Annotated in this window: 55 protein-coding genes (1 of these 55 running past the window's edge); 7 read left to right on the top strand and 48 right to left on the bottom strand. The window is 72.1% G+C overall.

Going from position 1 to position 57671, the window contains the following annotated elements; translation table 11 throughout:
• Window positions 1-361: the 3' portion of a Repetin gene (locus tag ACFVGS_RS26455; RefSeq protein ID WP_385693930.1), read on the top strand. 182 nt of this gene lie to the left of the window's left edge; only the last 361 of its 543 coding nucleotides appear in the window; its start codon lies beyond the left edge, outside the window; the stop codon is at window positions 359-361.
• Between the two features lie 48 nt (window positions 362-409).
• Here ACFVGS_RS26455 and ACFVGS_RS26450 read toward each other — a convergent pair whose 3' ends face one another.
• Both ACFVGS_RS26450 and ACFVGS_RS26445 read right to left on the bottom strand, forming a co-directional pair.
• Complete coding sequence (locus tag ACFVGS_RS26450; RefSeq protein WP_030691274.1) at window positions 410-865, bottom strand: Lrp/AsnC family transcriptional regulator; 456 nt, start codon at window positions 863-865, stop codon at window positions 410-412.
• Window positions 866-875: 10 nt separating this feature from the next.
• Entirely contained in the window at window positions 876-2372 is a 1497-nt protein-coding gene (locus ACFVGS_RS26445; protein ID WP_385693928.1) for an amino acid permease, read from the bottom strand.
• Between the two features lie 332 nt (window positions 2373-2704).
• On the opposite strand from ACFVGS_RS26445, the gene ACFVGS_RS26440 reads away from it, so the two are divergent.
• A complete protein-coding gene (locus tag ACFVGS_RS26440) occupies window positions 2705-3766 on the top strand; it encodes a GDSL-type esterase/lipase family protein (RefSeq protein ID WP_385693925.1) in 1062 nt (353 codons plus the stop codon).
• Between the two features lie 102 nt (window positions 3767-3868).
• On the opposite strand, the gene ACFVGS_RS26435 is transcribed toward ACFVGS_RS26440, so the two are convergent.
• The 12 genes from ACFVGS_RS26435 to fmt all read right to left on the bottom strand — a co-directional run bounded on the left by ACFVGS_RS26435 (window position 3869) and on the right by fmt (window position 15305).
• Window positions 3869-4372 carry a GNAT family N-acetyltransferase gene (locus ACFVGS_RS26435; protein WP_385693922.1) on the bottom strand — a complete coding sequence of 168 codons (504 nt, stop codon included), beginning with the start codon at window positions 4370-4372 and terminating at the stop codon, window positions 3869-3871.
• 75 nt (window positions 4373-4447) lie between these two features.
• Window positions 4448-5890: a GuaB1 family IMP dehydrogenase-related protein gene (locus ACFVGS_RS26430; protein WP_384422463.1), complete on the bottom strand. Its 1443-nt coding sequence runs from the start codon at window positions 5888-5890 to the stop codon at window positions 4448-4450.
• Window positions 5891-5955: 65 nt separating this feature from the next.
• Complete coding sequence (locus ACFVGS_RS26425; protein WP_384422461.1) at window positions 5956-6336, bottom strand: barstar family protein; 381 nt, start codon at window positions 6334-6336, stop codon at window positions 5956-5958.
• On the bottom strand, window positions 6323-6808 hold the full coding sequence (locus ACFVGS_RS26420) for a ribonuclease domain-containing protein (protein WP_385693919.1): 486 nt from the start codon (window positions 6806-6808) through the stop codon (window positions 6323-6325). The genes ACFVGS_RS26425 and ACFVGS_RS26420 overlap by 14 nt, the downstream gene beginning before the upstream one ends.
• 206 nt (window positions 6809-7014) lie before the next feature.
• Window positions 7015-8064: a sugar-binding transcriptional regulator gene (locus ACFVGS_RS26415; RefSeq protein WP_384422457.1), complete on the bottom strand. Its 1050-nt coding sequence runs from the start codon at window positions 8062-8064 to the stop codon at window positions 7015-7017.
• A gap of 185 nt (window positions 8065-8249) precedes the next feature.
• Window positions 8250-8933: a ribulose-phosphate 3-epimerase gene (gene rpe, locus ACFVGS_RS26410; protein ID WP_384422455.1), complete on the bottom strand. Its 684-nt coding sequence runs from the start codon at window positions 8931-8933 to the stop codon at window positions 8250-8252.
• A 133-nt stretch (window positions 8934-9066) separates the two neighbouring features.
• Window positions 9067-10020, bottom strand: coding sequence for a hypothetical protein (locus ACFVGS_RS26405; RefSeq protein WP_385693916.1), 954 nt, complete (start codon window positions 10018-10020; stop codon window positions 9067-9069).
• Window positions 10017-11852: an alpha/beta hydrolase gene (locus ACFVGS_RS26400; protein WP_385693913.1), complete on the bottom strand. Its 1836-nt coding sequence runs from the start codon at window positions 11850-11852 to the stop codon at window positions 10017-10019. The genes ACFVGS_RS26405 and ACFVGS_RS26400 overlap by 4 nt, the downstream gene beginning before the upstream one ends.
• 8 nt (window positions 11853-11860) lie before the next feature.
• Complete coding sequence (locus ACFVGS_RS26395) at window positions 11861-12316, bottom strand: hypothetical protein (RefSeq protein ID WP_385693910.1); 456 nt, start codon at window positions 12314-12316, stop codon at window positions 11861-11863.
• Window positions 12317-12467: 151 nt separating this feature from the next.
• On the bottom strand, window positions 12468-13901 hold the full coding sequence (locus ACFVGS_RS26390; protein WP_384422448.1) for an RsmB/NOP family class I SAM-dependent RNA methyltransferase: 1434 nt from the start codon (window positions 13899-13901) through the stop codon (window positions 12468-12470).
• A 130-nt stretch (window positions 13902-14031) separates the two neighbouring features.
• Entirely contained in the window at window positions 14032-14370 is a 339-nt protein-coding gene (locus tag ACFVGS_RS26385) for a hypothetical protein (protein WP_385693907.1), read from the bottom strand.
• A gap of 2 nt (window positions 14371-14372) precedes the next feature.
• The gene (fmt, locus tag ACFVGS_RS26380) at window positions 14373-15305 is read right to left on the bottom strand and encodes a methionyl-tRNA formyltransferase (RefSeq protein ID WP_384422444.1); all 933 of its coding nucleotides are present in this window, start codon (window positions 15303-15305) and stop codon (window positions 14373-14375) included.
• Between the two features lie 260 nt (window positions 15306-15565).
• Between fmt and ACFVGS_RS26375 the strand changes: the two genes are divergently transcribed.
• Complete coding sequence (locus ACFVGS_RS26375) at window positions 15566-16084, top strand: hypothetical protein (protein WP_384422442.1); 519 nt, start codon at window positions 15566-15568, stop codon at window positions 16082-16084.
• 455 nt (window positions 16085-16539) lie between these two features.
• On the opposite strand, the gene ACFVGS_RS26370 is transcribed toward ACFVGS_RS26375, so the two are convergent.
• From ACFVGS_RS26370 to pyrR, 14 genes are all read right to left on the bottom strand, one after another.
• The gene (locus ACFVGS_RS26370) at window positions 16540-18687 is read right to left on the bottom strand and encodes a primosomal protein N' (protein WP_385693902.1); all 2148 of its coding nucleotides are present in this window, start codon (window positions 18685-18687) and stop codon (window positions 16540-16542) included.
• A 94-nt stretch (window positions 18688-18781) separates the two neighbouring features.
• On the bottom strand, window positions 18782-19990 hold the full coding sequence (gene metK, locus ACFVGS_RS26365; RefSeq protein ID WP_384422438.1) for a methionine adenosyltransferase: 1209 nt from the start codon (window positions 19988-19990) through the stop codon (window positions 18782-18784).
• 242 nt (window positions 19991-20232) lie between these two features.
• Window positions 20233-21447, bottom strand: coding sequence for a bifunctional phosphopantothenoylcysteine decarboxylase/phosphopantothenate--cysteine ligase CoaBC (gene coaBC, locus ACFVGS_RS26360; RefSeq protein ID WP_385693900.1), 1215 nt, complete (start codon window positions 21445-21447; stop codon window positions 20233-20235).
• Between the two features lie 131 nt (window positions 21448-21578).
• Window positions 21579-21851, bottom strand: coding sequence for a DNA-directed RNA polymerase subunit omega (rpoZ, locus tag ACFVGS_RS26355; protein WP_005319902.1), 273 nt, complete (start codon window positions 21849-21851; stop codon window positions 21579-21581).
• A 28-nt stretch (window positions 21852-21879) separates the two neighbouring features.
• Window positions 21880-22443, bottom strand: a complete 564-nt coding sequence (gene gmk / locus ACFVGS_RS26350; protein WP_384422435.1) for a guanylate kinase — start codon at window positions 22441-22443, stop codon at window positions 21880-21882.
• Window positions 22444-22504: 61 nt separating this feature from the next.
• The gene (locus ACFVGS_RS26345) at window positions 22505-22828 is read right to left on the bottom strand and encodes an integration host factor (protein ID WP_128978280.1); all 324 of its coding nucleotides are present in this window, start codon (window positions 22826-22828) and stop codon (window positions 22505-22507) included.
• Window positions 22829-23150: 322 nt separating this feature from the next.
• Window positions 23151-23999, bottom strand: coding sequence for an orotidine-5'-phosphate decarboxylase (gene pyrF, locus ACFVGS_RS26340; RefSeq protein WP_385693896.1), 849 nt, complete (start codon window positions 23997-23999; stop codon window positions 23151-23153).
• Entirely contained in the window at window positions 23996-25105 is a 1110-nt protein-coding gene (locus tag ACFVGS_RS26335) for a quinone-dependent dihydroorotate dehydrogenase (protein WP_384422432.1), read from the bottom strand. The genes pyrF and ACFVGS_RS26335 overlap by 4 nt, the downstream gene beginning before the upstream one ends.
• 55 nt (window positions 25106-25160) lie before the next feature.
• A complete protein-coding gene (carB, locus tag ACFVGS_RS26330; RefSeq protein WP_385693893.1) occupies window positions 25161-28469 on the bottom strand; it encodes a carbamoyl-phosphate synthase large subunit in 3309 nt (1102 codons plus the stop codon).
• A complete protein-coding gene (carA, locus tag ACFVGS_RS26325) occupies window positions 28462-29604 on the bottom strand; it encodes a glutamine-hydrolyzing carbamoyl-phosphate synthase small subunit (RefSeq protein ID WP_384422428.1) in 1143 nt (380 codons plus the stop codon). The genes carB and carA overlap by 8 nt, the downstream gene beginning before the upstream one ends.
• Entirely contained in the window at window positions 29601-30170 is a 570-nt protein-coding gene (locus tag ACFVGS_RS26320) for a hypothetical protein (protein ID WP_384422427.1), read from the bottom strand. The genes carA and ACFVGS_RS26320 overlap by 4 nt, the downstream gene beginning before the upstream one ends.
• Window positions 30167-31453: a dihydroorotase gene (locus ACFVGS_RS26315; RefSeq protein WP_385693889.1), complete on the bottom strand. Its 1287-nt coding sequence runs from the start codon at window positions 31451-31453 to the stop codon at window positions 30167-30169. Before ACFVGS_RS26315 ends, ACFVGS_RS26320 begins: the two co-directional genes overlap by 4 nt.
• 4 nt (window positions 31454-31457) lie before the next feature.
• Window positions 31458-32429: an aspartate carbamoyltransferase catalytic subunit gene (locus tag ACFVGS_RS26310; RefSeq protein ID WP_384422423.1), complete on the bottom strand. Its 972-nt coding sequence runs from the start codon at window positions 32427-32429 to the stop codon at window positions 31458-31460.
• 84 nt (window positions 32430-32513) lie between these two features.
• Window positions 32514-33077 (bottom strand): bifunctional pyr operon transcriptional regulator/uracil phosphoribosyltransferase PyrR, encoded by a 564-nt coding sequence (gene pyrR / locus ACFVGS_RS26305; RefSeq protein ID WP_384422421.1) that lies wholly within the window; start codon window positions 33075-33077, stop codon window positions 32514-32516.
• A 247-nt stretch (window positions 33078-33324) separates the two neighbouring features.
• Between pyrR and bldD the strand changes: the two genes are divergently transcribed.
• Window positions 33325-33828: a transcriptional regulator BldD gene (gene bldD / locus ACFVGS_RS26300; RefSeq protein ID WP_362532207.1), complete on the top strand. Its 504-nt coding sequence runs from the start codon at window positions 33325-33327 to the stop codon at window positions 33826-33828.
• A gap of 207 nt (window positions 33829-34035) precedes the next feature.
• Here bldD and nusB read toward each other — a convergent pair whose 3' ends face one another.
• The 15 genes from nusB to ACFVGS_RS26225 form a co-directional block, all read right to left on the bottom strand.
• A complete protein-coding gene (gene nusB / locus ACFVGS_RS26295; protein ID WP_384422633.1) occupies window positions 34036-34473 on the bottom strand; it encodes a transcription antitermination factor NusB in 438 nt (145 codons plus the stop codon).
• Between the two features lie 2 nt (window positions 34474-34475).
• Window positions 34476-35042: an elongation factor P gene (gene efp, locus ACFVGS_RS26290; protein WP_384422635.1), complete on the bottom strand. Its 567-nt coding sequence runs from the start codon at window positions 35040-35042 to the stop codon at window positions 34476-34478.
• A 49-nt stretch (window positions 35043-35091) separates the two neighbouring features.
• Complete coding sequence (locus ACFVGS_RS26285; RefSeq protein ID WP_384422636.1) at window positions 35092-36198, bottom strand: aminopeptidase P family protein; 1107 nt, start codon at window positions 36196-36198, stop codon at window positions 35092-35094.
• Between the two features lie 80 nt (window positions 36199-36278).
• Window positions 36279-37148, bottom strand: coding sequence for an AAA family ATPase (locus ACFVGS_RS26280; protein WP_385693883.1), 870 nt, complete (start codon window positions 37146-37148; stop codon window positions 36279-36281).
• A 124-nt stretch (window positions 37149-37272) separates the two neighbouring features.
• The gene (gene aroQ / locus ACFVGS_RS26275) at window positions 37273-37719 is read right to left on the bottom strand and encodes a type II 3-dehydroquinate dehydratase (RefSeq protein ID WP_384422640.1); all 447 of its coding nucleotides are present in this window, start codon (window positions 37717-37719) and stop codon (window positions 37273-37275) included.
• Complete coding sequence (aroB, locus tag ACFVGS_RS26270; protein WP_385693881.1) at window positions 37716-38810, bottom strand: 3-dehydroquinate synthase; 1095 nt, start codon at window positions 38808-38810, stop codon at window positions 37716-37718. Before aroB ends, aroQ begins: the two co-directional genes overlap by 4 nt.
• Window positions 38807-39325, bottom strand: a complete 519-nt coding sequence (locus ACFVGS_RS26265; protein WP_384422645.1) for a shikimate kinase — start codon at window positions 39323-39325, stop codon at window positions 38807-38809. The genes aroB and ACFVGS_RS26265 overlap by 4 nt, the downstream gene beginning before the upstream one ends.
• The gene (gene aroC, locus ACFVGS_RS26260) at window positions 39322-40506 is read right to left on the bottom strand and encodes a chorismate synthase (RefSeq protein WP_384422647.1); all 1185 of its coding nucleotides are present in this window, start codon (window positions 40504-40506) and stop codon (window positions 39322-39324) included. The genes ACFVGS_RS26265 and aroC overlap by 4 nt, the downstream gene beginning before the upstream one ends.
• 131 nt (window positions 40507-40637) lie before the next feature.
• On the bottom strand, window positions 40638-40874 hold the full coding sequence (locus ACFVGS_RS26255) for a hypothetical protein (protein ID WP_384422649.1): 237 nt from the start codon (window positions 40872-40874) through the stop codon (window positions 40638-40640).
• Between the two features lie 143 nt (window positions 40875-41017).
• Window positions 41018-41845 carry a shikimate dehydrogenase gene (locus tag ACFVGS_RS26250; RefSeq protein ID WP_384422651.1) on the bottom strand — a complete coding sequence of 276 codons (828 nt, stop codon included), beginning with the start codon at window positions 41843-41845 and terminating at the stop codon, window positions 41018-41020.
• Window positions 41842-43578, bottom strand: a complete 1737-nt coding sequence (gene mltG / locus ACFVGS_RS26245; RefSeq protein ID WP_385693878.1) for an endolytic transglycosylase MltG — start codon at window positions 43576-43578, stop codon at window positions 41842-41844. Before mltG ends, ACFVGS_RS26250 begins: the two co-directional genes overlap by 4 nt.
• Window positions 43579-43679: 101 nt before the next feature.
• A complete protein-coding gene (ruvX, locus tag ACFVGS_RS26240; protein WP_356069196.1) occupies window positions 43680-44144 on the bottom strand; it encodes a Holliday junction resolvase RuvX in 465 nt (154 codons plus the stop codon).
• Window positions 44144-46813: an alanine--tRNA ligase gene (gene alaS / locus ACFVGS_RS26235; protein WP_384422657.1), complete on the bottom strand. Its 2670-nt coding sequence runs from the start codon at window positions 46811-46813 to the stop codon at window positions 44144-44146. The genes ruvX and alaS overlap by 1 nt, the downstream gene beginning before the upstream one ends.
• Window positions 46813-47169 carry a hypothetical protein gene (locus tag ACFVGS_RS26230; protein ID WP_384422659.1) on the bottom strand — a complete coding sequence of 119 codons (357 nt, stop codon included), beginning with the start codon at window positions 47167-47169 and terminating at the stop codon, window positions 46813-46815. The genes alaS and ACFVGS_RS26230 overlap by 1 nt, the downstream gene beginning before the upstream one ends.
• A gap of 5 nt (window positions 47170-47174) precedes the next feature.
• Window positions 47175-47606: a DUF948 domain-containing protein gene (locus ACFVGS_RS26225; protein ID WP_384422662.1), complete on the bottom strand. Its 432-nt coding sequence runs from the start codon at window positions 47604-47606 to the stop codon at window positions 47175-47177.
• 175 nt (window positions 47607-47781) lie between these two features.
• Here ACFVGS_RS26225 and ACFVGS_RS26220 point away from each other — a divergent pair, with 175 nt between their 5' ends.
• Complete coding sequence (locus ACFVGS_RS26220) at window positions 47782-49956, top strand: ATP-binding protein (RefSeq protein WP_385693875.1); 2175 nt, start codon at window positions 47782-47784, stop codon at window positions 49954-49956.
• A gap of 34 nt (window positions 49957-49990) precedes the next feature.
• Here ACFVGS_RS26220 and rpsD read toward each other — a convergent pair whose 3' ends face one another.
• The 5 genes from rpsD to ACFVGS_RS26195 form a co-directional block, all read right to left on the bottom strand.
• Window positions 49991-50605 carry a 30S ribosomal protein S4 gene (gene rpsD, locus ACFVGS_RS26215; protein WP_384422667.1) on the bottom strand — a complete coding sequence of 205 codons (615 nt, stop codon included), beginning with the start codon at window positions 50603-50605 and terminating at the stop codon, window positions 49991-49993.
• 381 nt (window positions 50606-50986) lie between these two features.
• A complete protein-coding gene (locus ACFVGS_RS26210; protein WP_384422670.1) occupies window positions 50987-52342 on the bottom strand; it encodes a replication-associated recombination protein A in 1356 nt (451 codons plus the stop codon).
• Between the two features lie 62 nt (window positions 52343-52404).
• Window positions 52405-53031, bottom strand: coding sequence for a vitamin K epoxide reductase family protein (locus ACFVGS_RS26205; RefSeq protein ID WP_384422673.1), 627 nt, complete (start codon window positions 53029-53031; stop codon window positions 52405-52407).
• Between the two features lie 186 nt (window positions 53032-53217).
• Window positions 53218-54480 (bottom strand): histidine--tRNA ligase, encoded by a 1263-nt coding sequence (hisS, locus tag ACFVGS_RS26200; RefSeq protein ID WP_385693872.1) that lies wholly within the window; start codon window positions 54478-54480, stop codon window positions 53218-53220.
• A gap of 10 nt (window positions 54481-54490) precedes the next feature.
• The gene (locus tag ACFVGS_RS26195; RefSeq protein WP_384422678.1) at window positions 54491-55198 is read right to left on the bottom strand and encodes an MBL fold metallo-hydrolase; all 708 of its coding nucleotides are present in this window, start codon (window positions 55196-55198) and stop codon (window positions 54491-54493) included.
• Between the two features lie 153 nt (window positions 55199-55351).
• Between ACFVGS_RS26195 and ACFVGS_RS26190 the strand changes: the two genes are divergently transcribed.
• Both ACFVGS_RS26190 and ACFVGS_RS26185 read left to right on the top strand, forming a co-directional pair.
• On the top strand, window positions 55352-56140 hold the full coding sequence (locus ACFVGS_RS26190) for a peptidylprolyl isomerase (protein ID WP_384422681.1): 789 nt from the start codon (window positions 55352-55354) through the stop codon (window positions 56138-56140).
• A 221-nt stretch (window positions 56141-56361) separates the two neighbouring features.
• Window positions 56362-57591 carry a DUF349 domain-containing protein gene (locus ACFVGS_RS26185; protein ID WP_384422684.1) on the top strand — a complete coding sequence of 410 codons (1230 nt, stop codon included), beginning with the start codon at window positions 56362-56364 and terminating at the stop codon, window positions 57589-57591.
• Window positions 57592-57671 lie beyond the last annotated feature (80 nt).

Genomic DNA, 57671 nt, shown 5'->3' with positions numbered 1-57671 from the left:
TCTGGCGGCGAAGGACACCATGGATCCGCAGGCCGCGACCGGCACCTTCCGCTACAGCCACTACAAGGGCGACTGGGGAGGGTACGCGGTGGCGGAGGTGGACTGCCTGACGACCGGCGGCAAGGTCGCCGTGGTGACGGGAGTCGTCACCGACACCGACCTTCCCCACCTCAAGGGGAAGCGGGTCGGCATCTCGGTGCACGACCTCGGGAAGCACGACCGGCTGGGCTACAGCTGGATCGGGCGGGACGCGGAGGCGGAGGTGCCGCCCTGCCTGAGCGCCTCCCCCTTCGAGAAGGTGGAGGCCGGCACGGGCGACTTCCGGGTGCTGCCCTGGCAGCCGGTGTACCCGACCGAATGAGCGAAGGGACCGCCCCACGGGGGTGGGCGGTCCCTTCCGTACGCGCTCCTACGCGGGCGAGCCCGAGGAGAAGCGCCGCAGCAGCGGCGAGAGCACCAGGACGGACTTGGTGCGCTCCACGAAGGGCTCGCCCGCGATCCGCTCCAGGACGCGCTCGAAGTGGCGCATGTCGGAGGCGAAGACCTGGACGACGGCGTCCGCGTCACCGGTCACGGTCGACGCGGACACCACCTCCGGGTACCGCTCGAGGCCGCGCCGGATGTCCTCCGGCGAGGTGTTGTGGCGGCAGTAGATCTCGACGAACCCCTCCGTCTCCCAGCCGAGGGCCGCCGGGTCCACCCGTACGGTGAAGCCGGTGATGGCACCCTCGGCGCGGAGCCGGTCCACGCGTCGCTTCACGGCGGGCGCGGAGAGACCGACCAGCGAGCCGATGTCGGCGTAGCTGCGGCGGGCGTCTTCCGCGAGGGCGTGGACGATGCGTTCGTCGAGGTCGTTGAGTCGCACTACGGGTGGATCACTTCTCTGCTGGAGCCTCTGCCAGGGCCGGTGCCGTGGCCAGTCGGGAGCGGCGCATGCCGTACAGGAAGTAGAACACGAGTCCCGCGGCCATCCAGCAACCGAAGACCACCCAGGTGACGGCGTCGAGGCTGAACATGTTGTACGCGCAGAAGCCGAAGCCGAGGACCGGGAACAGCGGCCCGAACGCCACCTTGAAGGTGCGCGGCATGTCGGGGCGGGTGTAGCGGAGCACGATGACCGCGATGTTGACCAGACCGAAGGCGAAGAGGGTGCCGATGCTGGTGGCGTCGACGAGCTTGCCCAGCGGGATGACCGAGGCGAGCGCGGCGCAGAACAGGGAGACGATCACCGTGTTGAGGCGCGGGGTGCCGGTCTTGGCGTTGACCTTGCCGAAGGCCTTGGGGACCAGGCCGTCGCGGGACATGGCGAAGAGGATGCGGGTCTGGCCGTAGAGCACGGTGAGGACGACGCTGGCGATGGAGATGACGGCGCCGGCGGCGAGCAGGGTACCCCAGAAGGTCTGGCCGCTGACGTCGTTCATGATCGCGGCCAGGGTGGCCTCGGAGCCCTCGAAGTCCTTCCAGTTCCAGGCGCCGACGGCGACCGCGGCGACGAGGACGTAGAGGGCGGTGACGATGATCAGCGAGAGCATGATCGCCCGCGGCAGGTCGCGCTTGGGGTTCTTGGCCTCCTCGCCGGCCGTGGAGGCGGCGTCGAAGCCGATGTAGGAGAAGAACAGGCTCGCTCCGGCGGCGCTGACGCCCGCCATGCCCAGCGGCATGAAGTCGGAGTAGTTGCCGGACTTGAAGCCCATGAAGCCGATGGCGCAGAAGAGCGCGAGCGCGGCGATCTTCACGACGACCATGATCGTGTTGACCAGGGCGGACTCGCGGGCGCCGCCGAGCAGGAACACCATGGCGAGCAGCACGACGATGAGACCGGGCAGGTTGATGATGCCGCCCTCGCCGGGCGCCGACGACAGCGCGTCGGGGATGGTCACGCCGATGGTGCCGTCGAGCAGCTCGTTGAGGTACTCGCCCCAGCCGACCGCCACGGCGGCGACGGAGACGCCGTACTCCAGGACCAGGCACCAGCCGCAGACCCAGGCGACGAGTTCACCCATCGTTGCGTACGCGTACGAGTACGAGGAGCCGGCGACCGGTATGGAGCCGGCCAGCTCGGCGTACGACAGGGCGGAGAAGAGGGCCGTGAGGCCGGCGATGACGAAGGCGAGGGTGACCGCGGGGCCGGCCTTCGGCACGGCGTCGCCGAGCACCACGAAGATGCCGGTGCCGAGCGTCGCACCGATGCTGATCATGGTCAGCTGCCACATCGAGAGCGAGCGGCGGAGCGAGCCGCCCTCACCCTGGCCACCCTCCGCGACCAGGGCTTCGACCGGCTTGCGGCGGGTGAGGGCGGAGAGCCCGGTGGTCTTGCGGGCGGTCGGCACGTTCGCGTCGTCGACCGGTGGGGCTGCGCCGTGGTCCAGCACTGCGGGGGCTCCTTATCGCTGCCTGTAGACGAAGCGGGGACCGCGGCGGTGCGCGGGCATGTCGGGACAGCCCACGGGGGAAGGGGGAACCGCCGAGCAGGCGGTCGCCGCCACTCCTGGTACGAGGCATGAGCCTAAGGCCCGTCGCTTCGCATCCGTAATGCAGGGTTGTTGCGCAGTTGCGGATGATCATTGCGCGCTTGCGGCACAGACGGGGAAACATTGCGCTCCCCCGCATGAATCGACACATCGGGGGCACGGCGACCCCCGCACGGGCATTGACTCCTCATGGCGCATGACCCACGCTGCACCCGCCCGAACGGAGGTCCTCGGTGAGCTGGCTGGAGCCCGAACCCTTTCTCCGCGGTACGGCGTGGCTGGACGGCGACCGGCCCGTCCGGGCCGACCCGGCGGACCTCGGACGACTGCCCTGGGACATCGCCCAGCGGGCCGCGCTGCCGATCGGCGTACGGGTGGAGTTCACGGCGGCGCCGGGGACCCGTGCCGTGCTGCTGCGGTACCGCGCGGCCCTGCCGGTCGCCGGTGACGCGCTCCGGGCGCTGCGGCACGGCTTCGCGCTCTGGCAGGGCACGGACTGTGTCGCGGAGGTGTTCGCCCGGCCGGCCGAGGAGGGGTCCGTACGGATCGGACTCCCGCCCGGCGGCGGCGAGTTCACCGTCCATCTGCCCGAAGCCCAGGCGCCGGTCGTGCTCGGTCTGCGCGCGGTCGGCGGCGCCCTGTCCCCCGCCCCGCGCCGCCCCCGCTGGCTGGTCCACGGCGACTCGATCACCGAGGGCTGGTGGGCCACCCGGCCCGCCCGCGCGTGGCCCGCGACGGCCGGCCGGCTGCTCGGTCTCGACCCGGTCAACCTCGGCTACGCGGGCGGCGCGCGCGGTGAGCTCCCGCTCGCCGAGCAGCTCGCCCGCCTCCCGGGCGAACTGATCACGCTCGCCTTCGGCACCAACTGCTGGGGGACGGTGCCGTTCTCGGCCTCCCTGATGTACGAGACCACGCGGGCGTTCCTGGAGCTCGTGCGGCGCGGGCATCCCGAGACCCCGCTGCTGCTCGTGTCCCCCGTGCTGCGGCCGGCGGCGGAGGCGACGCCCAACCCGACGGGCGCGACGCTGGCGGAGCTGCGCGCGGCCATGGAGCGGGCCGGGCGGGACCGAGCTCTGGCCGGCGACCGCCGGCTCGCCGTCCTCCCGGGCCGCGACCTCCTCGGCCCGGCCCACCTCGCCGACGGCCTGCACCCCGACGACGCGGGACACGCCCTGCTGGGCACGGCGGTGGCACGCGCGCTGCGCGACGCGGGCTTCGTACCGCCGCCGCGCCCCACGGGCACGCCGGAAGCCGCGGGAAGCGGGCCGGCGCGAGAGCCCCGGGAAGGGGTCTAGGCAGCCCTGGGGGGTGTCTCGCGTGTCCTCGGGCGGCCGTCGCCGGCCGCACGAGGACGAGTGACGGGCGTCAGACGGTGGCCCTGCGGTGACCGGCCGCGGTCAGTCCAGCCGTCGGACGAGGAAGGTGCAGGTGTCGGCGCACTCGTGCCGGACGCCGTCCTCGTCCGTGTACGCGTAACGGTCGGTGTACGTCGTCACGGGGGCGTAGCCGAGCCGGGCGTACAGCGCGGCCGCGCGGGGGTTGTCGTGGCCGACGCCGAGGCCCAGGCGCGCACTGCCGCGCTCGCGCGCCAGCTCCTCGGCCGCGCGGATCAGGGCGGTGCCGATGCCCTGCCCGCGCAGGCCCTCCCGTACGTCCAGGCCGTTGAACTCCGGGCAGTCGCCGGCCGCGGCCCGTACCTCGGGCGCCGCGCAGCCGTCCCAGCGAACCTGCCCGTGACCGGCCGGCAGCCCGTTCCGCCAGGCGATCAGGTAGGTGCCGAGCCCGGCCTCCTGGCGGGCGAACCGGTCGGCGTGGCGGGTGGGGGCGCCGGGGGCCGGCAGATGACGGTCGAGCAGCGCGACGTCCGCGGCGCGGCAGGGCGTGATCTCCGTGCGGTCCATGCGCCGACCGTACGGGAACGCCGCGGGCCCCCGGGAGGGATTTCCCGGGGGCCCGCGGCGTCGGAGCGGGGTGGCTCAGCTCCAGCTGGCGTGCAGCGGCTTGCCCTCCGCGTAACCGGCGGCGGACTGGATGCCGACGACGGCGCGCTCCTCGAACTCGGCGAGGTTGCTCGCACCGGCGTAGGTGCAGGAGGAGCGGACACCGGCGATGATCGAGTCGATCAGGTCCTCGACGCCCGGACGCTGCGGGTCGAGGAACATCCGCGAGGTGGAGATGCCCTCCTCGAACAGCGCCTTGCGGGCACGGTCGTAGGCGGACTCGTCGCTGGTGCGGTTCTTCACGGCACGGGCGGAGGCCATGCCGAAGGACTCCTTGTAGGCGCGGCCCTGGGCGTCGTGCTGGAGGTCGCCCGGGGACTCGTACGTACCGGCGAACCAGGAGCCGATCATGACGTTGGACGCGCCGGCGGCGAGCGCCATGGCGACGTCGCGCGGGTGACGGACACCGCCGTCGGCCCACACGTGCTTGCCGTACTTCTTCGCCTCGGCGGCGCACTCCAGGACGGCGGAGAACTGCGGGCGCCCCACACCGGTCATCATGCGGGTGGTGCACATGGCGCCGGGGCCCACACCGACCTTGATGATGTCCGCGCCGGCCTCGATGAGGTCCTTGACGCCCTCGGCGGCGACGATGTTGCCGGCGACGATCGGGACCTGCGGGTCGAGGGCGCGCACGGCCTTGATCGCGTTGATCATCGACTCCTGGTGGCCGTGCGCGGTGTCGATGACGAGCGTGTCCACGCCCGCGTCGAGGAGCTGCTTGGCCTTGCCGACGAAGTCGCCGTTGATGCCGACGGCGGCCGCGATGCGCAGCCTGCCGTTCGCGTCGACGGCCGGGGTGTAGAGGGTCGCGCGCAGGGCGCCGCGGCGGGTGAGGATGCCGACCAGCTTGCCGTCGGCGTCGACGGCCGGGGCGTAGCGGCGGTTGGCGCCGTCGAGGGTGTGGAAGGCCTCGCGCGGCTCGATGTCGGCGTCGAGGAGCAGCAGGTCCTTGGACATGACCTCGGACAGCTGGGTGAAGCGGTCCACGCCGGAGAGGTCGGCGTCGGTGACGACACCGACCGGGCGGCGGTCCTCGTCGACGACGACTCCGGCCTCGTGCGCACGCTTCGGCAGCAGCGAGAGCGCGTCGGCGACGGTCTGGTGCGGCTCCAGGACGATCGGGGTGTCGAGGACCAGGTGGCGGGACTTGACCCAGCCGATGACGTCCGTGACGACGTCGATCGGGATGTCCTGCGGGATGACGACCAGGCCGCCGCGGCGGGCGACGGTCTCGGCCATGCGGCGGCCGGCGATGGCGGTCATGTTGGCCACGACCAGCGGGATCGTCGTACCGGTTCCGTCCGGCGAGGAGAGGTCCACGCCCTGGCGGGAACCGACGGCCGAGCGGCTCGGCACCATGAACACATCGTCGTACGTGAGGTCGTACGGCGGCTTGACGTCATTGAGGAAACGCACGTGCTGACATCCCAGTCGTTCGGATCGGCCCCTAGGCATTTCAGCCAGGGGAAAAAGCACGTAGTTCATTGTCCCACGCCGGGGGGCGCGGGCGGTGCGGGCGAATCGTCCGAGCCTGGTGCGGTGGCGCCTGTCCGATCCTCCAAGTCGGCGGGGTCGCCGCCGAGCGAGAGGAGGACCACGAGGCCGGCGGCGCTGGCCCGGGCCGCCGCGGAGAACACCTCCTGGGCGATGGACCACTCGTCGGGCTCGGCCTCGGCATAAGCCTGCCAGTGGGTCACCACGATCGCCATGGGTTCGCGCATATCGGCGAGGCAGTCGGCGAGCGCGTCCCAGTTGCGGCCGAACCAGACCGGCAGCGGCAGGGTCCGCACACAGCGGTTGATGAAGGCCGTCTTGTCGGTCACCCCGTGCAGGTCGAGGACGACGGCGTCATCGATCCTCATCGGTGACCACCTCCCGGAAGCTCTGGTAGTGGTCGTCCGTGTAGTACGTCTCCCCGCGCTGCCCGGTGACGATGCGCCGGGCGCCGCGGTCGCGCTCGCCCGGGGTCCTGACCGTGTACTCGTGGTAGTAGCCGCGCCCGCGCCGGGGCAGGACGCGTTCGAAGTTCGAGAACACGGCGCCGTCCCTGGCGTACGGGAAGGGTCCGCCGCTCCTGATGAGGGCGAGGGTCCGCCGGGCCTCGCGGGGCAGCTCCGCCTCGCGGACGGTGGGGAGGCCGGAGGCGGAGGTGGGGGTGGGTGCCGGGGCGACGGTCGCGGTACGGGAGGGGGCGGTGCTACGGGAGGGGGCGGTGTCCCTCGCGCCCGCGCCCGCACCGTCGCGGGAGCAGCCCGTGAGTCCGGTGAGTCCCGTGAGGAGCAGCGCGAGCCCGGCCAGGACGGCGAGCCCGAGCCGGGCGCTTCGCAGGATCATGGGCCCGATGCTGCCATCGCCGGGGCCCGGCCCGGCGCAGGGGCGCGCCCACCGGTCGGCCGGTGGGCGCGTTCAGGGTCCGGCGAGGCCGGACCCCGGGCGACAGGGGTAGGGCTCCGGGCGACGGAGGCCGGGCCCCGGGCGACGGGGCAGGGCTCCGGGCGACGCCGTCAGGGCCGCCCGGCGGGGTCGGCCCGGCGGCGCCGTCAGATGCCGTCGGGGTCCGCGCGGTCGAGCGCGGGGCGCGGGCCCGGGCTGAACTCGGTGAGCAGGTAGTCGGCCGCGGACCGGTCGGTCACCAGGCTGGTGACGAGACCGGAGCGGAGGACCGCGCCGATCGCCGCCGCCTTGCGCTGGCCGCCCGCGATGGCGACGACCTCGGGGATACGGCGCAGCCGGTCCGCCTCGACGGTGATGCAGCGCTCGCCGAGGTCCCGGCCGACCCGGCGGCCCTCCGCGTCGAAGAGGTGCGCGGACATCTCGGCGGCGACGCCGAGCGAGGCGTAGTGGGCGCGCTCGGCGTCGGAGAGCATGTCGTGGACGGTCGAGATGCCCGGCTCCCAGGAGCCGATGGAGACGCAGGCGACGGTGACCTTGTCGAAGTACTCGAAGGCCCGGGCGATGCCGGTCTGGCTGCGCAGGGCGTTGGCGGTCGCCGCGTCGGGAAGGAGCATCGGCGCGTAGATGGGGTGGGCCTCGCCGCCGGAGACCTGGGCGGCGCGCCGGACCGCCTCCACCGAGCCGCGCTCGGCCGTGCCCGCGTCGTACACGCCGGTGAGCTGGACGACGGTGCAGGGCGGGAGCCGGTCGAGGGCGGCGGCCATGTGGATGGTGGAGCGACCCCAGGCGAGGCCGAGGACGTCGCCCTCGGCGACCAGCTCGCCGAGCAGGTCGGCGGCGACCTCGCCGAGGTTCTCCGGGTCGGGCGACTCGTCCTCGCCCTCGGCCGGCGACTCGACGACCACGGCGTGGCGCAGCCCGTAGCGGGCGCGCAGGGCGTCGGAGCGCTCGGCATCCAGTTCGGCCGGCACGCGGATCTCGATGCGCACGAGGTCGCGCTCCAGGGCGGTCTCCAGGACCCGGGCCACCTTGAAGCGGCTCACGCCGAACTCCTCGGCGATCTGGATCTTGGACTTGCCCTCGAGGTAGAAGCGGCGCGCCATGGCCGCCGCCTGCACGAGTTCCGCGGGTCCCATGCGCAGGGCCGACCGTCCCGCCGACATACCCGCCACCGCGATCTCCTCACTGCTGTTCACGTACGGCTGCTCGCGTGCCCCCGGCGCGCTTCGTTGCTGCGCCGCGGTCGCCGCTTCTGGTGCTGCTGTTCAAGCTTGCGTTCACACTCTGGACTCACCGTTCATCCTGTCAGATCCGGAGGTCCTGAGCGGCCGTGTCGGCGGCCCGACGGACCGCGTTCACGTACCGGTGGGTCAGCGGAGGCTCAGTGGCCACATGCCCACGCCGCCGAGGCGGTCGCGGACTCGGCCCTGGCCCGCAGGGAGCGGACGGCGTCGGCCGGGTCTGCGGCGCCGTAGACGGCGGAACCGGCCACGAAGACGTCGGCGCCGGCCTCGGCGCACCGCTCGATGGTGGACTCGGAGACGCCGCCGTCGACCTGGAGCCAGAGCTCAAGGCCGTGCTTGGAGATCAGCTCACGGGTGCGGCGGATCTTCGGCAGCATGATGTCGAGGAAGGCCTGGCCGCCGAAGCCGGGCTCGACGGTCATGATCAGGAGCATGTCGAGCTCCGGCAGCAGGTCCTCGAAGGGCTCGATGGGCGTGGCCGGCTTGAGCGCCATGGACGCGCGGGCACCCTTGGCGCGGATCTCCCGGGCGAGGCGCACGGGCGCGGCCGCCGCCTCCACGTGGAAGGTGACGGAGCCGGCGCCGGCCTCCACGTACTGCGGGGCCCAGCGGTCCGGGTCCTCGATCATCAGGTGGCAGTCGAGCGGGGTGTCCGTGGCCCGGCTGAGCGACTCGACGATCGGCACGCCCAGCGTCAGGTTGGGCACGAAGTGGTTGTCCATCACGTCGACGTGCAGCCAGTCGGCGCCGTCGACCGCCTTCGCCTCCTCGGCGAGCCGGGCGAAGTCCGCGGACAGGATGCTGGGATTGATCTGCGCCATGTGCCAAGCCTGCCATGTTCTTGAGGACTTCTTTGCCGCGAAGCGGTGTGGATCGTGCGAGGGCCGCGTCAGGTGAGGGACGTAATGGTACAGACCAGCAGTTTCCGCCGGGCAGGGGCCGGCGGAACGGCTGTCAGACGTCCACGGACTCCGAGCCGTCGACGGGCGTCGTGACCGCGACCCGCACCGCTCCGGTGGCCGAGACCACCACCTGCGCGACCGTGTGCTCCTCGCGGTGGCCGGCGACGACACCCGGGTCGCCCTCGGCCGTCGGCATGGGGCGTACGCGCCATCCCGCGCCCCGGAAGTACGCCCCCGCGCGCTCCACCACCCGCACCCGCTCCTCCTCCGACAGCACCGGGGTGGACCAGGTGTGGTGCACCCCGGTTCCAGACTCGCCCGGGACCCTGCTGAGGCCTTCCCCCGGCTGCGCGGGCGCCGATCCCACCCGCAGCGCGTCGTAGATCCGGCTGGAGTGGCCGAGGGCCCGGCGCGCGGCGGGGTCGTCGTCGTCCTGGGGCTCGAACGCGGCGGGATCGGCGGAGGAGGCCTTGCCGGGCGGGAGGAAGCAGGGGGAGGTGACCTTGAGGGAGGCGATGCCCTCCTTCTTGGAGCGATCCAGGACGCCGGTCACGGCGTTCATCCAGAAGTCGTCGGTCTTCGTGCGCATGTAGACCGACGGGTAGTCGCTCTCCCAGCCCTCCTCGCCCGACGTGTTCAGGTGGCCGTGCTTCAGCCACGCGTCCCGTGCCTGGCGCACGAGGTGCTGCGCCTGGGTCCCCGGAACCCCGGTCAGCTTGTAGATGAGCGTGACCTGCACGCGGTCGTCCGGGCGGTGGTCGTCATGGGCCAGGCAGGGACCGACGGGCGCCGGCCCCATGCGCTCCAGGGTCGGCCGGGGTGACATCCCGTCGACCGCCTGCCCGATGATCTCCTCTGCCCGGTCGATCGCCTGCTGCTCGTTCATCATTACCTGCTTCGGTGCGTTTCCGCCGGTCTTCGTTCCGTCGTCCTGCGCCCCGCACGCGGCCACCATGAGCGTCACGGCCAGCAGAGCGGCAGCAGGGATGGTCTTGCGTGGGTTCACGGTCGTCCTCCGGTCACGATCTTGCCCAGCGTGCCCAGGGGCTTGTCGTCCCAGTACTGGGAGTGCGCGGGCATCATCTCCCAGTCGTGCACGAGGGGCAGCTTCCCGTTCGGCACCTCGAAGACCTGGCCCCCGAAGTCCTCCGAGGTCGGGTCGGTGCCGTGCACGATCTCGTCGCCGTCGAAGAAGGTGTCCCAGTACGCCTTCGGGCTGAGCGGGTCCCTGGCCACGGGCGGGGCGAGGTTGATGAGGTCGTTCTGGGCCGTGGCCGCGAAGACGCGGTCCGGCGGGATGTTCAGGTCCTTGGCGTGGTCCACTCCCACGCCGGGACTGCCCAGCATGATCGCGTTGTCGACCGGCAGGTCGATGTGGGTCTCCATCGTCTGGCCCACGACCAGGGAGCCGTAGCTGTGGCCCATGAGCGTCTGGTTGACGCCGTTCTCGCGATGGTTGGCGACCTCGATGCCGGTGAGGAAGTCGCCGAGCGGATACATCGCGTCGTCGGCCCACTTGGTCTCCGTGGCATCGGTCATGATGCCCTGCGGGGCGTCGTAGCCGAGCCACACGATCGAGGCCGTCGAGTGCGCGCCGTCCTGGCGCTCCGCTTCCGCCTGGAGAAGCTGCGCCCTGGTGAGGTCCCCGTCGATCGACTCGAGCTTGGCGAACGTCCCCGGCACGTACGTCACCACGTTGTCGGCGGTGTCCGGATTGCCGATGGAGACGATGGCGCGGCCCATGTCGTTGCCGTCGAACCCGAGCAGGTAGGGGCGGGTGCTCTCGCTCGTGTAGCTGTCGAAGCGGGACTGGATGTCGTCCATGCCCTTGTAGCCGTTCGCCAGCTGCTTCCTCTTCTCCTCCCACTCCTTCCACTCGTCCGTCGGGACCATCGCGCCCTTGACCTCGCGTCCCGTGACGGGGCTGATGTACGGCCGGTAGTGCTCGGGCTCCTTCTTGAGCCAGGCGTCGTACTCCAGCTGCTTGGCGGCCCGTTGTTCCGCGAGCACCGTGCGGTTCGCCTCGTCGCGCACGGCCGACGGGAGGCCGTCGAGGCTTCCGATGCTCGCGGGGTGCATGGCGACGTAGGCCTCGCGCTGCTCGTCGGTGAGAGCATTCCACCAGTCGGCGTTGTCGTAGGCGAAGTCGTTCTTGGGCGGCGGCTTGATCGAGTCGAGGTAGGCGTCGGCCGCGTCGCGTACGCCTCCCGTGTCCGAGGTGACGTCCGTCCAGTCCCGGTCCGACACGGTCAGGTCGTCATCGGCCTTGAGGGCCCGTATCTTCGGCTCCCACTTCGTGTCGGCGTCCGTGGCTTCCTTGAGCGCGTCGGCGATCCGGTCCGCGTACCCCATCGCCTTGCCGTAGTTCGGGTTCGGGTGGATGTTCGCCGCCTGACGCTCCAGGGCGTCGGAGGTCGCGTCGCCGCCGGCGCTGCCGGTCACGGTGCCGCCCTCGGTGTCCTTCTCCCCTCCCGGCTTCCGGCCCGCCGGGTAGCTCACCGAGCCGTTCCCGTTCACCGTGCAGCCGTCCGCCTGGGCGTCCGCGACCGCCGCGTCGAGCCTCCGCTTGGCGGCCGCCATGTCGTGGGCGAAACCGTTGAGGGCCGTGCTGATCACATGGCATTCGGTGACGGTGTAGTGCAGGTTCTTCGCCAGCGCCTGGAGTTGCTTCTGCGCCGCGTCCGCCGACTCGCCCGACAACGACTTGCGCATGCCGGTGGCGACGGTGTTCTCGATGTGGTTCTTGGCCTCCTGGGCCGTGTTGCCCAGGGCCCGGTATCCGTCGGCGGCGCCCTCGAACCCGGTGGGCTTGAAGGCCTTGAGGGTGGCGTAGTCCATCCCCGCGGTCACCGCCCCTTCGACTGGCCGCCGACGGCGTCCGTGTCCGCGTACGTGCGGTTCAGCCGGTCCATCTCGCCCTTCACCGCGTCATCGGTGGTCAGCACGTCGCGGCCGACCTGCTGCAGGATGCCCTGGAGCGAGCCGCACCGCTTGCCGACGTTCTCGGCGTACTTCTTCCAGGAGTCGTAGACGTCCATCTGCGCGGCCGCGCTCAGACAGCCCGTGGTCGCGCCGAGCCCCGCCTGTCCCTCGTCCAGTTTGGTCAGCGCGGTACCGATGCTCCCGCGAACGGAGCCCACTCCTTCGCCGGCCGTGGTCCACGCCTTCTGACTGGACTTCAGGCCGCGCGTCACGGCGCTCGGCCCGGCGTCGGGCTCGACCGGGACCTGGTTGAGCTGCATCGCCGCGGGCGGGCCACCGGCCCTCTCCGCTTTGATCTGTTCCCACTCGTCCCACGCCACGCACAGCCCCCGTTTCACCCATGTGGATCTTCAGCCGGGAACAGTTCATCGCACACGCAACGCAGAAATCATGAGTACCGCTACTCATGTTGGGGCACCGCGGACGGACGCAGCCCTCAACCCCTCAGACCCGCGGGGATGCGTACGGCGCTCAGGCCGTGCGGCGGATGAGCGCCAGGTACATCGCGTCCGTGCCGTGCAGGTGCGGCCACAGCTGGACGTCGGGGCCGTCGCCGAGGTCCGGGACGCCGGGGAACAGCGGGCGGGCGTCGACGAGCTCGGCGCCGCCGACCTTCTTCAGGACGTCGTCCACGACGACCCGCGTCTCGGCGAGGTGCGGCGAGCAGGTCGCGTACCCCACCACTCCCCCGACCCGCACGGCCCGCAGCGCCTCGGTGAGCAGCCCGCGCTGGAGCGGGGCGAAGCCGTCGAGGTCGGAGGGGCGGCGGCGCCAGCGGGCCTCGGGGCGGCGGCGCAGCGCGCCGAGCCCGGAGCAGGGCACGTCCATCAGGACCCGGTCGAAGGAGCCCTCGCCCCACGGCGGACGGGTGCCGTCGGCGGCGATGACCTGGTACGGGCCGGGGTTGCCGGCCAGCGCGCGCTCGACCAGGCGGGCGCGGTGCGGCTGCTTCTCGGAGGCCAGCAGGGCGGCGCCGCGCTCCGCGGCCAGGGCGCCGAGCAGGGCCGCCTTGCCGCCGGGGCCCGCGCAGCCGTCGAGCCAGCGGGCGTCGGGGCCGTCGAGGGGCGCGTTGGCGAGGGCGATCGCGACGAGCTGGCTGCCCTCGTCCTGGACGCCGGCCCGGCCCTCGCGCACGGCCTCGATCGCGCCGGGCTCACCGCCCTCGGAGAGCCGCAGCGCGTACGGCGACCAGCGCCCGGGCTCGGTCTCCGTCGCGGCGGCCAGCTCCTCGGTGGTCGCCCGGCCGGGCCGGGCGACCAGGGTGACCTCGGGCCGCTCGTTGTCGGCCTCCAGCAGGCTCTCGATGCCGGCACGGCCGCCGCCGAGGGCGTCCCAGAGCGCGGACACGACCCAGCGCGGGTGCGAGTGGACGACGGCGAGGTGGTCCTCGGCGTCCTCCTCGTACGGCGGCGCGACCCGGGCCACCCAGGTGTCGAAGTCGTCCTGCGCGATCTTGCGCAGGACGGCGTTCACGAACTTGGCCCGCCCGTCGCCGAGCACCACGCGGGCCAGCTCGACGGTCGCGGACACGGCGGCGTGGCTCGGGATCCGGGTCCCGAGCAGCTGGTGCGCGCCGAGCGACAGCACGTCGAGGACCGGCGGGTCGACCTCGCGCAGCGGCCGGTCGACACAGGCCGCGATGATCGCGTCGTACGTGCCCTGCCGCCGCAGCGTCCCGTACACCAGCTCGGTGGCCAGCGCCGCGTCCCGCCCGTCGAAGCCCTCGTTCTTCTCCCGTGCCTTCTTCAGCAGCGGCGGCAGCACGAGGTTCGCGTACGCGTCCCGCTCGTCCACGGCCCGAAGCACCTCGAAGGCGAGGATCCGCACGGGATCCTTCTTGGGCCGCCGGTGCGGCCGGGGGGCCTTGGAGGACGTGGGGGTGCGGCGACGTGCCTGCTCGCTCAAAGGTGCTCCGCGTGAGGATGGATCGATGAAGGGTCCGCCGGACGCGCAGGTCCGGCACCACTCAGCGTAACGCCCGGGGGCGGACGGAGCGGGCCGGGCGGGCTGCCGGCGAGGGCCCGGGTCCCCGGCCCTACCGGTGAGGGAAGTACCCCTGCCGGACGGCCCAGGACTCGGCGGCGATCAGACAGGAGACGGACTCCGTGCCCCCGCCGTCCGCCTCGAAGGCGAGGAGCACCGTCGGCTCCTCGCCGACGGCGCGGGCCACCTCCGCACGCTCCTCGGGCGTCGGGAGGCGGAACTCCGGGTCCGAGAAGGACATCGGACACCGGACGTAGAGCGGGTCGGTGAGAACGACCTCGAGTCCGTGGTGGTACGTGAGGTCGTGGCCGGCGGCCAGCGTCAGCCGGCCGCCGTCGTGGCCGAGGACCGTCCAGTCCCACCAGGACCCTTCGGGTATCGGGAGCAGCACCGTCAGGCGCCGACGCGCTCTCCCGGGGCGATCCGCACGCCGCGGGCCCAGTCCGCCGCCTTCATCGGCTTCTTGCCCTGGGGCTGGACCCAGAGCAGTTCCACCGCGTGCGAGCCGGTGCCGGCGTACACGTTGTTCTTGCCGACGGCGAGCTCGCCGGGGGCCAGGTCCGTGCGGTCGGGCACGAGGGCGACCTGGATGAGCTTGAGGCGTTCGCCGCGGAAGAGGGTCCAGGCGCCGGGCGCCGGGGTGCAGCCGCGGACGACCCGGTCGACCCGGAGCGCGGGGGCGGCGAAGTCGACGTGGGCGTCCTCGACCTGGATCTTCGGGGCGAGCGTGATGCCCTCGGCGGGCTGCGGCACCGCCTTCAGGGTGCCGTCCTCGATGCCGTCCATCGTCGCGGCGAGCAGTCCCGCACCGGCGAAGGCCAGCCGGGTGAGCAGGTCACCGCTGGTGTCGGTGGGCCGCACGTCCTCGGTGACGACGCCGTACACCGGGCCGGAGTCCAGGCCCTCCTCGATCTGGAAGGTGGACGCGCCCGTCACCTGGTCCCCCGCCATCAGCGCGTGCTGCACCGGCGCGGCGCCTCGCCACGCGGGCAGCAGCGAGAAGTGCAGGTTGACCCAGCCGTGGGCCGGGATGTCCAGCGCGACCCGGGGCAGCAGCGCGCCGTACGCGACGACCGGGCAGCAGTCGGGCGCGATCTCGCGGAGCCGCGCGAGGAACGCCTCGTCGCGCGGCCGCTCCGGCTTGAGGACCTCGATCCCGGCCTCCTCCGCGCGCTCGGCGACGGGGCTCGCGACGAGCCGCCGGCCACGGCCCGCGGGCGCGTCGGGCCGGGTGACGACGGCGGCCACCTCGTGCCGCCCGGAGGCGAGCAGGGCGTCCAGGGCGGGTACGGCGACCTCGGGGGTGCCTGCGAAGACGAGCTTCACGCGGGAAAACCTCGCATCTCGGGGCGACGGGGTTTCCTCCCTGCTCGAACGAAGCCGAGAGCTGGAGGGAGGCAGCGCACCAGTCTAAGGGCCGTCAGGTCAGGGGGCGTACGGAAGGAAGAGCGCCCTGCGCATATGCGTGTACGCCCCCGCAGCGTGACCCAACCCCGGGTGGCGCGTTGGTCAAAGGAGATTGACCGAATCGGGTCGCCCTTCCCCCAGCGGCCCGCCCCTTTCACGCCGGTTCGAGAGGCTCATCCATGGCCGACCACGCAACCCACGACGCCCAGGCCCGGGCAAGTCTGCACCTGCTCGTGCGGGACATCGAGCGGGTCCGGCGGCAGGTGGACGCACTGCGCACGCTCACGGCCCAGCTGGGCAATGTCTACCGTCCGCGCCGCACCGCTCCTTCGACGGGCTTCGTCGTCTACGGACGCGCTCCCGCCCCGACCGTACGGCTCGCCCAGGAGCTGCGGGACAGCGTCGAGACCCTGGTGACGGCGGCGGTGGACTTCGACCGCTCGCTCGGGTTCTCCTGGGACGCGGTGGGCTCCGCGCTCGGAGTCACCAAGCAGGCGGTCCACCGCCGTTACGGCTCGCGCCGCGCCCCGCAGGCGGGCGTCGCCCTGGAGCAGGAGCGTCCGGCGGAGCCGGGCGCCGCCACCCGCACCATGCCGGTGGTCCCGCCCGCCCGCAGCATGCCGCCGCAGCCGACCTCGGGCAGCCAGACGCTGCGCGAGGAGCGCCCGCCGGCCTTCCCGGCCCCGCGCAACGGCTGACGCCCACCCCCGGCCCCCGCACAGGCGCCGGCATCTGCCCCTCCCCCTCGACCCTCGGCCCTCGCAACGGCCGGCGCCTGCCCCCGGCGCCCCGACGAACCGGACACGGCGGCACAGCACCGGACCACGGCAGCACGGGACCACTGCAGCAGCGGGCCACCGCGGCACGGGACGCGGCGGCACGGGAGCACCGGACCGCGGCGGCACCGCGCCACGACGGCACGGGACCACCGCAGCACCGGGCCACGGCAGCCCCGCCGGGCGCCCGGGCACCGGGCACCAGGCACCGGGCACCGGGCACCGGGCACCGGGCACGACAACGCCGGCCACCGGGCACCGGGCACCACAGCGCGAGGCACGACAAGACCACGCCGGCGCCACGCCCCGCCACGAAAGGGCCGCCCGCCACCTACCAGCGGGCGGCCCTTCGCGTGCCCGCCCGCATCCGCCGATGGTCAGCCGATGTCCGGCGGGTCCACCCGCACCCGCACCGGCTCGCCGCCGCCCCGCGCCAGCCGCGAGGCCTGCGCCCGCTTCAGGGCGGTGGCCAACGCGGCCCCGCTGCCCGGCGGAACGCGGATCAGCGCGCGGTCCCACTGCTCGCCCGGCGGGGTGTCGCCGGGGCGGCGGGGGCCGCCGGGACGGGTCACGGGCAGGGGCACGGGCCCGAGGATCTCGGCGTCCGGCGGCAGTTCGGCAGCGGCCAGGAAGGCCGCGAGGGCATCCGGCGGCGCGGACACCGCCGCCATGCGCGAGACGGGCGGGAAGCCCAGCTCGGCCCGCTCGGCCAGCTCCCGCTGGGCGTGCCCGACGGGGTCCCAGCGCACCAGGGCCTGCACGGGCCGCAGCGTCGGCTCGGCGACGACGACCACCGTGCCGCCCTCGCCCTGGCCGCGGACCAGTGAGGCGGCGTCGATCCAGCGGCGCAGGGCCTCCTCGCCGGCCCTCAGGTCGGGGCGGCCGAGCATGGCCCAGCCGTCGAGGAGCAGCGCGGCCGCGTAACCGCCCTCGGCGACCGGCTCGGCGCCCGGGGTGCTCACCACGAGCGCGGGCCGTCCCGGCACCCGGTCCAGGACGTGGTCGCGTCCGGAGGTGCGTACGGGCACGGCCGGGAAGGCCCGGCCCAGTTCCTCCGCCGTGCGCCGGGCGCCGACCACCTGGGCGCGCAGGCGGGTGGAGCCGCAGGCCACGCAGTGCCAGTCGGGGGCGCCGCGCCCGCACCAGCCGCAGTGCAGTTCCTGCTGCTCGGGAGCCTCCAGCGGCCCGGAACAGTGCCGGCAGCGGGCGGGCGTCCGGCAGCGCTCGCAGGCGAGTCGCGGCACGTAGCCCCGGCGGGGCACCTGCACGAGCACCGGCCCGGTCTTCAGCCCTTCCCGCACCACCTGCCAGGCGAGGGTGGGCAGCCGGGCGGCGCGGGCGGCCTCGTCGCGGGCGAGGTCGGTGTCGCCGACGGTCCGCACGAGCGGCGCGGCGGTCCGCACCTGGTCGCGTCCGGCGACGAGCGGCTGCGCCCAGCCGGAACCGACGAGCTGGGCGGCCTCGACGGTGCAGCTGGTGGAGCCGAGCAGGAAGGCGCAGCGGTCGTGGGCGGCGCGCAGCAGCAGGACGTCACGGGCGTGCGGCTGCGGGGCGTGCGGTTCGCTGTGGCTGGTGTCGCCGTCGTCCCAGATGACGGCGAGCCCGAGGTCCCGGACGGGCGCGAACATCGCGGCCCGGGTGCCGACGACCGCCCGGACGGCACCGCGCCGCACGGCGAGCCACTGCGCGTACCGCTTCTCGGGCCCGGCCTCGGCGGTGAGCAGCGCGTGCCGCCCTTCGCCGAGCAGTCCGGTCAGGGCGGCGTCGACCCGGCCGGCGGCCCGCCCGTCGGGTACGACGACGAGGGCGCCGCGCCCGGAGGCGAGGGTCGCGGCGACGGCGCGGGCGATCTCCTCGGCCCAGTACGGCCCGGGCAGCGCGTTCCACACCGCCCGCGGCACGCCGCCGCGGGCCAGCGACTCCAGGAACGCCGCGCCCCGCTCGTACCGCGCCCAGCTGCCCGCGGCGGGGGCGGCCGGCGGGGGCAGCGGCTCGGGCGAGGGTCTGCGTTCGGCGCTCGCGTTGCGCGGCGGGACGGCGAGCTGGAGCACGTCGGCGAGGCTGCCGGCGTACCGGTCGGCGACGGCCCGGGCGAGCCCGAGCAGCTCGGGGCCGAGCACGGGCTCGGGCGAGACGACGTCGGCGAGCGCGGCGAGGGGCCCGGAGTAGTCCGACTCGGCCCGCCGCTCCACCAGGAACCCGTCGATGAGCCGCCCGCCCTCGCGCCGCCCGCCCCGCACCTGGTGCGCCCCGGCGCCGAAGCGCACCCGCACCCGCACGCCGGGCTGCGCGGCGGCGTCCAGTTCCTCGGGCACGGCGTAGTCGAAGAACTGGTCGAGGTGGAGCACTCCCTTGTTCACCACGACCCGTGCGACCGGCAGCTCCTTGGCGAGCGCGGCCCCGCGCCAGGTCCGCGGCTTGGCCCGCGGCACCTTCGCCTTGCGCACGGTCTCCCGGATGAGCGCGAGCTGCTCGGGCTCCTCCGGCCCCTCGTGCCCCCCGGCCTTCTCGTTCTCGCTGCTCACAGCCCCATACCTACCAGACGGCACCGACAGCGGCTCCGGCACGCCGAAGGCCCGGCACCCCAAGGGGTTCCGGGCCTTCGGGCGGCTCCTGTGCTTACAGGCCCGCGGCCGCCTTCAGGGCGTCCACGCGGTCCGTGCGCTCCCAGGTGAAGTCCGGCAGCTCGCGGCCGAAGTGGCCGTAGGCGGCGGTCTGGGAGTAGATCGGGCGGAGCAGGTCGAGGTCGCGGATGATCGCGGCCGGGCGGAGGTCGAAGACCTCGGCGATGGCGTTCTCGATCTTCTCGGTCTCGATGGTGTTGGTGCCGAAGGTCTCGACGAAGAGGCCGACGGGCTCGGCCTTGCCGATCGCGTAGGCGACCTGGACCTCGCAGCGGGAGGCGAGGCCCGCGGCGACGACGTTCTTGGCGACCCAGCGCATGGCGTAGGCGGCCGAGCGGTCGACCTTGGACGGGTCCTTGCCGGAGAAGGCGCCGCCGCCGTGGCGGGCCATGCCGCCGTACGTGTCGATGATGATCTTGCGGCCGGTGAGGCCGGCGTCGCCCATCGGGCCGCCGATCTCGAAGCGGCCGGTCGGGTTCACGAGCAGGCGGTAGCCGTCGGTGTCGAGCTTGATGCCGTCCTCGACGAGCTGCTTCAGGACGTGCTCGACGACGAACTCGCGGATGTCGGGCGCGAGCAGCGACTCCAGGTCGATGTCGGAGGCGTGCTGCGAGGAGACGACCACGGTGTCGAGGCGGACGGCCTTGTCGCCGTCGTACTCGATGGTGACCTGCGTCTTGCCGTCGGGGCGCAGGTACGGGATGGTCCCGTTCTTGCGGACCTCGGTGAGGCGGCGGGAGAGCCGGTGCGCGAGGTGGATCGGGAGCGGCATGAGCTCGGGGGTCTCGTCCGACGCGTAGCCGAACATCAGGCCCTGGTCGCCGGCGCCCTGCTTGTCGAGCTCGTCCTCGTCGCCCTCGACGCGGGACTCGTACGCCGTGTCGACGCCCTGCGCGATGTCCGGGGACTGCGACCCGATGGAGACCGAGACGCCGCAGGACGCGCCGTCGAAGCCCTTCTTCGAGGAGTCGTACCCGATGTCGAGGATCTTGTTGCGGACGAGGGTCGGGATGTCGGCCCAGGCCTTGGTGGTGACCTCACCGGCGACGTGCACGAGGCCGGTCGTGATCAGCGTCTCGACGGCGACACGGGAGGTGGGGTCCTCCTTGAGCAGCGCGTCGAGGATGGTGTCGCTGATCTGGTCAGCGATCTTGTCGGGGTGACCCTCGGTCACGGACTCCGAGGTGAACAGACGACGGGACACAACGCTCCCTGGGGTTGCAGCGGCTGCTGGCTACTCGTTTACGGACCGGCAGGGGGCTGCGCCCCGCGACGTTCCGAGAACAGTCTATCGGGCACGGTCGGGCATGTGGCCAGGTCCCCGGCCGCGCGATTGCGTGATCTGTGCGGCGATCGACGCTCCGAGCTGGCATTTTGTCCCGATTTATGGAACTTCTCGCGGCCGTGGGGACGCAGTCCCGGCGTATCGCGAAGTTCGCTCGGAATTCACCCGGAGAGGGGGCGCAGCCGGGGCAGGACCAGATCCCACACGGTCTCCGCCAGCGCTTCCTTCGGCCCGTACGGCACGGGGGTCTCGGCACCGTCGGCGGCGAGGACCACGGCCTCGTTCTCCTCCGAGCCGAAGGTCTTGCGCTCGCCCACCTCGTTGACGACGAGCAGGTCGCAGCCCTTGCGCCGGAGCTTCTGGCGGCCGTTGGCGAGGACGTCGTCGGTCTCCGCGGCGAAGCCCACGACGACCTGGCCGGGCAGGGCGCGGTCGGCGGAGATCTCCGCGAGGATGTCCGGATTGCGCACCAGCTCGACGGTCGGGGCGCCGCCGTCGTCCGTCTTCTTGATCTTGCCGGGGGCGTAGGCGGCCGGCCGGAAGTCGGCGACCGCCGCCGCCATGACCACCGCGTCGGCGTCGGCGGCGGCCTTGAGGACCGCCTCGCGCAGCTGGACGGCGGTGCCGACCCGGACGACGTCCACGCCCGCCGGGTCGGGCAGGCCCGTGTTGGCCTCGATCAGGGTGACCCGGGCGCCGCGGGCCGCGGCGGCCTTCGCGAGGGCGTAGCCCTGCTTGCCGGAGGAGCGGTTGCCGAGGTAGCGGACCGGGTCGAGGGGTTCGCGGGTGCCGCCGGCGCTGATGACGACATGGCGGCCGGCGAGGTCGGGGGTGGTGACGCCGCGCGCCAGGACGCGGCGGCAGATCTCGAAGATCTCCCCCGGGTCGGGCAGCCGGCCCTTGCCGGTGTCGACGCCGGTGAGGCGTCCGACGGCGGGCTCGATGACCACGGCGCCGCGGCGGCGCAGGGTCGCCACGTTCTCCTGGGTGGCCGGGTGCTCCCACATCTCGGTGTGCATGGCCGGTGCGAAGACCACCGGGCAGCGGGCCGTGAGCAGCGTGTTGGTGAGCAGGTCGTCGGCGAGGCCGTGGGCGGCCTTGGCCAGCAGGTCGGCGGTGGCGGGGGCGACGACGACGAGGTCGGCGGCCTGACCGATCCGCACGTGCGGCACCTCGTGGACGGTCTCCCACACCTCGGTGGAGACCGGGTTGCCGGAGAGGGCCGACCAGGTGGCGGCACCGACGAAGTGCAGGGCGGAGTCGGTGGGGACCACCCGGACGTCATGGCCGGACTCGCTGAGCCGGCGCAGCAGCTCGCACGCCTTGTACGCGGCGATGCCGCCGCTCACGCCCAGGACGACCTTCGGCTTCGTCACCGCGCTCAACTCTGCTCCCCTGAAGGCTCGGATGCGTACGACTCCGGTGCGTACGACTCCATGAGACACCACAGGCCCGGCGGATGTTCCGCCGGGCCTGTGGTGACAAACGTGACAAGCGAGATGCGTGCTTACTGCGCCGGGCCCTCGATGGCCTCGGAGGTCAGCAGGCCCGCGTTGATCTCGCGCAGCGCGATCGAGAGCGGCTTCTCGTGGACGTGGGTGTCGACGAGCGGACCGACGTACTCGAGCAGGCCCTCGCCCAGCTGCGAGTAGTACGCGTTGATCTGGCGCGCACGCTTGGCGGCGTAGATCACGAGGCTGTACTTGGAGTCCGTCGCCTCGAGCAGCTCGTCGATCGGCGGGTTGATGATGCCCTCGGGCGCGGTGATGGAAGAGGACACGCTCTACCTTCCGAAGATGGAAAAAAGATCAGACAACGTTCATCAACGTTAGCAGCTCGCGCGCGACGTCCTCGACCGAGGTGTTGACGAGCGTGGTGTCGAACTCCGACTCGGCGGCCAGCTCGACCTTCGCGGCCTGGAGACGGCGCTCGATGACCTCGGCCGACTCGGTGCCGCGGCCGGTGAGCCGGCGCACCAGCTCCTCCCAGCTCGGCGGGGCCAGGAAGACCAGCTGGGCCTCGCCCATGGACTCCTTGACCTGCCGCGCGCCCTGGAGGTCGATCTCCAGGAGCACGGGCTCCCCCGCCTCCAGACGGTCGAGGACCGCGCGACGCGGGGTGCCGTAGCGGTTGCCCGCGAACTCGGCCCACTCCAGCAGCTCGCCGTTGGCGACCAGCTTGTCGAACTCGTCGTCCGTGACGAAGAAGTACTGGACACCGTGCTGCTCGCCGGGTCGCGGCTTCCGTGTCGTGGCCGACACCGAGAGCCAGACCTCGGGGTGGACCTTGCGCATATGAGCGACGACCGTGCTCTTGCCCACCCCGGAGGGGCCGGAGAGCACGGTCAGCCGCGGACGTACCTCTGCTGCCATGCAGCGATTATTCCAGCTTTACCGGTGTGCCCGGGACGCGCGGGTCCGGGCCCGGGCGCCGTCAGGCGCCGGCGCCGCCGAACTCACGCTCCAGAGAAGCGATCTGGTTGGAGCCGAGGCCACGGACCCGACGGCTCTCGGAGATGCCGAGTCGCTCCATGATCTGCTTGGCGCGGACCTTGCCCACGCCCGGCAGGGACTCGAGCAGCGCCGAGACCTTCATCTTGCCGATGACGTCATTGGTCTGCCCCTGCGCGATGACGTCGTGCAGGGAGGCGCCGGAGTGCTTGAGTCGATTCTTGACCTCGGCCCGCTCCCGGCGAGCCGCGGCGGCCTTTTCGAGCGCGGCTGCGCGCTGTTCAGGGGTAAGGGGCGGAAGAGCCACGCCTACGTCACCTCGGATGTCGAACTGTCGGATACGGACCGGTGGAAGCTGCACGCCCCGCGTGAGCGGGGCACCCCACACCAGTGGAGCAACGACCGACGTGGAGTACGCCGAACGCCGACTCTGTCCCGGAGACTAGCGGCCAAGACCGCCGGAGTCAGCGAGAACAGACGAAAAGTCCTGGTCAGCATCGACCGACCAGGACATTTCCGGCATAACGAAGCGGTTTTGGGTCAACTTTTGTCAAGGAGTGAGACGGCGAGGACACGCCGCCCGACCTGCGGATTGGCGAGAACCCGCCGAAATCGGCCCCCGGGGTGCCTCAGGCGCCCACGGCCTCCCTGATCTCGTTCGCGTAACGTTCCGCCGCGGCCCGCAGCGCAGCCCCGTCCGGACCTTCCTTGAGGACCCCGCGGCTGACGTTCGGGACGACGTTGCGGACCGCCGCGCCGAAGACCTCCGGGAGGTCGGCCGGGGTCGCGCCCTGGGCGCCGATGCCCGGGGCGAGCAGGGGCCCGTTGATGTCGAGGTCGAAGTCGGACAGGTCGCCGAGCGTGGCGCCGACGACCGCGCCGAAGGAGCCCATCGGGCTCTCCCCCGCGTTCTCCGCCGCCAGGTGCGCCAGCATCGTCGCGCCGACGGTCCGCCTGGCGGGATCGTCGGAACGAACCGCCCGCTGGACCTCCGCGCCCTCCGGGTTGGAGGTCAGCGCCAGGACGAAGAGCCCCGCGCCGGACTCCCGGGCCAGGTCCACGGCCGGCTTCAGCGAGCCGTAGCCGAGGTACGGGGAGACCGTGAGCGCGTCGGAGAAGAGCGGCGAGTCCTTGCGGAGGAAGGCCTCCGCGTAGGCGGCCATGGTGGAGCCGATGTCGCCGCGCTTGGCGTCCATCACGACCAGGCCGCCCGCCGCCCGCAGGTCGGCGACGGCGCGCTCCAGGACGGCCACGCCGCGCGAGCCGAAGCGCTCGAAGAACGCGGCCTGCGGCTTGAACACGGCGACCGTCTCGGCCAGCGCCTCCACGACCGTGTACGTGAAGCGCTCCAGGCCGTCGATGGTGTCCGGCAGGCCCCAGGAGGCCAGCAGGGAGGCGTGCGGGTCGATGCCGACGCACAGGGGGCCGCGCGTGTCCATGGCGGAGCGCAGGCGGGCGCCGAAGGATTCGTGGGTCACTGGGCGGCCTTTCGGGTGTCGGCGCCGACGGCCTCGGCGAGGGTGGCGTACGGGGAGGCGGCGAGGCGCGCGGCGAGGCCCTTGTGGATCGCGCGGGCGTAGAAGGGGCCCTCGTAGATGAAGGCGCTGTAGCCCTGGATCAGGGTGGCGCCGGCGAGGATCCGCTGCCAGGCGTCCTCGGCGTTCTCGATGCCGCCGACGCCCACGAGGACGATCCGGTCGCCCACGCGCGCGTAGAGGCGGCGCAGCACCTCCAGGGAGCGCTGCTTGACCGGGGCGCCGGACAGGCCGCCGGTCTCCTTGACGAGGGCCGGGTCGGACTTCAGGCCCAGGCCCTCGCGGGCGATGGTGGTGTTGGTGGCGATGATGCCGTCGAGGCCGAGCTCCAGGGCCAGGTCGGCGACGGCGTCCACGTCCTCGTCGGCGAGGTCGGGGGCGATCTTCACCAGCAGCGGGACGCGGCGGCCCTCGACGGACCGGTCGGCGGCCTCGCGGACGGCGGTGAGCAGCGGACGCAGCGACTCGGTGGCCTGGAGGTTGCGCAGCCCCGGGGTGTTCGGGGAGGAGACGTTGACGACCAGGTAGTCGGCGTGCCGGGCGAGCCGCTCGGTCGACTTCACGTAGTCGGCGGCGGCCTCCTCCTCGGGGACCACCTTGGTCTTGCCGATGTTGACGCCCACGACCGTCCTGAAGACCGGGTTGCGGGCGCCCAGGCGGGCGGCGACGGCGGCGGAGCCCTCGTTGTTGAAGCCCATGCGGTTGATCAGGGCGCGGTCCGGGACCAGCCGGAACAGCCGCTTCCTGGGGTTGCCGGGCTGGGCCTCGCCGGTGACCGTGCCGATCTCGACGTGGTCGAAGCCCAGCATGGCCATGCCGTCGATGGCGACGGCGTTCTTGTCGAAGCCGGCGGCGAGGCCGAAGGGGCCGTGCATGCGCAGGCCCAGGGCCTCGGTGCGCAGCTCCTTGTGGCGGGGCGCGAGGACGGCCGCGACGAAGGTGCGGAGCACGGGGATGCGGACGGCGAGCCGGATCCAGCGGAAGGCCAGGTGGTGGGCCTCCTCGGGATCCATGCGCTTGAAGACGAGGTCGAAGAAGAACTTGTACATGGAGGTGTCCTCAGCAAGAGGGGGACACCGTTTCCGGTGTCCCCCTTGTGGGCTGCTAGTCGCGGGCCGCGATCAGATGCGCCGCGTGTTCCTGGAGCGAGCGGACGCCCACGTCGCCGTGGTTGAGCGCGTCGATGCCCTGGACGGCCGCCGCGAGCGCCTGGACCGTGGTCAGGCACGGGACGGAGCGGGCCACCGCCGCCGTACGGATCTCGTAGCCGTCGAGGCGGCCGCCGGTGCCGTACGGGGTGTTGACGATCAGGTCGACCTGGCCGTCGTGGATGAGCTGGACGATCGTCTTCTCGCCGTTCGGGCCCTCGCCCTCGGACTGCTTGCGCACGATCGTGGCGTTGATGCCGTTGCGCTTGAGCACCTCGGCCGTGCCGGAGGTGGCGAGCAGTTCGAAGCCGTGGGCGACCAGCTCACGGGCCGGGAAGACCATCGAGCGCTTGTCCCGGTTGGCGACCGAGATGAACGCGCGGCCCTTGGTGGGCAGCGGGCCGTAGGCGCCGGCCTGCGACTTGGCGTACGCCGTGCCGAAGACGTTGTCGATGCCCATGACCTCGCCGGTGGAGCGCATCTCCGGGCCGAGGACGGTGTCGACGCCGCGGCCGTGGATGTCGCGGAAGCGCGACCACGGCATCACGGCCTCCTTGACGGAGATCGGCGCGTCCATCGGCAGGGTGCCGCCGTCGCCGTGCCGGGGCAGCAGGCCCTCTTCCCGCAGCTCGGCGATGGTGGCGCCGAGCGAGATGCGCGCGGCGGCCTTCGCGAGCGGCACCGCGGTCGCCTTCGAGGTGAAGGGCACGGTGCGGGAGGCGCGCGGGTTGGCCTCGAGGACGTAGAGGATGTCGCCGGCCATCGCGAACTGGATGTTGATCAGACCGCGGACGCCGACGCCCTTGGCGATGGCCTCGGTGGAGGCGCGCAGGCGCTTGATGTCGAAGCCGCCGAGGGTGATCGGGGGCAGGGCGCAGGCCGAGTCGCCGGAGTGGATGCCGGCCTCCTCGATGTGCTCCATGACGCCGCCGAGGTAGAGCTCGTGGCCGTCGTAGAGCGCGTCCACGTCGATCTCGATCGCGTCGTCGAGGAAGCGGTCGACGAGAACGGGGCGGATCGGGGAGATCTCGGTGGACTCGGCGATGTACGCCTCCAGGCGCGCCTCGTCGTAGACGATCTCCATGCCGCGGCCGCCGAGCACGTACGAGGGGCGTACGAGCACGGGGTAGCCGATCTCGTCGGCGATGGCCTTGGCGCCGGCGAAGGTGGTGGCGGTGCCGTGCTTCGGCGCGGGCAGGCCCGCGTCGGCGAGCACCTGGCCGAAGGCGCCGCGGTCCTCGGCGGCGTGGATGGCCTCCGGGGAGGTGCCCACGACCGGCACGCCGTTGTCCTTGAGCGCCTGGGCGAGGCCCAGCGGGGTCTGGCCGCCGAGCTGGACGACGACACCGGCGAGGGGGCCGGCCAGCGACTCGGCGTGGACGATCTCCAGGACGTCCTCGAGCGTCAGCGGCTCGAAGTACAGGCGGTCGGAGGTGTCGTAGTCCGTCGAGACGGTCTCCGGGTTGCAGTTGACCATCACGGTCTCGTAGCCCGCGTCGCTGAGCGCGAAGGAGGCGTGGACGCAGGAGTAGTCGAACTCGATGCCCTGGCCGATGCGGTTCGGTCCGGAGCCCAGGATGATCACCGCGGGCTTCTCGCGCTGCGCGACCTCGGTCTCCTCGTCGTACGAGGAGTAGAAGTACGGGGTCCTGGCGGCGAACTCGGCGGCGCAGGTGTCGACCGTCTTGTAGACCGGGCGGACGCCGAGGGCGTGCCGGACCTCGCGGACGACGTCCTCGCGCAGCCCGCGGATCTCGGCGATCTGGGCGTCGGAGAAGCCGTGGCGCTTGGCCTCGGCGAGCAGCTCGGGGTCGAGCTTCTCGGCCTCGGCGAGCTCGTCGGCGATCTCCTTGATGAGGAAGAGCTGGTCGACGAACCACGGGTCGATCTTGGTGTACTCGAAGACCTCCTCCGGCGTGGCACCGGCGCGGATGGCCTGCATGACGGTGTTGATGCGGCCGTCGGTCGGGCGGACCGCCAGCTCCAGGAGCTCGGTCTTGTCGCCGGGCTCGCCGGTGAAGGAGAACTGCGAGCCCTTCTTCTCCAGGGAGCGCAGGGCCTTCTGCAGGGCCTCGGTGAAGTTGCGGCCGATCGCCATGGCCTCGCCGACCGACTTCATGGTCGTGGTCAGCGTGGAGTCGGCGGACGGGAACTTCTCGAAGGCGAAGCGCGGGGCCTTGACGACGACGTAGTCGAGGGTCGGCTCGAAGGAGGCCGGGGTCTTCTCGGTGATGTCGTTCGGGATCTCGTCCAGCGTGTAGCCGACGGCGAGCTTCGCGGCGATCTTGGCGATCGGGAAGCCGGTGGCCTTGGAGGCGAGGGCCGAGGACCGGGAGACGCGCGGGTTCATCTCGATGACGATGATGCGGCCGTCGACCGGGTTCACCGCGAACTGGATGTTGCAGCCGCCGGTGTCGACGCCGACCTCGCGGATGATCGCGATGCCGATGTCGCGCAGGCGCTGGTACTCGCGGTCGGTGAGCGTCATCGCCGGGGCGACGGTGATCGAGTCACCGGTGTGCACGCCCATCGGGTCGAAGTTCTCGATGGAGCAGACGACCACGACGTTGTCGTTCTTGTCGCGCATGAGCTCCAGCTCGTACTCCTTCCAGCCGAGGATGGACTCCTCCAGGAGCACCTCGGTGGTCGGGGAGAGCGTGAGTCCCTGGCCGGCGATGCGGCGCAGCTCCTCCTCGTCGTGGGCGAAGCCGGAGCCGGCGCCGCCCATGGTGAAGGAGGGGCGGACGACGACGGGGTAGCCGCCGAGGGTGTCGACGCCCTTGAGGACGTCGTCCATGGAGTGGCAGATGACCGAGCGGGCGGACTCGCCGTGGCCGATCTTGCGGCGGACCTCCTCGACGACCTCCTTGAAGAGGTCGCGGTCCTCGCCCTTGTTGATCGCCTCGACGTTGGCGCCGATCAGCTCGACGTTGTACTTCTCCAGGACGCCCTGCTCGTGCATGGAGATGGCGGTGTTGAGCGCGGTCTGGCCGCCGAGGGTGGGCAGGAGGGCGTCGGGGCGCTCCTTGGCGATGATCTTCTCGACGAACTCCGGGGTGATCGGCTCGACGTAGGTGGCGTCGGCGATCTCCGGGTCGGTCATGATCGTGGCCGGGTTGGAGTTGACCAGGATGACGCGCAGGCCCTCGGACTTGAGGACCCGGCAGGCCTGGGTGCCGGAGTAGTCGAACTCGGCGGCCTGGCCGATGACGATCGGGCCGGAGCCGATGACCAGGACGGACTGGATATCGGTGCGCTTAGGCACGCTCGGCCTCCATCAGCGAAACGAAGCGGTCGAAGAGGTACGCGGCGTCGTGCGGGCCCGCGGCGGCCTCGGGGTGGTACTGGACGGAGAAGGCCGGCTGGTCGAGCAGCTGCAGCCCCTCCACGACGTCGTCGTTCAGGCACACGTGGGAGACCTCGGCGCGCCCGAAGGGGGTCTCGGACACCTTGTCGAGGGGCGCGTCGACGGCGAAGCCGTGGTTGTGCGCGGTGACCTCGACCTTGCCCGTGGTGCGGTCCTGGACCGGCTGGTTGATGCCCCGGTGGCCGTACTTCAGCTTGTAGGTGCCGAAGCCGAGGGCGCGGCCGAGGATCTGGTTGCCGAAGCAGATGCCGAAGAGCGGCGTCCTGCGGCGCAGGACCTCCTGCATGACGGCGACGGGTCCGTCGGCGGTGGCCGGGTCGCCCGGGCCGTTGGAGAAGAACACGCCGTCGGGGTTGACGGCGTAGACGTCCTCGGCGGTGGCGGTGGCGGGCAGCACGTGGACCTCGATGCCGCGCTCGGCCATCCGGTGCGGGGTCATGCCCTTGATGCCGAGGTCGACGGCGGCGACGGTGAACTTCTTCTCACCGACCGCGGGGACGACGTACGGCTCCTTGGTGGCGACCTCGGCGGAGAGGTTCGCGCCCTTCATCTCGGCCTGCTGGCGGACCTCGGCGAGCATGGTGCCCTCGTCGGGGAGCGCGCTGCCGGAGAAGATGCCGACGCGCATGGCGCCGCACTCGCGGAGGTGGCGGGTGAGGGCGCGGGTGTCGATGCCCTGGATGCCGACGACGCCCTGGTGGCGCAGCTCCTCGTCGAGGGAGCGCCGGGAGCGCCAGTTGGAGGGGACGCGGGCGGGGTCGCGGACGACGTAGCCGGCCACCCAGATGCGGGCGGACTCGGGGTCCTCGTCGTTGACGCCGGTGTTGCCGACGTGCGGGGCGGTCATGACGACGACCTGGCGGTGGTACGACGGGTCGGTGAGGGTCTCCTGGTAGCCGGTCATGCCGGTGGAGAACACGGCCTCGCCGAAGGTCTCCCCCACGGCCCCGTAGGCGCGACCGCGGAAGATGCGGCCGTCCTCCAGGACGAGTACGGCGGGAACCTTGGCAGCTCCCCTGGTGGAGGTTGTCATCGTGCGATGCCTTCCGTCGTGCTTGCGGTGTTCAGGTGGTTGACGGCCTCGACCCAGGCGGCGTGCTCGGCCGCCCGGTCGGAGCGGAAGCCGGAGTCGAGCAGCTTGTCGCCGTGGGCCCAGGTGACGACCAGCAGGCCGCCTTCGGTGAGGACCTTGCCGGCGATGCCCTTGTCGAGTCGGGCCTCGCGCAGGGCCTCGGCGGGGATCAGGAAGTCGTTCGCCCCGGGGCGTACGACGCTGATCCCGGCGTCCGTGAGGGTGAGCTCGGCGCGGCTGCGGGTGCCGAGGCCGTGGGCGACGATCCGGTCGAGCCACTGTCCGGCGGTGGTGGAGCCGTGGTAGCGGCCGCTGAGTGTCAGCCTGGCCGCTCCGGGCGCCTCCGGCAGCTCGGGGAGGGGCGGGAGGCCGGACTGGAGGCTGCCGCGCCACTTCCATCCCTGGCGCATCAGCCAGTAGACGAAGGCGACGAAGAGCAGCAGTCCGGCGACCCAGCCGAGCCGGCCGGCCCAGTCGGTCACTTCGGCCGACTTCGGTTCGGCCGCGAGGAGTACGAGTGGTGTCACGCCAGCTTCCCGTCGACGAGCGTTGCCCGGCCCCGCAGGAACGTGTGGGTGACGCGTCCCGGCAGCTCGCGGCCCTCGTAGGGGGTGTTGCGGCTGCGGGAGGCGAAGTCGGCGGGGTCCACGACACCACGGTATGCCGGATCGACCAGCGTCAGGTTGGCGGGCTCACCAGCCGAGACGGGGCGGCCGTGGCCCTTGGCCTGGCCGATCCGCGCGGGCTTCACGGACATCCGGTCGGCGACGCCGGCCCAGTCGAGGAGCCCGGTCTCCACCATGGTCTGCTGGACGACGGACAGGGCGGTCTCCAGGCCGACCATGCCCATGGCGGCGGCGGCCCACTCGCAGTCCTTGTCCTCGTGCGGGTGCGGGGCGTGGTCGGTGGCGACGATGTCGATGGTGCCGTCGGCGAGGGCCTCGCGCAGGGCCATCACGTCGCGCTCGGTGCGCAGCGGCGGGTTGACCTTGTAGACCGGGTTGTAGCTGCGGACCAGCTCGTCCGTGAGGAGGAGGTGGTGCGGGGTGACCTCGGCGGTGACGTCGATGCCGCGGGACTTGGCCCAGCGGACGATCTCGACGGAGCCGGCGGTCGACAGGTGGCAGATGTGGACGCGGGAGCCGACGTGCTCGGCGAGCAGCACGTCGCGGGCGATGATCGACTCCTCGGCGACGGCCGGCCAGCCGCCGAGGCCGAGCTCGGCGGAGACGACGCCCTCGTTCATCTGGGCGCCCTCGGTGAGGCGGGGCTCCTGGGCGTGCTGGGCGACGACGCCGCCGAAGGCCTTCACGTACTCCAGGGCACGGCGCATGATCACGGCGTCGTCGACGCACTTGCCGTCGTCGGAGAAGACGGTGACGCCGGCGGCGGAGTCGTGCATGGCGCCGAGCTCGGCGAGCTTCTTGCCCTCCAGGCCGACGGTGACGGCGCCGATGGGCTGCACGTCGCAGTAGCCGGCCTCCTTGCCGAGCCGGTAGACCTGCTCGACGACGCCGGCGGTGTCGGCGACGGGGAAGGTGTTGGCCATGGCGAAGACGGCCGTGTAGCCGCCGGAGGCGGCGGCGCGGGTGCCGGTGAGGACGGTCTCGGAGTCCTCGCGGCCGGGCTCGCGCAGGTGGGTGTGCAGGTCGACCAGGCCGGGCAGCAGGATCTGGCCCTGGGCCTCGATCACCTGGGCGCCGTCGGCGGACAGGTCCGTGCCGACGGCCTCGATGACCTCGCCGTCGATGAGGACGTCCTGCGCCTCGCCGCCCAGCACCTTCGCACCGCGGATAAGGATCTTGCTCATGGTCTTACTTCTCCTCGGTACGAGTGGACTGCGATTCGTTGCCGCCGAGCAGCAGGTACAGCACGGCCATGCGGATGGAGACGCCGTTGGCGACCTGCTCGACGACCGTGCAGCGGTCGGAGTCGGCGACCTCGGCGGTGATCTCCATGCCGCGGACCATGGGGCCGGGGTGCATGACGATGGCGTGCTCGGGCATCCTCGCCATCCGGTCGCCGTCGAGCCCGTAGCGGCGCGAGTACTCGCGCTCGGTCGGGAAGAAGGCGGCGTTCATCCGCTCGCGCTGCACACGCAGCATCATCACCGCGTCGGACTTCGTCAGCACGCTGTCGAGGTCGTAGGAGACCTCGCAGGGCCAGTGCTCGACGCCGACCGGGACCAGGGTGGGCGGGGCCACCAGGGTGACCTCGGCGCCGAGGGTGTGCAGCAGGTCGACGTTGGAGCGGGCGACCCGGCTGTGCAGGACGTCGCCGACGATGGTGACGCGCTTCCCGGTCAGGTCCTGGCCGAGGCCGGCGTCGCGGCCTACCAGGCGGCGGCGCATGGTGAAGGCGTCGAGCAGGGCCTGCGTGGGGTGCTGGTGGGTGCCGTCGCCGGCGTTGATGACGGGCGCGTCGATCCAGCCGGAGGTGGCCAGGCGGTAGGGGGCGCCGGAGGCGCTGTGCCGGATGACGACGGCGTCGACGCCCATCGCCTCCAGGGTCTGCGCGGTGTCCTTCAGGGACTCGCCCTTGGAGACGCTGGAGCCCTTCGCCGCGAAGTTGATCACGTCGGCGGACAGCCGCTTCTCGGCCGCCTCGAAGGAGATCCGGGTGCGGGTGGAGTCCTCGAAGAAGAGGTTGCAGATGGTGCGGCCGCGCAGGGTCGGCAGCTTCTTGATGGGCCGGTCGGCCACCCGGGCCATCTCCTCGGCGGTGTCGAGGATCTGGACGGCGTCGTCGCGGGTGAGGTCGGCGGCCGAGATGAGGTGACGCATCATCGGGGTTTCGCTCCGTGGTGGGAGTGTGCGGGCATGCGGGTGCGCAGGGATGTGCCCCGGAACCCGTGGGGAGTGCCGGTCCGGCTAGGAGGCGGGCTTGCTGCCGAGCAGCACGGTGTCGCGACCGTCCTCCTCGGCGAGCTGGACCTTGACCGTCTCCCGCAGCGACGTGGGGAGGTTCTTGCCGACGTAGTCGGCGCGGATGGGCAGCTCGCGGTGGCCGCGGTCGACGAGGACGGCGAGCTGGACGGCGCGGGGGCGGCCGATGTCGCCGAGGGCGTCGAGGGCGGCGCGGATCGTGCGGCCGGAGAAGAGGACGTCGTCGACGAGGACGACCAGGCGGCCGTCGACGCCGTCACCGGGGATCTCGGTGCGGCCGATGGCGCGGGCCGGCTTCAGCCGCAGGTCGTCCCGGTACATGGTGATGTCGAGGGAGCCGACCGGGATCTTGCTGCCGGTGATCGATTCGAGCTTCTCGGCGAGCCGGCGGGCGAGGTAGACACCGCGGGTGGGAATGCCGAGGAGGACCACGTCGTCGGCACCCTTGGCGCGCTCGACGATCTCGTGGGCGATGCGGGTCAGGACCCGCGCGATGTCGGGGGCCTCGAGAACGGGGCGTGCCGCATCGGTCTGCTGCTGTGCGTCCATATGAAAACGGACCTCCTTCTCCGCCTCACGGGACGGACCTTAAAGGACGTCGGAACTGCGCCGTCCACCTTACCAGGGGCGGATGAGTGCCCAGCTCACCACCCGTTCGCCACTCCGGGCGCCGTCCCCCGGAGGGGGGCGGTATGGACCATTCGGCTTGACGGGAGAGTGTCACGCTGCGTAACCTCACAGTGAGTTACCAGCCGCGCGGCGCAGCCGCAACGTCGTCTCAGCGTCCGGGAGCGTTATGTCCAGCGAATACGCAAAGCAGCTCGGGGCCAAACTCCGTGCGATCCGCACCCAGCAGGGCCTTTCCCTCCACGGTGTGGAGGAGAAGTCCCAGGGCCGCTGGAAGGCGGTCGTGGTCGGTTCGTACGAGCGTGGCGACCGCGCCGTGACCGTGCAGCGCCTGGCCGAGCTGGCGGACTTCTACGGTGTGCCGGTGCAGGAGCTGCTGCCGGGCACGACCCCCGGCGGCGCCGCCGAGCCCCCGCCGAAGCTGGTCCTGGACCTGGAGCGCCTCGCCCACGTCCCCGCCGAGAAGGCCGGACCGCTCCAGCGCTACGCGGCGACGATCCAGTCCCAGCGCGGCGACTACAACGGCAAGGTGCTGTCGATCCGCCAGGACGACCTGCGCACCCTGGCCGTCATCTACGACCAGTCCCCCTCGGTCCTCACCGAGCAGCTGATCAGCTGGGGCGTCCTGGACGCGGACGCGCGCCGCGCGGTCGCCCACGAGGACGCCAACTGACGCGGAACAGCTGAAGCAGAAACGTGCCGCCGGGCCCCGGGAGTCACCTCGACTCCCGGGGTCCGGCGCTTTTCGTGCCCGTGGCGGCGAGCGCCCGGCACGGCGGCGCGCGCGACGCGACGTCTGGTACGCGCTACCGGGTACGCCGAAGGGGCCCGCAGCACACGAGGTGCTGCGGGCCCCTTCGACTGCCGGGGACGGACGGACCTAGGCGTCCGCGTCCCGGCGCAGGCGCGGCTTCAGGTCCTTGAAGCGCGCCAGCAGACCGTTGACGAAGGTCGGCGAGTCGTCCGTGGAGAACTCCTTGGCGAGCTGCACCGCCTCGTCGATCGCCACCGCGTCCGGGGTGCCGTCCTCCCAGATCAGCTCGTACGCACCGAGGCGGACGATGTTCCGGTCGGCGACGGGCATCCGGTCGAGGTCCCAGTCCACCGCGTACGTCGCGATGAGCTCGTCGATGCGGGCCACGTGACCCGCGTAGCCCTCGACCAGCTGCATGGTGAACTCGTTGACCGGCGGCTGGCGCTCGTCCGAGCGGGCGAGCCGGACCTGGTCCGCGAGGACCTCCTGGACCGAGGTGCCGCGCTGGTCGGCCTCGAACAGGATCTGGAAGGCCCGCCGGCGGGCCTTGCTCCGGGCGGCCACGGTTAGTCGTTCACCCGGCCGAGGTAGTCGCTGGTGCGGGTGTCGACCTTGACCTTCTCACCGGTGGTGACGAAGAGCGGGACCTGGATCTCGTGGCCGGTCTCCAGGGTGGCGGGCTTGGTGCCACCGGTGGAGCGGTCGCCCTGGACACCCGGGTCGGTGTGCTGGATCGTCAGCGTGACGGCGGCCGGGAGCTCGACGAAGAGCACCTCGCCCTCGTGCCGTGCGACGGTGGCCTCGAAGCCCTCGATGAGGAAGTTGGCGGCGTTGCCGACGGCCTTGCGGTCGACGTGCAGCTGGTCGTAGGTCTCCATGTCCATGAAGACGAAGTAGTCGCCGTCCATGTAGGAGAACTGCATGTCACGGCGGTCGATGGTGGCCGTGTCGACCTTCACGCCCGCGTTGAAGGTCTTGTCGACGACCTTGCCGGACATGACGTTCTTGAGCTTGGTGCGCACGAAGGCCGGGCCCTTGCCGGGCTTGACGTGCTGGAACTCGACGACGGACCAGAGCTGGCCGCCTTCGAGCTTGAGCACCATGCCGTTCTTGAGGTCGTTCGTGGAAGCCACGGTTGCGGAATCTCCTGGACTGACGTGGGACCGGGAGGCGTGCGCGCCGCTACAGCGCGAGCAGCTCCTTGGTCGTGATGGTGAGTAGCTCGGGTCCGCCGTCCGCCTCCTGGCGTACGACGAGCGTGTCATCGATCCGGACCCCGCCCCGGCCCGGGAGGTGGACCCCCGGTTCGACGGTGACCGGCACACAAGCGTCCAGTTTACCCATGGCCGCGGGTGCGAGCTGCGGGTCCTCGTCGATTTCCAGGCCCACACCGTGCCCGGTGAGGGGTGTCGACGTGTCGCCGTGACCCGCCGCGGCGAGAATCTGTCGGGCCGCGTGGTCGACGTCGCGGTACTCGGCGCCGGGCGCGAGCGCCTCCCGTCCGGCCCGCTGAGCGGCGAAGACGAGGTCGTACAGCTCGATCTGCCAGTCGGCGGGAGTGGTCCCGATGACGAAGGTGCGGCCGATCTCGCAGCGGTAGCCACGGTAGTTGGCGCCGAGGCAGACCGAGAGGAAGTCGCCCTCCTCGACCCGGCGGTCGGTGGGCCGGTGCCCGGCCCGGCCGGAGTGCGGCCCGGTGGCCACGGAGGTCGCGAAGGCCGGCCCGTCGGCACCGTGGTCGACGAGCCTGCGCTCCAGCTCCAGGGCGAGGTGCCGCTCGGTACGGCCGACCAGGATCGACTCCAGAAGCTCCCCGAGCGCCTGGTCGGCGATCTCGGCGGCGATCCGCAGACAGGCGATCTCGTCCTCGTCCTTGACGATCCGCAGCTGTTCGACGGCGCAGGACAGGTCGGCGAGCCGCAGCCCGGGCGCGACCGAGCCCATCGCCCGGTGCCGGGCGACGGTCAGATGGTGCTCCTCCACGGAGAGGGCGTCCACGCCGGCCTTGCGGGCGAAGTCCACGCCCGCGACCGCCGGATCACCGCCGCCGGCCGGCAGCACCAGCTGCCGCAGCGCCTCGTCCACCCGCCCGTCGGCCGGGTCGCCGCCGGGCGCGGTGGGGCGCAGCAGCACGTCCTCGGCGGGCCCGAGCAGCAGCACGGCCCCGGCGGGCGAGCCGCCCGTGAGATAGCGGACGTTGGCGGGGCGGGAGACCAGGGCCGCCGGGCTGCCCGCGGCCACGCAGCGGTCGCGCAGCCGGTCCCGGCGTTCCGCATACACCTCTGACATGCTCCGAGCCTACGAGCGCCCGGACGCGGCGGCCTGTTGTGCGGGGCCGACCGGGCGCCCGACGGCGGCGCCCGCGGTGGTCACGCGGGCGGCTGGCCGGATATCGCGCGGGCCAGGACGTCGTCCAGGACGCGGGCCGTGGTCTCCACGTCGAAGGTGGAGTTGTCGATGATCGGCAGGCCGGAGCCGTACCAGCCGGCCATCCGGCCGTGGATGGCGGCGACCTCCTCGTCCGAGAGGCGGCGGTTGCCGCTGCGTTCGGCGTTCCGCTCGAGGACGACGTCGAGGCCGGGGAGCAGCACCACCGGGAGCAGGCCGGGGCCGACGTGGCGCTTCCAGCCGCCGAGGCCGACGACCGGCCAGTCGGGGAAGACGGCGTCGTCGAGGATGCAGGAGATGCCGTTGGCGAGGAAGTTGCGGGCGGCGAAACCGCAGGTGCGGCGGGCGAGACGGTACTGGGCCTCGGAGTTCTCGTTCCAGCCGGACTGGGGGTCGGCGAAGCCGGAGCAGACCCATTCGCGCACGTCGTCGAGGCTGATGTGGGCCGTCGGCACCGGCCGGCGGCCGGCCCAGTGGCGCGCGACGGTCGTCTTGCCCGCGCCGGCCGGGCCGATGAGCAGGACGGCGATGGTGGCGCCGCCGGTACCGGTCACGGCGGGCGGCACGGTAATGGGACCGGTGAGCTGCCCGGTGACCGGGACACCCTGAGCGCCCGGGGCCGCCGGGGCTGCGGGCGCCCCGCCCCAGCCGGGCGGCGTCGCCTGCGCGGGCGGCGGACCCATCGGCGGACCCTGCGGGGCGGGGGGCGCCGGAGGCGCCGGGTGCCCCGGAGGGGCGGGGTAGGGGTGGTGCGCCGGAGCGGGCGGGACGGGCGGGGGGCCGCCCTGGACCCAACCGGTGTGGCCCGCGGATTCCTGCGGTGGCAGCGGAGCCCCCATTCCGTGCTGCATCCGGTGCCCCACTCCGTTTCCTGCCGGCAATGTTTCCGTCGTTGCCGGAACGTTACCGCCCCCGGCTTCCGTAGGGGAAACGGCCGGGGGCGGATCGACGTGCCCAGGAGGGTGACGCGGGGGCTCAGGCTTCCAGTTCCTCCGCGAGCGCGCGCAGCGCCAGCCGGTAGGAGCCGATGCCGAAACCCGCGATCGTCCCGGTGGCCACCGCGGCCACCACCGAGGTGTGCCGGAACTCCTCCCGCGTGTAGGGGTTGGAGATGTGCACCTCGATCAGCGGCGCGGTGCGCTGGGCCGCCGCGTCACGCATCCCGTACGAGTAGTGCGTGAAGGCGCCCGGGTTGAGCACGACCGGGAGGGAACCGTCCGCCGCCTCGTGCAGCCAGCGGATCATCTCGCCCTCGTCGTTGGTCTCGCGCACCTCGACGTCGAAGCCCAGCTGCTCGCCGAGCGTGCGGCAGGACTCCACGAGCCCCTTGTAGGAGGTGGCGCCGTAGATGTCGGGCTCGCGCGAGCCGAGGCGGCCGAGGTTCGGGCCGTTCAGGACGAGAACGCGACGGCGCTCGCTCACGCGGACACCTCGCCGTAGGCCGCGATGAGCACGGCCGGGTCCGGGCCCTCGAGAACCGTCGGCTTGCCGAGACCGTCGAGGACGATGAAGCGCAGCAGGTCGCCCCGGGACTTCTTGTCGACCTTCATGGTCTCGAGCAGCTTGGGCCACTGGTCGCCGCGGTAGGTGAGCGGCAGGCCGACGGACTCCAGGACGGCGCGGTGCCGGTCGGCGGTGGCGTCGTCGAGCCGGCCGGCCAGCCGGCCGAGCTCGGCGGCGAAGACCATGCCGACGGAGACTGCGGCGCCGTGCCGCCACTTGTACTGCTCGTTCTTCTCGATGGCGTGGGCGAGGGTGTGCCCGTAGTTGAGGATCTCGCGGAGGCCGGCCTCCTTGAGGTCGCCGGACACCACCTCGGCCTTGACCCGGATCGACCGCTCGATGAGCTCGGCGGTGTGCGGCCCGGCGGGGGTGCGGGCGGCCTGCGGGTCGGCCTCGATGAGGTCGAGGATCACCGGGTCGGCGATGAAACCGGCCTTGATGATCTCGGCGAGGCCGCTGACGTAGTCGTGCACCGGCAGCGAGTCGAGCGCGGCGAGGTCGCAGAGCACGCCGGCCGGCGGGTGGAAGGCGCCGACGAGGTTCTTGCCCTCGGCGGTGTTGATGCCGGTCTTGCCGCCGACGGCCGCGTCGACCATGCCGAGCACGGTCGTGGGGACGGCGATCCAGCGCACACCGCGCAGCCAGGTCGCGGCGACGAAGCCGGCCAGGTCGGTGGTGGCCCCGCCGCCGACACCGACGATCACGTCGCTACGAGTGAAGCCGGTCTGCCCGAGCGCCTTCCAGCAGTAGGCGGCGACCTCGGCGGTCTTGGCCTCCTCGGCGTTGGGCACCTGGATGGCGACGGCCTCGTAGCCCTGCTCGGCGAGGTCCTCGCGCAGCGCCTCGCCGGTCTCGGCCAGCGCCTCGGGGTGGATCACGGCCACGCGCCTGGCCTGGGGGCCGACGAGCGCGGGCAGCTCGCCGAGCAGCTGCCGGCCGACCAGTACCTCGTACGGGTCGGTGCCCGCGGAGCCGCCGACCTGGATCCGGGTCACTTCCTGGTCCGTCATACGTCCTTCAACTCCAGTGCGTCGAGGATCGCGGCGGCGACCTCTTCGGGCGTGCGCTCGTCGGTGGCGACGACGACGCTCGCGACTTCTTCGTACAGGTGGCGCCGCGCGTCCATCAGCTCGCGCCACTGGCGGCGCGGGTTGACGGCGAGCAGCGGCCGGGCGGCGCCGAGGCCGACGCGGCGCACGGCCGCCTCGACGTCCATGGACAGGTACGCGACGGGCAGCCCGCGCAGCAGGGCACGGGTGCCGGCGTCGAGCACCGCGCCGCCGCCGAGCGCGAGGACACCCTCGTGCTCGGCGACGGCCTTGCGCACGGCTTCGCGTTCGAGGGCGCGGAAGTGGTCCTCGCCGTCCTCGACGAAGATGTCCGCGATCTCGCGCCCCTCGGTGGCGACGATGTCCGCGTCGGTGTCCCGGTAGTCGGCGCCGAGCCGCTCCGCGAGCAGCGCGCCGACGGTGGACTTGCCGGAGCCCATGGGTCCGACGAGGACGACCAGCGGGCCGGCGGTCACCGGATGTGGAGGTTGTCGAGGTAGGACCGGACGTTGCGACGGGTCTCGGGGACCGAGTCGCCGCCGAACTTCTCCAGCACGGCGTCCGCGAGGACCAGCGCGACCATCGCCTCGGCGACGATGCCCGCGGCCGGGACGGCGCAGACGTCGGAGCGCTGGTGGTGCGCGGCCGCGACCTCGCCGGTGGCGACGTCGACGGTGGCGAGCGCACGGGGCACGGTGGCGATGGGCTTCATCGCGGCACGGACGCGCAGCAGCTCGCCGGTGCTGAGGCCGCCCTCGGTGCCGCCGGCGCGGCCGGAGCTGCGGGTGAGGCCCTCCTCGCCCTTGACGATCTCGTCGTGGGCCTGCGAGCCCGGCACGCGGGCGAGCTCGAAGCCGTCGCCGACCTCGACGCCCTTGATGGCCTGGATGCCCATGAGGGCGGCGGCGAGCCGGGCGTCGAGGCGCCGGTCCCAGTGCACATGGGAGCCGAGGCCGACGGGCACGCCGTACGCGAGGACCTCCACGACGCCGCCGAGCGTGTCGCCGTCCTTGTGGGCCTGGTCGATCTCGGCGACCATCGCCTTCGACGCGTCGGCGTCGAGGCAGCGCACCGGGTCGGCGTCGAGCTTCTCGACGTCGGCGGGGGTCGGGTAGACGCCGTACGGGGCCTTGGCGGAGGCGAGCTCGACCACGTGGGAGACGATCTCGATGCCGGCCGCCTCCTTCAGGAAGGAGCGGGCGACGGCGCCGAGGGCGACGCGGGCGGCGGTCTCGCGGGCGCTGGCGCGCTCCAGGATCGGCCGGGCCTCGTCGAAGCCGTACTTCTGCATGCCGGCCAGGTCGGCGTGGCCGGGGCGCGGGCGGGTCAGCGGCGCGTTACGCGCCGAGTTCGCCAGCTCGGCCGGGTCGACCGGGTCGGCCGCCATGACCTTCTCCCACTTGGGCCATTCCGTGTTGCCGACCATGACGGCGATCGGCGAACCGAGCGACAGTCCGTGCCGGACACCACCCAGGAAGGTGATCTCGTCCTGCTCGAACTTCATGCGGGCACCGCGTCCATAGCCGAGGCGCCGCCGTGCGAGATGGTCCGCCACCAGCTCCGTGGTGACCGGAACACCGGCCGGAAGTCCCTCAAGGGTTGCAACCAGCGCGGGGCCGTGAGACTCCCCCGCCGTCAGCCAACGCAACCTGCTCAACGATGCTCCTCATGCTCGCGCCTGGGCACTGCGACGGCACGACCTGGGTGCGCGGCCCGGGTCCGCCTCCCCTGATCCTCCCACGTCCGGGCGGTCGATCGATCGCCGGTCCACGGGTCGGGACGCATGTCTCACGTCTCGGGTGACGCCTCCGGCGGTCCGGCAGGCTCCTCGCGCCGCCCCCGCCACCAGTCGCGGACGCGGGTCGCCACCACGTACAGCGCGAATCCGCCCCCGATCACGATCACCGGATAGCGGATCCACTCCGGCAGCGCCGTGAAGGCGACCCGGAAGAGTCCGACCACCAGGCGCGCGAGGTCGTCCGCGACGTCCCACTTGGACGCGAGCAGCTCGCCGCCGCTCTCCATGCTCTTCCCCCCATGTGTCCCTGGACCAGGCGCCCTGAACCGGGCGCCCCTGAACAGGCGTTCCTTATCCCTGTGCCCGTGTCGGCGTGCCCCCGTGTCGGCGTGACCCCGCATCCGCGTGGCCCCGTGACGGTGCCCGCGCGTCAGCGCTCGGCGAGCGCCCGCTCCCCCGCCGCCCGCATCGCCGCGAGCGGGCCCGGCGCGCGGCCGGTCATCTGCTCGACCTGGAGCACCGCCTGGTGGACCAGGAGGTCGAGCCCGCCGACGAGCTTGCCGCCACGGGCCGACCACGCCGCCGCGAGGCGGGTGGGCCAGGGATCGTAGAGGACGTCGAACAGGGTGCCGGGTGCGTCGGGGACGGCCTGGGCGAGCGCGTCCGTGGTCCCGGCCGGAGTGGTGGCGATGACCAGGGGCGCGGCGAACGCCTCCGCCGCCTCGTCCCAGGCGGCGGTGCGCACGTCGACGCCGAGCCGTTCGCCCCAGCCGCGCATCTCCTCGGCACGCGCCTCGCTCCGTACGTACGCGGTGACGGGTCCCGCGCAGACCCGGGCGAGAGCGGCCAGGGCCGAGGAGGCGGTGGCGCCGGCGCCGAGGATCGCGGCGGAGTCCACCTTCTCGACTCCCCGCTCGCGCAGCGCGGCGATCATGCCGGGGATGTCGGTGTTGTCGCCGGTCCGCCGGCCGTCCTCGGTGAACACCACCGTGTTGACCGCCTCGACCGAGGCGGCGGTGTCCGTGATCTCGTCGAGCAGCGGGATGACGGCCCGCTTGAGCGGCATGGTGAGGGACAGACCCGCCCACGAGGCGTCCAGTTCGCCCATGAAGCCGGGCAGCGCGGCCTCGTCCACCTCGAACCGGCCGTAGGACCAGTCGTCGAGGCCGAGCTCCCGGTACGCGGCCCGGTGCAGCACCGGGGAGAGCGAGTGGGCGATGGGCGAGCCGAGCACGGCCGCCCGGTGTCGTGTACTCACTGCCCCGACTTCTCCCGCTCCTTCTCGTACTCCGCGACGTTCTTGTTGTGCTCGGCGATCGTCACGGCGAAGACCGTCTTGTTCTCGTTGATCGACACGAAGTAGTACCACGGGCCGGGCGTGGGGTTCATCGCGGAGTGGAGGGCGTCGAGACCGGGGTTGCTGATCGGACCGGGGATCATGCCCTGGACCCGGTAGGTGTTGTACGGGTCGTCGATCTTGCGGAGGTCCTTGACCTGGCCGACGTCGAGCGTGCTCTCGCCCCGCAGGTAGTTGACCGTGGAGTCGAACTCCAGGCGGCCCACGGTCTCCATGTTGCCGGGCTTGAGCCGGTTGTAGACGACCCGCGCGACCTTGTCGAAGTCGTGCTTGTACTTGCCCTCGACCTGCACGAGGCTCGCGACGGTGACGAGCTCCCACGGTCCCTTGAGGCCGAGTTCCCTCGCCTTCGCGTCGAGGTCGAGCTTGGCGTACTCGCCGTTCGACCGGGAGACCATCTTGCGCAGGACGTCCTCGGGCTTGGTGCCCTTGGCGACCGGATAGGTCGCGGGGAAGAGGAAGCCCTCCAGCGGGTCCTTGACCTCGGGGTGGTTCCTGGCCCAGTCGGGCAGGCCGAGGCTGTTCGCCTGCTTGACGGCGGTGTCCTTGGTGGTGCCCGGCTTGAGGCCCAGGCGCTTGTCGAGCTCGTCGTAGACCCAGGCGTTCCGCTTGCCGGGCGGCAGGACGAAGTTGGCCTTGCTCGCCGGGCTGAGCATCAGCGCGACGGCGCTCTCCGCCGACATCTCCTTCTTCAGCGTGTAGACGCCGGCCTGGATGGTCAGGCCCTTGGGGTTCTTCTGCTGGGCCGAGACGAAGGCGTCGACGCTCTTGACGACACCGGCCTTCTTCAGGATGTTGCCGATGACGTAACCGCCGGCGTCCTGCGGGATCTCGACCTGGACCTCGCCGCTGCCCTCGCCCACGTAGTCGGGCGCCGCGCCGAACTGGCCCTGCCAGAACTTGTAGCCGAAGTAGCCGATGCCGCCGACGCCGCCGACGAGGACCGCGGCCACGACCAGGCAGGCCATGCCGTTCTTGGCCTTGCGGCCCTTGTTGCCGCGGCGCTCGCGGCCGGAGCGGTTGCCACGGCGGCCGCCCGGCTCCTCTTCCTCGTCGTCGTACTCGTCGTAGTCGTCGTCGCGCCCGCCGCCCTCACGACGACTCCGGGAGGCGTCGTCCGAGCCGGTGAAGAAGGGATGGTCCTCCTCCTGCGGCTCCGCCTCCCAGTCGGTCACCGGCTGCGGCGGCACCTGCCGACGACCCGGGGGCTGCGGCGGCGGGTACGCCTCGGGCGTGCCGTAGAGGTCGGGCTGCTGGCCGCCGTACGGATCGGCGGGCGGAGCGTTGTACGACATGGCCGCCTGGCCCGTCTCCCAGTTCCCGTCGTACCGCTGGTCGTACTGCTGCTCGTACTGCTGTGCGGGGTACCCGGGCGTGTCGTAACCGCCCGGGCTCGCGTACTGCTGTCCGCCGTACTGCTGGGCGTCATAGCCCTGCGGCTGCTGGGGGTGCTGCGGATGCTGCTGCTGGTACATGCCGTCGGCATACGCCTGCTGCTGCCCGTAAGCGTCCTGGTGGCCGTACTGCTGCGCCTGCTGCGGGTACTGCTGCTGGCCTTCCCACCCCTGGTCCCCGTACAGCGGGTCCGTGGGGTGCCACGGTTCGGAGCCGTGGCTCCGGCCATACTCAGTCATCGATCCCCAAACAGCCGCGAGGCTTCCGGACGTTCCGCCTCTACGTTGTGCGGCAGCTGTTCGAACACCGCCGCATCGCGCGGAACGTTACCGTATCGCGATCAGATGACCACTTCGACGCCCTCGCCGGGCGGATTACCTGATACCCGTTCGGACTCAAGAGCGTTCTGAAGGATGATCACCGCGGCGGCCTGGTCGATGACCGAGCGGCCCTTCTTCGACTTCACTCCCGAGGCCCGCAGGCCCTGGGTCGCGGTGACCGTGGTCATCCGCTCGTCGACCAGCCTGACCGGGACCGGGGCGATGCCCTTGGCCATCTCGCGGGCGAAGGCGCGGACCTTGGTCGCGGCCGGGCCCTCCCGCCCGCTGAGCGAGCGGGGCAGGCCCACGACGACCTCGATCGGCTCGTACTCCTCGACGATCTGGCGCAGCCGCCGGTGGGCGGCCGGGACGTCACGTCCCGGTACGGTCTCCACCGGCGTGGCCAGGACCCCGTCGGGGTCGCACGAGGCGACCCCGATGCGGGCGTCCCCGACGTCGACGGCGAGTCGTCGTCCTCGTCGCATCAGACCGTTTCCACCACCTGGCGCTCGACGGCCTCGATGGCCTCGCCGACCGCCTGCGGGTTCTGGCCGCCGCCCTGGGCGACGTCCGGCTTGCCGCCACCGCCGCCGCCGAGGGTCTTGGCGGCCGTGCGGACCAGCTCGCCGGCCTTGAGGCCGCGCTCGCGGGCGGCCTCGTTGGTGGCGATGACCGTCAGCGGCTTGCCGTTGGCCGTGGTGAACAGGGCGACGACGGCCGGGCGGTCGGACGGGATGCGGCCGCGGACGTCGAGGACCAGCTTGCGCAGGTCGTCGGCGCCGGTGCCGTCCGGCACCTGGCCGGTGACCAGGGCGACGCCGCGGATGTCGCGGGCGGAGTCGACCAGGCCGGCGGCGGCCTGCAGGACCTTCTCCGCGCGGAACTTCTCGATCTCCTTCTCGGCGTCCTTCAGCTTGCCGAGCATCGTGGAGATCTTCTCCGGCAGCTCCTCCGGGCGGCCCTTGACCAGCTCCTGGAGCTGGGCGACGACCGTGTGCTCGCGGGCGAGGAAGTTGTAGGCGTCGACGCCGACGAGGGCCTCGATGCGGCGCACGCCGGAGCCGATGGAGGACTCGCCGAGCAGCTTCACCAGACCCAGCTGGGCGGTGTTGTGCACGTGCGTGCCGCCGCACAGCTCCTTGGAGAAGTCGCCGATGGTGACGACGCGGACCTGCTCGCCGTACTTCTCGCCGAACTCGGCGATGGCGCCCTGGCGCTTGGCCTCGTCGATCGGCATGACCTCGGCGTGCACGTCGAGCTCGCGCGAGAGCACCTCGTTGATCTTCTGCTCGACGTCCGTGAGGACGGCGCCGGGGACGGCGTTCGGCGAGCCGAAGTCGAAGCGGAAGCGGCCCGGGGAGTTCTCCGAACCGGCCTGGGCGGCGGTCGGGCCGAGGGCGTCGCGCAGCGCCTGGTGGGTGAGGTGGGTGGCGCTGTGGGCACGGGCGATGGCCCGGCGGCGGCGCACGTCGATGGCGGCGTAGGCGGTTGCGCCCACGGTCACCTCGCCGACCTGCACCGAACCCTTGTGCACGGAGACGCCGGGGACCGGCTGCTGCACGTCGCGGATCTCGATGACGGCGCCGGAGTGCAGCCTGATGCGGCCGTGGTCGGCGAGCTGGCCGCCGCCCTCGGCGTAGAACGGGGTGCGGTCGAGGACGACCTCGACGTCGTCGCCCTCGGAGGCGGCGGGCGACGGGACGCCGTTGACCAGCAGGCCGACGACGGTGGTCTCGCCCTCGGTGTTGGTGTAGCCGGTGAACTCGGTGGCGCCGGCGGTGTCGGCGATCTCGCGGTACGAGGTGACGTCGGCGTGGCCGGTCTTCTTGGCCTGGGCGTCGGCCTTGGCGCGCTCCCGCTGCTCCTTCATCAGGCGGCGGAAGCCCTCCTCGTCCACGGTCAGGCCCTGCTCGGCGGCCATCTCGAGGGTGAGGTCGATCGGGAAGCCCCAGGTGTCGTGGAGCAGGAACGCCTTGTCGCCGGCGAGGACCGTGCCGCCGGCGGCCTTGGTCTCGGTCACGGCTGTGTCGAGGATGTTGGTGCCGCCCTTGAGGGCCTTCAGGAACGCGGCTTCCTCGGCGAGGGCGACCGTCTCGATGCGCTTGCGCTCGGTCTCCAGCTCCGGGTACTGCTCGCCCATCGTCGTGATGACGGTGTCGACGAGCTCGCCGACGACCGGGCCGGTGGCGCCGAGCAGGCGCATGTTGCGGACGGCGCGGCGCATGATGCGGCGGAGCACGTAGCCGCGGCCCTCGTTGCCGGGGGTGACGCCGTCGCCGATGAGCATGACGGAGGTGCGCATGTGGTCGGCGACCACGCGCAGCGAGACGTCGCTGTCGTGGGCCTTGCCGTAGGCGACGCCGGTGAGCTCGGTGGCCTTGTCGATGACGACCTTGAGGGTGTCGGTCTCGTACATGTTCTGCACGCCCTGGAGGATCATCGCCAGGCGCTCCATGCCGAGGCCCGTGTCGATGTTCTTGGACGGCAGGTCGCCGAGGATCTCGAAGTCCTCCTTGCCGATGCCCTGGCCTCGCTCGTACTGCATGAAGACGAGGTTCCAGATCTCGACGTAGCGCTCGTCGTTGACGGCGGGGCCGCCCTCGACGCCGAACTCGGGGCCGCGGTCGTAGTTGATCTCGGAGCAGGGGCCGCAGGGGCCGGGGACGCCCATGGACCAGAAGTTGTCCTTCTTGCCGAGGCGCTGGATGCGCTCGGCGGGGACGCCCACGACGTCGCGCCAGATCTGCTCGGCCTCGTCGTCGTCCTGGTAGACGGTGATCCAGAGCTTCTCCGGCTCGAGCCCGTAGCCGCCGTGCTCGACCGAGGAGGTCAGCAGCTCCCAGGCGAGCTTGATGGCGCCTTCCTTGAAGTAGTCGCCGAAGGAGAAGTTGCCGCACATCTGGAAGAACGTGCCGTGGCGGGTGGTCTTGCCGACCTCTTCGATGTCGGGCGTGCGGACGCACTTCTGCACGCTGGCGGCGCGCGGGAAGGGCGGCTTGACCTCACCCAGGAAGTAGGGCTTGAAGGGCACCATGCCGGCGGGGACGAGCAGCAGAGTCGGGTCGTCCGCGATGAGCGACGCCGAAGGGACGACGGTGTGCCCGCGCTCCTCGAAGAAGCTCAGCCAGCGGCGGCGGATTTCAGCCGACTCCATCAGTGGTCCTCATTCCGGTTGTACGTGATCGAATAGGTGGTGTCTGGGGTGGTGCGGCCGCCGAGCTCCGGCTTGCGGCGCGGGGCCGGGAGCTCGCGCTCCTGCTCCGCGGGCGGCGGCGCGTCCAGGCCGAGCGCCTCGCCGAGTTCGGCCTCGCGCTGGAGCATGTTGGCCCGCACGTCGAGGGCGAAGCCGACGGCGCGGTCCTTGATCCGGTGCCCCGCCTCGACGGCCTTGTCGGCCGCCTGCGCGGCGAGGCTTTCCGGGGTCAGCTGCTTGAGCTTGCGGTTGACCTTGGTGGTGGCCCACACGCCGGCGGCCGCGCCCGCGGTGAACCAGAACGTACGGCGGAACATCGTGCTCAGCCCTTCTGCTTCCGGCGTCGCGCGGACGGCACGGTACGACCGACGATCACAGTACGCCGGTCGGACGCGGGCGGCGCGTCCTCACGGCCGCGGCCGAGCGCCCTGCGGACCCCGTAGCCGAAGGCGGCGACCTTGACCAGCGGTCCGCCGAAGGTGGAGGCGACGGTGCCGGCGAGCGCCGAGGCGTTGGAGGTGACCTCCTGGACGTCCGAGGCGATGGAGTCCACCCGGTCGAGCTGGGTCTGCGCGGAGCGCACGGCCTGGGAGGCGTCGGCGAGCAGCGGGACGGCCTGGTCGGTCACGTCCGCGACGAGCTTGGTGGTCGCCTTGAGCGTCTGCGCCAGCCTCACCAGCACCACGGCGAGGAAGGAGACGAGGATCGCCCAGAACACGGCCACCAGGATCCCGGCAACCTCACCACCGGTCACTCTGCACCGCTCTCTGCTGTCGTCGGGCCCCGGACGGTCGTCGGACCCGTGCTGATACGTCCTCCGACCCTATCGCGCCCGGGGTCCCGGGCCGTACCGCATTACCGCTTGCGGGAGGGGAGTTGCGCGGCACCGATTGTACGGAGCGCGTGCGGATGAGTACGCTCCGTGTCCCATGCGACGGAGCAATCTCCCTGCGGAGCTGAACCGGTTCGTGGGCCGGGCCGCCGAGCAGGACCAACTGGTCCGGTTACTCGACGAGTTCCGCATGGTCACGGTCGTCGGAGTGGGCGGGGTGGGCAAGACCCGGCTGGCTCTGCGGGCCGCGGCGGCGCTGCAGAAACGCTACGTCGACGGGGTCAGGCTGGCGGAGCTGGCCGCGCTGCGCGATCCGGGTCTGGTGGCCCACGCGCTGGTCGAGGCGCTGGCTCTGACCGACCACACGGTGCGCTCCCCGCGTGAGGTGCTCCTGGAGCACCTCGCCGAGCGGCGGCTGCTGCTGCTCGTGGTGGACGGTTTCGAGCACCTGGTGGAGGAGTGCGCGGGGCTGCTGCGGGAGCTGCTGCTCGGCTGCCCGGGGCTCACGGTGCTCGCGGCCGGCCGGCGGTCGCTGCGGGTGGACGGCGAGGCGGTGTTCACGCTGGCGCCGATGGACGAGGCGGACGCGATGGAGCTGCTCGCCGGGCGGGCGGCGGAGGCGGGCGTGGTCGCGGGCGGGGACGCGGGCACGCTGCGGGAGCTGTGCCGGCGTCTGGACGGGATTCCGCTGGCGCTCGAACTGGCGGCGGCGCGGCTGCCGCTGCTGACTCCGGCGCAGTTGCTGCGGCGCCTGGAGGACCGGTTCCGGCTGCTCGACGGTGGCCGACGCGGTGCGCTGCCCCGGCACCGGACGCTGCGGACGGCGATCGGCTGGAGCCACGAGCTGTGCACGCCCGAGGAGCGGCTGCTGTGGGCGCGGCTCTCGGTCTTCGCCGGCCCGTTCGACCTGGAGGCGGTGGAGTACGTGTGCGCGGGCGCCGGTCTCTCCGCGGACCGGGTGCTCGACGTGCTCGGCGAGCTCCTGGCGCAGTCGCTGGTGGCCCGCGAGGACACGGCGGCGGGTCCGCGCTTCCGGATGCTGGACACGGTCCGGGCGTACGGGGCCGAGTGGCTGGAGGCGCTGGGCGACACCGAGCGGATGCGCCGCCGGCACCGGGACTGGTACGTGGGGTTCGCCACCTGGTGCGAGCTGGAGTGGTTCAGCCCCCGGCAGGGTGAGGTGGCGGCGGCCACGGACGTGGCGCTGCCGAACCTGCGGGCGGCGCTCGAGCTGTGCCTGGAGTCGGCGGAGGACGCCTCGCTGGCGCGGCACCTGGCGGGGACGCTGTGGTTCTCCTGGGTGGGCTGCGGGCGGCTTTCCGAGGGGCGGCACTGGCTGGACCGGGCGGTCGCCGTGCCCGCGTACGAGCCGGTCGCGCCGCACGAGGAGGCGCGGCTGAAGGCGCTGTGGGTGCTCGGTTACGTCGCGATCCTGCAGGGTGATCCGACGGCGGCGGTGGCGGCGCTGCACGAGTGCGGGGAGCGGGCCCGGGCCACCGGGAACGCGACGGCCGAGGCGTACGCGACGCACCGGATGGGCTGTCTGGCGCTGCTCTCGGACGATCTGCCGCGGGCGGAGGAGCTGATCGGCCGGGCCCTCGACGCGTACCGGGAGATCGGCGAGCTGAACAGCAACGTGCTGATGGGCCAGGTGGAGCTGGCGATGGTGCGGGCCTTTCAGGGCGATCTGGAGGGCGCGGTCGCGCTGTGCGCGGAGGTGCGGGAGGTCTGCGAGGAGCGCGGCGAGCGCTGGACGCGGGCGTACGCGCTCTACGTCCTGGCCTACGCGGCGCTGACGGACGGCGATCCGGTGTCGGCGCGGGAGCTGCTGTCCGAGTGCGTCACGATCAACCACGCCTTCCACGACCTGGTGGGCCTGGTGCTCGCGATCGAGCTGCTGGCCCTCGTGACGGTGGTCGAGGGCGACGCGGAGGAGGCGGCGGTGCTGCAGGGCGCGGCGGTGCCGGTGTGGCGGTCGGTGGGGCTGCCGCTGTTCGGTTCGGCGCACTTCAACGGCTCGCGGGCGCTGTGCGCGCGGCAGGCGGGCGAGGCGCTGGGCGGTGCCGCGTACCAGGCCTGGTACGGCGAGGGCGAGCGGCTGTCCCTCGACGCGGCGGTGGAGCGGGCGCTCGCCGGGCGTGGGGATCCGGCCGGGCGGGGCCGGGCCGGGGCGCGGGCTCCGCGTCCGTTCCGGGCCGGGCCTGCGCCGGTGCCGGAAACGCGGAAGCCCGCCGGCTCCCCCACCGGAAAGGGCGGGGAAGCGGCGGGCTGAACACCGCGGGGGTGGTACTACGGCCTGCCGGAGATCAGCGGGCGTAGTACTCGACGACCAGCTGCTCGTCGCAGATGACCGGGATCTCCTTGCGGTTCGGGTCGCGGTCGAGGCGGAAGGCCAGGGCCTTCAGGTTGACCTGCAGGTAGCGCGGGGTCTCACCCTCGGCGGCGAAGCCACCCTCGCGGGCGACCTGGAAGAGGGTCTTGGCGCGGGACTTCTCGCGGACCATCACGACGTCGTCGGGACGGACGCGGAAGGACGGCTTGTCGACCTTCTGGCCGTTGACCTGGATGTGGCCGTGGACGACCATCTGGCGGGCCTGGTAGATGGTGCGGGCGATGCCCGAACGCAGGACCAGGGCGTCGAGGCGACGCTCGAGCTCGACGACCAGCGCCTCGCCCGTCTTGCCCTCGGCCTTCTTGGCGCGGTCGTAGGCGCGGGCCATCTGGCGCTCGCTGATGTCGTACTGGGCGCGCAGACGCTGCTTCTCGAGCAGACGGACCTTGTAGTCCGAGTTCTGCTTGCGGCCACGGCCGTGCTCGCCCGGCGGGTAGGGGCGGGCCTCGAAGTACTTGACGGCCTTCGGCGTCAGCGCGATGCCGAGAGCACGAGACTTCTTGACCTTGGGACGGGACTGGTTCGGCATGAACCAACCTCTCTAGTGTTTCGAATACGGCTTCACCAGGGTTAGGGAGGTCGCAATCCGCAGCCGGGAAACCCGCCGGGTCCACAGGGGACCTGCCGGGCAGCCGCTCCCAGGTCTGGGCACGTACGTGCAGCACGCGAACGACCCACCGACCGCGCCGGGGTTTCCCGGTGGTGGTGGGTTGCCCGCGACACCTTCGAAGGTGCGCGACGCTCCTGGAGACCAGGCCCGGAGGCCGGGGCTCCGGCTGACTGTCCCGCTCTGGTGATGTCGGCCGAAGCCGGACACGGGACGCAGCACTTCCCACGAGTGTACCGGGTCCGCCGGGACCCTCGTGCACCGAGGCCCTCGGCCCCGGGCCCAGCCCCCTCGTCGGCTCCGTCAGCCGCCCTCGCCCTTCAGGCGCTCGCGCACCTTCTCCACCACGTCCGCGTACCGCGCCTCCGCGCCGTAGCGGGTGGGTTCGTAGTAGCGCTTGCCGTGGACGGGGTCCGGCGCGTACTGCTGGGCCGCGATGGCGCCCGGCACGTCGTGCGGATACACGTAGCCCTGGGCGTGGCCGAGCTTGGCGGCGCCCTTGTAGTGGCCGTCGCGCAGATGGGGCGGGACCGGGCCCGCGAGGCCGGCCCGTACGTCGGCCTGGGCGGCGAAGATCGCGTTCGTCACCGCGTTCGACTTCGGGGCGAGGGCCAGGGCGATCGTGGCGTGGCTCAGGGTCAGCGCGGCCTCGGGGAAGCCGATCATCGCCACGGCCTGGGCGGCGGCCACGGCGAGCGGCAGCGCGTTCGGATCGGCGAGGCCGATGTCCTCGCTGGCCGAGATCATCAGCCGCCGGGCGATGAACCGCGGGTCCTCGCCCGCCTCGATCATCCGGGCCAGGTAGTGCAGCGCCGCGTCCACGTCCGAGCCGCGGATGGACTTGATGAGGGCGCTCGCCACGTCGTAGTGCTGGTCGCCGTCCCGGTCGTACTTCACCGCCGCCCGGTCCACGGTCTCCTCGACCGTCTGCAGGGTGATCTCGGACTCCTGCTTGGCGATGGCGGCACCGGCCGCCGCCTCCAGGGCCGTCAGGGCGCGCCGGGCGTCGCCTCCGGCGATCCGCAGCAGATGGGCCTCGGCGTCCTCGGGCAGGGTCACCGCCCCGCCGAGCCCCCGCTCCTCCGTGAGCGCCCGGCGCATCAGGCCGCGCAGGTCGTCGTCGGTGAGCGGCTCCAGGGTGAGCAGCAGCGAGCGGGAGAGCAGCGGGGAGATCACCGAGAAGTACGGGTTCTCGGTGGTGGCGGCGATCAGCGTCACCCAGCGGTTCTCCACGGCGGGGAGCAGCGAGTCCTGCTGGGCCTTGGAGAAGCGGTGGATCTCGTCGAGGAAGAGGACGGTCTCCTTGCCGAAGCCGCCGACGGCCCGCCGGGCCCCGTCGATGACGGCACGGACCTCCTTGACGCCCGCGGTGATGGCCGACAGCTCCACGAAGCGCTTGTTGGTGGCCTTCGACACCACGTACGCGAGGGTGGTCTTCCCGGTGCCGGGCGGGCCCCAGAGGATCACCGAGGACGCGCCCGCCGGGCCTCCGCTGCCGTCGCCGACCAGCCGCCGCAGCGGCGAGCCCGGCTTCAGCAGATGGCGCTGGCCCACGACCTCGTCGAGGGTGCGCGGACGCATCCGCACGGCGAGCGGGCTGCTGGCCGGGTCCTTCTCCTGGCGCTCTTCGGCGGCTGCGGTAAAGAGGTCGGGCTCCACGGTTATGAAGCCTAAGTCAGAGGACTGACAGTCCGGCCGGCCCGGTCGGCACGGGCCGGACGTCAGCTGGTCCAGAAGTCCCACCAGCGGGTCAGGATCAGCATGCCGATGATGCCGACGTGCAGCACCGGCAGGACCCAGGTGAACTCGTCGAAGAAGGTGCGCAGGCCCGAGGGGGCGGGGATGACGCCGCGGCGCACGTTGTGCGAGGTCGTGTACCAGAACATGACGATGGTGGCGACCCAGGCGAGGCAGCACCACAGGCAGAGCGCGTTGATCTCGTACAGCGACTGGTACATCAGCCACGTGCAGAAGCCGACGCCGAACAGCATGCCGGCGTTGAGGCCGAGCCAGTACCAGCGGCGGTAGCGGGCGCCGGCCAGCAGGCCCACGCCGATCGCGATCACCATGGCGTACGTGACGAGGCCGAGCATCGGGTTGGGGAAGCCGAAGACCGAGGCCTGCTCGCTCTTCATGATGTTCCCGCAGGACACGATCGGGTTCAGGCTGCAGCCGGGGGTGAAGTTCGGGTCCTCGAGCAGCTTGAACTTGTCGATGGTGATGACCCACGCGGCCAGCAGCCCGGCGGCGCCGGTGATCACCAGGAGCCAGGCGAAGCCGCGGCTCGCGCCGATGGCGCGGGGGTCCTCCCGCCCGGCGGTCTCGTTCGCGGCCGCTGCTTTCGTCATGTCGCTGTACTCGCTCTTCGTCGATTCGTCGCTTCCGCTGACCGGGGCACGAACATTCTGCCGCACACGGTGACACGGACGACGTGAGCCGGAGGTAAACGGCAGGGGCCCGGCCCACGCGACGCGCGCGGACCGGGCCCCTGCCCGTACGGGTACTCGTACCCGTCGTGCTCCTACCGGCTTCGCTCAGGCGAGACGCGCCTTCACCGTGTCGACCAGCTCGTCCAGGGCGACCGCCGTCTGCTCGCCGGACTCCATGTCCTTGAGCTGGACGACGCCCTCGGCGAGGTCCCGCTCACCGGCGACGACCGCGAAGCGGGCGCCGGAGCGGTTGGCGTCCTTCATCGAGCCCTTGAGGCCCTTGCCGCCGAAGGAGAAGTCGGCGGCGACGCCCGCCCTGCGCAGCTCGGTGACCTTGCCGAACAGCAGCCGGCGCGCCTCCTCGCCGAGCGCCACCGCGAAGACGCTGGTGGTGGCGGGCAGGTCGAGCTCGACGCCCTCCGCCTCCAGGGCCAGGACCGTGCGGTCCACGCCGAGCGCCCAGCCGACGGACGGCAGCGCGGGGCCGCCGATCATCTCGGACAGACCGTCGTAGCGGCCGCCGCCGCCCACCGCGGACTGCGAGCCCAGGCCGTCGTGGACGAACTCGAAGGTGGTGCGGGTGTAGTAGTCCAGGCCGCGCACCAGCTTCGGGTCGTCCTCGAAGACCACGCCCGCCGCGGTGATCAGCGCGCGCACCTCCTCGTGGTACGCCTTGCACGCGTCGCACAGGTAGTCGCGCAGCAGCGGGGCGTCGGCCAGCTGCTTCTGCACGGACTCGCGCTTGTCGTCGAGGACGCGCAGCGGGTTGATGTCGGCGCGGCGCAGCGTCTCCTCGTCGAGGTCGAGGCCGCGCAGGAAGGTCTGCAGGGCCTCGCGGTAGACGGGGCGGCACTCCTTGTCGCCGAGCGAGTTCAGCAGGATGCGGAAGTTCCGCAGGCCCAGCGAGCGGTAGGCCTCGTCGGCCAGGATGATCAGCTCGGCGTCCAGGGCCGGGTCCTCGGCGCCGATGGCCTCGGCGCCGACCTGCGAGAAGTGCCTGTACCGGCCCTTCTGCGGGCGCTCGTAACGGTAGTAGGAACCCGAGTACCAGAGCTTGACCGGCAGGTTGCCCTGCTTGTGCAGGCTGGCTTCCAGGGCCGCGCGCAGCACGGAGGCGGTGCCCTCGGGACGGAGGGCGAGCTTGCTGCCGCCCTTGGTCTCGAAGGCGTACATCTCCTTGGTCACGATGTCGGTGGACTCGCCGACACCGCGGGCGAACAGGTTGACGTCCTCGAAGCCGGGGGTCTCGACGTAGCCGTAGCCGGCCTTGCGCACCGGCGCGGCGATCGCGTCCCGTACCGCGAGGTACGTCGCCGAGAACGGCGGAATCAGGTCGTACGTGCCCTTGGGGGCTTTGAAGGTGCTCACGTGGATCTCGTCACATTCCTCGTCGGGGAGCGTCCGCGCTCCCGAGGCCGGCTGCCACCTGCCGCAGATACGGGTTGGTGGCGCGCTCCTGGCCGATGGTCGTCTGGGGACCGTGCCCCGACAGCACCACGGTCGAGTTGTCGAGCGGCAGGCACACGCGGGCCAGCGACTGCAGCATCTCGTCCATGTCACCGCCGGGCAGGTCGGTGCGTCCGATGGAGCCGGCGAACAGCAGGTCGCCGGAGAAGAACACGGAGGGGACCTCCGGGGTCTCCGGCGTCCGGAAGGTCACCGACCCCTTGGTATGACCGGGCGCGTGCGCGACGGTGATGTCGAGGCCCGCGAGCTTCAGCTCGGCGCCGTCGGTGAGCTCGTGCACGTCGTCCGGCTCGCCCACGGTCAGCTCGCCCATGAGGGGCATCCCGATGGAGCGGCCGAGGGCCTTCTCCGGGTCGCTCATCATGTACCGGTCGGCGGGGTGGATCCACGCGGGTACGTCATGGGCGCCGCAGACCGGGACGACGGAGGCGACGTGGTCGATGTGGCCATGGGTGAGGACCACGGCGACGGGCTTGAGCCGATGCTTCTTCAGCGTCTCCTCGACTCCCTGGGCGGCCTGGTGGCCCGGGTCGATGATGACGCACTCCTCGCCTGCGGCGGGGGCGACCACGTAGCAGTTGGTGCCCCAGGCCCCGGCGGGGAACCCGGCAATCAGCACGATCGTCCTTATTTGTCGTCCGGCAGTTGGCTGCGGCGGTGCGGAATGCAGCAGATCAGAGCCTACCGGCGCTGCGTATTCCACAGCCAACCCGTATACGGTACGGGCACACCCGGCCAGGACTGAACAGACGATCGACAAGGAGCGGACCCGGTGGTCAGCAGCGATCAGCGGCGGCGGCAGCTCGCCAGGGAGAAGTACGCGCGGCAGCAGCAGCGGCGTGCGGAGGCACAGCGCAAGGCGCGCCGAAACACCGTCATCGCGTCGTCGGTGGCGGTGGTGCTCGCCGCCGGCCTCGCCGTCTGGGCCTCCGTGGCACTGACCGGCGACGACTCCAAGAGCTCGGACAACGTGGCCTCGCAGCCGTCGGAGACGCCCAGCGCGGCGCCGACCGAGGAGAAGAAGCCCGAACCGGCGATGGCGATCGACCAGAAGGCCACGTACACGATGGCCCTCAAGACCAACGTCGGCGACATCACCGTCACGATGGACGCGGCGAAGGCCCCGCACACCGTGAACTCCTTCAAGCACCTCGCCGACAAGAAGTTCTTCGACGGGACCTCGTGCCACCGCCTGACCACTTCGGGGATCTTCGTGCTCCAGTGCGGCGACCCGAAGGGCGACGGCACCGGCGGCCCCGGCTACTCGATCCCGGACGAGAACCTGAACGGCCTCGGCAAGCCCGCCAAGGACGGCATGGTGACGTACCCGAAGGGCACCGTGGCGATGGCCAACGCCGGTGCGAACACCGGCGGCAGCCAGTTCTTCCTCGTGTACAAGGACACCAAGCTCCCGCCGAACTACACCCCCTTCGGCACCTTCGACGCGGACGGTCTCAAGGCCGTCGAGGAGGTCGCGAAGGCCGGTGTCGCGGGCGGTGCGGGCGACGGTGCGCCGCAGAAGAAGGTCACGATCGAGAAGGCCGCCGTCACCAAGAAGTGAGCGGGCGGACCGGGCGACGACGGCCCGGCGACCACACCTGCGCGTGACCGTTGAATTTCGGTCGTGCTGAGTGCGGACAGCCGGGCCGCCGTTCGCCTAGATTGGCGTTGTGCAGCGCAGGCCGTCGGCCGTGCTGTGGAGGGCGGGCGAGACCCGCCGGGAAACCGTGGACGATGCCAGGGGGCGGAGCCCCCGCGACGGCATCATGTTGAGGAGGCGCTGTGAGCAGCGACCCGTGGGGCCGCGTCGACGAGACGGGCACCGTGTACGTGCGTACGGCCGAGGGCGAGAAGGTCGTCGGATCGTGGCAGGCCGGCAGCCCCGAGGAGGCGCTGGCCTACTTCGAGCGCAAGTACGAGGGCCTGGTGGTCGAGATCGGCCTCCTCGAGAAGCGGGTGCGGACCACCGACCTGTCGGCCAAGGACGCCACGACGGCCATCGAGCACCTCCGGCAGCAGGTCGACGAGCACCACGCCGTCGGCGACCTGGCCGCGCTGGCCGCCCGTCTCGACAAGCTGACCGAGACGGTGGAGGCCCGCCGCGAGGAGCGCAAGGCCCAGAAGGCGAAGCAGGCCGACGAGGCGCGCTCCGCCAAGGAGGCCCTGGTCACCGAGGCCGAGGAGCTGGCGCAGAGCGAGCAGTGGCGGGCCGCGGGCGAGCGGCTGCGGGCCCTGGTGGACACCTGGAAGGGCCTGCCGCGACTCGACCGGAAGTCCGACGACGAGCTGTGGCACCGCTTCTCGCACGCCCGCTCGGCGTTCTCCAAGCGTCGCAAGGCCCACTTCGCGGCGCTCGACGCGCAGCGCGAGGATGCCCGCAAGACCAAGGAGAAGCTGGTCGCCGAGGCCGAGGCGCTGTCGAACTCGACGGACTGGGGTGCGACGGCCGCCCGCTACCGCGAGCTGATGGCGGACTGGAAGGCGGCGGGCCGGGCCCAGCGCGAGCACGAGGACGACCTGTGGAACCGCTTCCGCGGCGCCCAGGACGTGTTCTTCGCGGCGCGCGGAGAGGTCTTCGCCGAGCGCGACGCCGAGCAGGTCGAGAACCTCAAGCTGAAGGAGGAGCTCGCGGCCGAGGCGGAGAAGCTGGTGCCGGTGACGGACCTGAAGGCCGCCCGTGCCGCCTTCCGCTCCGTCAACGAGCGCTGGGAGGCCATCGGTCACGTGCCGCGCGACGCCCGCCCGAAGGTCGAGGGCCGGATGCACGCGGTGGAGCGGGCGATCCAGGAGGCCGAGGAGGCCGAGTGGCGCCGCACCAACCCGGAGGCGCGGGCCCGCGCCGCGGGTCTCACGGGCCAGCTCCAGGACGCGGTCGACAAGCTCCAGAAGCAGATCGACGCGGCCCGCGCGGCGGGCAACGACGCCAAGGCCGACAAGCTCGCCAAGGAGCTCGAGGGCCGTCAGGCGCTGCTCGACCAGGCCCTGAAGGGCCTGCAGGAGTTCGGCGGCTGACGCCGTAGCACGGTACGAGAGAGGGGCCCCCGCACGCCGCCTGGGGCCCACACACGAAACGCCCCCGACCCGGGTACGTG

Source organism: Streptomyces sp. NPDC127114 (assembly GCF_042677525.1).
GTDB lineage: Bacteria > Actinomycetota > Actinomycetes > Streptomycetales > Streptomycetaceae > Streptomyces.
The sequence above is the reverse complement of the archived record's forward strand: the minus strand, read 5'-3'. Positions and strand labels throughout refer to the sequence as shown.

Coding starts and splice junctions, on each gene's coding strand:
- ACFVGS_RS26435 (WP_385693922.1), bottom strand. CDS start 4,372: ATGGACCGCACGGAGATCACGCCCTGCCGCGCCGCGGACGTCGCGCTG.
- ACFVGS_RS26425 (WP_384422461.1), bottom strand. CDS start 6,336: ATGAGGATCGATGACGCCGTCGTCCTCGACCTGCACGGGGTGACCGAC.
- ACFVGS_RS26420 (WP_385693919.1), bottom strand. CDS start 6,808: ATGATCCTGCGAAGCGCCCGGCTCGGGCTCGCCGTCCTGGCCGGGCTC.
- rpe (WP_384422455.1), bottom strand. CDS start 8,933: ATGGCGCAGATCAATCCCAGCATCCTGTCCGCGGACTTCGCCCGGCTC.
- ACFVGS_RS26400 (WP_385693913.1), bottom strand. CDS start 11,852: ATGGACTACGCCACCCTCAAGGCCTTCAAGCCCACCGGGTTCGAGGGC.
- ACFVGS_RS26375 (WP_384422442.1), top strand. CDS start 15,566: ATGGCCGACCACGCAACCCACGACGCCCAGGCCCGGGCAAGTCTGCAC.
- gmk (WP_384422435.1), bottom strand. CDS start 22,443: ATGGCAGCAGAGGTACGTCCGCGGCTGACCGTGCTCTCCGGCCCCTCC.
- ACFVGS_RS26335 (WP_384422432.1), bottom strand. CDS start 25,105: ATGTACAAGTTCTTCTTCGACCTCGTCTTCAAGCGCATGGATCCCGAG.
- carA (WP_384422428.1), bottom strand. CDS start 29,604: ATGACAACCTCCACCAGGGGAGCTGCCAAGGTTCCCGCCGTACTCGTC.
- ACFVGS_RS26315 (WP_385693889.1), bottom strand. CDS start 31,453: ATGAGCAAGATCCTTATCCGCGGTGCGAAGGTGCTGGGCGGCGAGGCG.
- ACFVGS_RS26310 (WP_384422423.1), bottom strand. CDS start 32,429: ATGATGCGTCACCTCATCTCGGCCGCCGACCTCACCCGCGACGACGCC.
- pyrR (WP_384422421.1), bottom strand. CDS start 33,077: ATGGACGCACAGCAGCAGACCGATGCGGCACGCCCCGTTCTCGAGGCC.
- bldD (WP_362532207.1), top strand. CDS start 33,325: ATGTCCAGCGAATACGCAAAGCAGCTCGGGGCCAAACTCCGTGCGATC.
- ACFVGS_RS26285 (WP_384422636.1), bottom strand. CDS start 36,198: ATGTCAGAGGTGTATGCGGAACGCCGGGACCGGCTGCGCGACCGCTGC.
- ACFVGS_RS26280 (WP_385693883.1), bottom strand. CDS start 37,148: ATGCAGCACGGAATGGGGGCTCCGCTGCCACCGCAGGAATCCGCGGGC.
- aroB (WP_385693881.1), bottom strand. CDS start 38,810: ATGACGGACCAGGAAGTGACCCGGATCCAGGTCGGCGGCTCCGCGGGC.
- ACFVGS_RS26255 (WP_384422649.1), bottom strand. CDS start 40,874: ATGGAGAGCGGCGGCGAGCTGCTCGCGTCCAAGTGGGACGTCGCGGAC.
- mltG (WP_385693878.1), bottom strand. CDS start 43,578: ATGACTGAGTATGGCCGGAGCCACGGCTCCGAACCGTGGCACCCCACG.
- ruvX (WP_356069196.1), bottom strand. CDS start 44,144: ATGCGACGAGGACGACGACTCGCCGTCGACGTCGGGGACGCCCGCATC.
- alaS (WP_384422657.1), bottom strand. CDS start 46,813: ATGGAGTCGGCTGAAATCCGCCGCCGCTGGCTGAGCTTCTTCGAGGAG.
- ACFVGS_RS26230 (WP_384422659.1), bottom strand. CDS start 47,169: ATGTTCCGCCGTACGTTCTGGTTCACCGCGGGCGCGGCCGCCGGCGTG.
- ACFVGS_RS26220 (WP_385693875.1), top strand. CDS start 47,782: ATGCGACGGAGCAATCTCCCTGCGGAGCTGAACCGGTTCGTGGGCCGG.
- rpsD (WP_384422667.1), bottom strand. CDS start 50,605: ATGCCGAACCAGTCCCGTCCCAAGGTCAAGAAGTCTCGTGCTCTCGGC.
- ACFVGS_RS26205 (WP_384422673.1), bottom strand. CDS start 53,031: ATGACGAAAGCAGCGGCCGCGAACGAGACCGCCGGGCGGGAGGACCCC.